The 54,254-nt window shown below is 76.0% G+C and carries 58 protein-coding genes (1 of these 58 running past the window's edge); 25 read left to right on the top strand and 33 right to left on the bottom strand.

Going from position 1 to position 54,254, the window contains the following annotated elements; translation table 11 throughout:
• Positions 1-132: 132 nt before the first annotated feature.
• Both ABZ881_RS23965 and ABZ881_RS23970 read left to right on the top strand, forming a co-directional pair.
• The gene (locus ABZ881_RS23965) at positions 133-1,689 is read left to right on the top strand and encodes an ABC transporter permease subunit (protein WP_358487786.1); all 1,557 of its coding nucleotides are present in this window, start codon (positions 133-135) and stop codon (positions 1,687-1,689) included.
• Positions 1,686-2,744 carry an ABC transporter ATP-binding protein gene (locus ABZ881_RS23970; RefSeq protein ID WP_358487788.1) on the top strand — a complete coding sequence of 353 codons (1,059 nt, stop codon included), beginning with the start codon at positions 1,686-1,688 and terminating at the stop codon, positions 2,742-2,744. The genes ABZ881_RS23965 and ABZ881_RS23970 overlap by 4 nt, the downstream gene beginning before the upstream one ends.
• Before the next feature lie 77 nt (positions 2,745-2,821).
• Here ABZ881_RS23970 and ABZ881_RS23975 read toward each other — a convergent pair whose 3' ends face one another.
• A complete protein-coding gene (locus tag ABZ881_RS23975; RefSeq protein ID WP_344018000.1) occupies positions 2,822-3,706 on the bottom strand; it encodes an acyl-CoA desaturase in 885 nt (294 codons plus the stop codon).
• Positions 3,707-3,768: 62 nt separating this feature from the next.
• The gene (locus ABZ881_RS23980) at positions 3,769-4,473 is read right to left on the bottom strand and encodes a GntR family transcriptional regulator (RefSeq protein WP_344017712.1); all 705 of its coding nucleotides are present in this window, start codon (positions 4,471-4,473) and stop codon (positions 3,769-3,771) included.
• 125 nt (positions 4,474-4,598) lie between these two features.
• Here ABZ881_RS23980 and ABZ881_RS23985 point away from each other — a divergent pair, with 125 nt between their 5' ends.
• From ABZ881_RS23985 to ABZ881_RS23995, 3 genes are all read left to right on the top strand, one after another.
• Positions 4,599-5,489 carry an oxaloacetate decarboxylase gene (locus tag ABZ881_RS23985; protein ID WP_358487789.1) on the top strand — a complete coding sequence of 297 codons (891 nt, stop codon included), beginning with the start codon at positions 4,599-4,601 and terminating at the stop codon, positions 5,487-5,489.
• A gap of 182 nt (positions 5,490-5,671) precedes the next feature.
• Positions 5,672-6,133: a hypothetical protein gene (locus tag ABZ881_RS23990; RefSeq protein ID WP_358487790.1), complete on the top strand. Its 462-nt coding sequence runs from the start codon at positions 5,672-5,674 to the stop codon at positions 6,131-6,133.
• 392 nt (positions 6,134-6,525) lie between these two features.
• Entirely contained in the window at positions 6,526-6,960 is a 435-nt protein-coding gene (locus tag ABZ881_RS23995) for an STAS domain-containing protein (RefSeq protein ID WP_358487792.1), read from the top strand.
• A gap of 105 nt (positions 6,961-7,065) precedes the next feature.
• On the opposite strand, the gene alc is transcribed toward ABZ881_RS23995, so the two are convergent.
• Genes alc through ABZ881_RS24010 form a run of 3 tightly spaced genes read right to left on the bottom strand, consistent with a single transcriptional unit; the run spans position 7,066 to position 9,299 of the window.
• Entirely contained in the window at positions 7,066-8,073 is a 1,008-nt protein-coding gene (gene alc / locus ABZ881_RS24000) for an allantoicase (protein ID WP_358487793.1), read from the bottom strand.
• The gene (locus tag ABZ881_RS24005) at positions 8,070-8,903 is read right to left on the bottom strand and encodes a TIM barrel protein (RefSeq protein ID WP_358487795.1); all 834 of its coding nucleotides are present in this window, start codon (positions 8,901-8,903) and stop codon (positions 8,070-8,072) included. Before ABZ881_RS24005 ends, alc begins: the two co-directional genes overlap by 4 nt.
• Before the next feature lie 3 nt (positions 8,904-8,906).
• A complete protein-coding gene (locus tag ABZ881_RS24010) occupies positions 8,907-9,299 on the bottom strand; it encodes an amidase (RefSeq protein ID WP_358487796.1) in 393 nt (130 codons plus the stop codon).
• A 168-nt stretch (positions 9,300-9,467) separates the two neighbouring features.
• Between ABZ881_RS24010 and allB the strand changes: the two genes are divergently transcribed.
• The 3 genes from allB to ABZ881_RS24025 all read left to right on the top strand — a co-directional run bounded on the left by allB (position 9,468) and on the right by ABZ881_RS24025 (position 12,616).
• Positions 9,468-10,814, top strand: coding sequence for an allantoinase AllB (allB, locus tag ABZ881_RS24015; protein ID WP_358487798.1), 1,347 nt, complete (start codon positions 9,468-9,470; stop codon positions 10,812-10,814).
• A gap of 10 nt (positions 10,815-10,824) precedes the next feature.
• Positions 10,825-11,613 carry an IclR family transcriptional regulator gene (locus ABZ881_RS24020; protein ID WP_358487799.1) on the top strand — a complete coding sequence of 263 codons (789 nt, stop codon included), beginning with the start codon at positions 10,825-10,827 and terminating at the stop codon, positions 11,611-11,613.
• Between the two features lie 124 nt (positions 11,614-11,737).
• Positions 11,738-12,616 (top strand): DUF559 domain-containing protein, encoded by an 879-nt coding sequence (locus ABZ881_RS24025; RefSeq protein ID WP_358487800.1) that lies wholly within the window; start codon positions 11,738-11,740, stop codon positions 12,614-12,616.
• A 58-nt stretch (positions 12,617-12,674) separates the two neighbouring features.
• On the opposite strand, the gene pucL is transcribed toward ABZ881_RS24025, so the two are convergent.
• From pucL to uraD, 3 genes are read right to left on the bottom strand one after another with little or no spacing between them, the layout of a single operon-like run.
• The gene (gene pucL, locus ABZ881_RS24030; RefSeq protein ID WP_358487802.1) at positions 12,675-13,559 is read right to left on the bottom strand and encodes a factor-independent urate hydroxylase; all 885 of its coding nucleotides are present in this window, start codon (positions 13,557-13,559) and stop codon (positions 12,675-12,677) included.
• A 4-nt stretch (positions 13,560-13,563) separates the two neighbouring features.
• A complete protein-coding gene (gene uraH / locus ABZ881_RS24035; protein ID WP_358487803.1) occupies positions 13,564-13,884 on the bottom strand; it encodes a hydroxyisourate hydrolase in 321 nt (106 codons plus the stop codon).
• Positions 13,881-14,393, bottom strand: a complete 513-nt coding sequence (gene uraD / locus ABZ881_RS24040) for a 2-oxo-4-hydroxy-4-carboxy-5-ureidoimidazoline decarboxylase (protein ID WP_358487804.1) — start codon at positions 14,391-14,393, stop codon at positions 13,881-13,883. Before uraD ends, uraH begins: the two co-directional genes overlap by 4 nt.
• Before the next feature lie 73 nt (positions 14,394-14,466).
• Here uraD and ABZ881_RS24045 point away from each other — a divergent pair, with 73 nt between their 5' ends.
• On the top strand, positions 14,467-15,216 hold the full coding sequence (locus ABZ881_RS24045; protein ID WP_358487806.1) for a GNAT family N-acetyltransferase: 750 nt from the start codon (positions 14,467-14,469) through the stop codon (positions 15,214-15,216).
• Here the strand turns inward: ABZ881_RS24045 and ABZ881_RS24050 are convergent.
• The 6 genes from ABZ881_RS24050 to ABZ881_RS24075 are packed head-to-tail and all read right to left on the bottom strand — an operon-like array spanning position 15,153 to position 19,764.
• On the bottom strand, positions 15,153-15,962 hold the full coding sequence (locus ABZ881_RS24050; RefSeq protein WP_358487807.1) for an urease accessory protein UreD: 810 nt from the start codon (positions 15,960-15,962) through the stop codon (positions 15,153-15,155). The genes ABZ881_RS24045 and ABZ881_RS24050 overlap by 64 nt on opposite strands.
• Positions 15,963-16,685 carry an urease accessory protein UreG gene (ureG, locus tag ABZ881_RS24055; protein WP_358487809.1) on the bottom strand — a complete coding sequence of 241 codons (723 nt, stop codon included), beginning with the start codon at positions 16,683-16,685 and terminating at the stop codon, positions 15,963-15,965. It abuts the gene before it with no gap.
• Positions 16,675-17,400: an urease accessory UreF family protein gene (locus ABZ881_RS24060; protein ID WP_358487906.1), complete on the bottom strand. Its 726-nt coding sequence runs from the start codon at positions 17,398-17,400 to the stop codon at positions 16,675-16,677. The genes ureG and ABZ881_RS24060 overlap by 11 nt, the downstream gene beginning before the upstream one ends.
• 2 nt (positions 17,401-17,402) lie before the next feature.
• A complete protein-coding gene (locus ABZ881_RS24065; RefSeq protein WP_344017693.1) occupies positions 17,403-19,121 on the bottom strand; it encodes an urease subunit alpha in 1,719 nt (572 codons plus the stop codon).
• Positions 19,118-19,465, bottom strand: a complete 348-nt coding sequence (locus ABZ881_RS24070) for an urease subunit beta (RefSeq protein ID WP_358487810.1) — start codon at positions 19,463-19,465, stop codon at positions 19,118-19,120. The genes ABZ881_RS24065 and ABZ881_RS24070 overlap by 4 nt, the downstream gene beginning before the upstream one ends.
• The gene (locus ABZ881_RS24075) at positions 19,462-19,764 is read right to left on the bottom strand and encodes an urease subunit gamma (RefSeq protein WP_344017690.1); all 303 of its coding nucleotides are present in this window, start codon (positions 19,762-19,764) and stop codon (positions 19,462-19,464) included. Before ABZ881_RS24075 ends, ABZ881_RS24070 begins: the two co-directional genes overlap by 4 nt.
• 121 nt (positions 19,765-19,885) lie before the next feature.
• On the opposite strand from ABZ881_RS24075, the gene ABZ881_RS24080 reads away from it, so the two are divergent.
• Positions 19,886-20,215 carry a DUF6412 domain-containing protein gene (locus ABZ881_RS24080; protein ID WP_344017688.1) on the top strand — a complete coding sequence of 110 codons (330 nt, stop codon included), beginning with the start codon at positions 19,886-19,888 and terminating at the stop codon, positions 20,213-20,215.
• Positions 20,216-20,286: 71 nt separating this feature from the next.
• Positions 20,287-21,225: a membrane protein insertase YidC gene (gene yidC, locus ABZ881_RS24085; RefSeq protein WP_358487812.1), complete on the top strand. Its 939-nt coding sequence runs from the start codon at positions 20,287-20,289 to the stop codon at positions 21,223-21,225.
• Here yidC and ABZ881_RS24090 read toward each other — a convergent pair.
• A complete protein-coding gene (locus ABZ881_RS24090; RefSeq protein WP_358487813.1) occupies positions 21,158-22,780 on the bottom strand; it encodes a PucR family transcriptional regulator ligand-binding domain-containing protein in 1,623 nt (540 codons plus the stop codon). The two genes, yidC and ABZ881_RS24090, sit on opposite strands and share 68 nt — an antisense overlap.
• 93 nt (positions 22,781-22,873) lie before the next feature.
• On the opposite strand from ABZ881_RS24090, the gene ABZ881_RS24095 reads away from it, so the two are divergent.
• Genes ABZ881_RS24095 through ABZ881_RS24105 form a run of 3 tightly spaced genes read left to right on the top strand, consistent with a single transcriptional unit; the run spans position 22,874 to position 27,767 of the window.
• On the top strand, positions 22,874-24,226 hold the full coding sequence (locus ABZ881_RS24095) for an 8-oxoguanine deaminase (RefSeq protein ID WP_358487814.1): 1,353 nt from the start codon (positions 22,874-22,876) through the stop codon (positions 24,224-24,226).
• A 5-nt stretch (positions 24,227-24,231) separates the two neighbouring features.
• A complete protein-coding gene (locus ABZ881_RS24100) occupies positions 24,232-25,038 on the top strand; it encodes an FAD binding domain-containing protein (RefSeq protein ID WP_358487816.1) in 807 nt (268 codons plus the stop codon).
• Positions 25,035-27,767, top strand: a complete 2,733-nt coding sequence (locus ABZ881_RS24105; protein WP_358487817.1) for a molybdopterin-dependent oxidoreductase — start codon at positions 25,035-25,037, stop codon at positions 27,765-27,767. The genes ABZ881_RS24100 and ABZ881_RS24105 overlap by 4 nt, the downstream gene beginning before the upstream one ends.
• 13 nt (positions 27,768-27,780) lie before the next feature.
• On the opposite strand, the gene ABZ881_RS24110 is transcribed toward ABZ881_RS24105, so the two are convergent.
• Positions 27,781-28,404, bottom strand: a complete 624-nt coding sequence (locus ABZ881_RS24110) for a helix-turn-helix transcriptional regulator (RefSeq protein ID WP_358487819.1) — start codon at positions 28,402-28,404, stop codon at positions 27,781-27,783.
• A 78-nt stretch (positions 28,405-28,482) separates the two neighbouring features.
• On the opposite strand from ABZ881_RS24110, the gene ABZ881_RS24115 reads away from it, so the two are divergent.
• Complete coding sequence (locus tag ABZ881_RS24115; protein ID WP_358487820.1) at positions 28,483-28,704, top strand: hypothetical protein; 222 nt, start codon at positions 28,483-28,485, stop codon at positions 28,702-28,704.
• Between the two features lie 34 nt (positions 28,705-28,738).
• Here ABZ881_RS24115 and ABZ881_RS24120 read toward each other — a convergent pair whose 3' ends face one another.
• On the bottom strand, positions 28,739-28,963 hold the full coding sequence (locus ABZ881_RS24120) for a hypothetical protein (protein WP_344017678.1): 225 nt from the start codon (positions 28,961-28,963) through the stop codon (positions 28,739-28,741).
• A 237-nt stretch (positions 28,964-29,200) separates the two neighbouring features.
• Between ABZ881_RS24120 and ABZ881_RS24125 the strand changes: the two genes are divergently transcribed.
• Positions 29,201-30,112 (top strand): MEDS domain-containing protein, encoded by a 912-nt coding sequence (locus tag ABZ881_RS24125; RefSeq protein ID WP_358487821.1) that lies wholly within the window; start codon positions 29,201-29,203, stop codon positions 30,110-30,112.
• Between the two features lie 41 nt (positions 30,113-30,153).
• On the opposite strand, the gene ABZ881_RS24130 is transcribed toward ABZ881_RS24125, so the two are convergent.
• Together ABZ881_RS24130 and ABZ881_RS24135 are read right to left on the bottom strand one after the other, a co-directional pair.
• Complete coding sequence (locus tag ABZ881_RS24130) at positions 30,154-30,888, bottom strand: PIG-L deacetylase family protein (RefSeq protein ID WP_344017676.1); 735 nt, start codon at positions 30,886-30,888, stop codon at positions 30,154-30,156.
• 55 nt (positions 30,889-30,943) lie between these two features.
• Positions 30,944-31,630, bottom strand: coding sequence for a DUF4190 domain-containing protein (locus ABZ881_RS24135; protein ID WP_358487822.1), 687 nt, complete (start codon positions 31,628-31,630; stop codon positions 30,944-30,946).
• Between the two features lie 381 nt (positions 31,631-32,011).
• Here ABZ881_RS24135 and ABZ881_RS24140 point away from each other — a divergent pair, with 381 nt between their 5' ends.
• Positions 32,012-32,860, top strand: coding sequence for a CBS domain-containing protein (locus tag ABZ881_RS24140; RefSeq protein WP_358487824.1), 849 nt, complete (start codon positions 32,012-32,014; stop codon positions 32,858-32,860).
• A 160-nt stretch (positions 32,861-33,020) separates the two neighbouring features.
• Here the strand turns inward: ABZ881_RS24140 and ABZ881_RS24145 are convergent, their stop codons facing one another.
• The gene (locus tag ABZ881_RS24145; protein WP_358487825.1) at positions 33,021-34,688 is read right to left on the bottom strand and encodes an FAD-binding dehydrogenase; all 1,668 of its coding nucleotides are present in this window, start codon (positions 34,686-34,688) and stop codon (positions 33,021-33,023) included.
• A gap of 48 nt (positions 34,689-34,736) precedes the next feature.
• On the opposite strand from ABZ881_RS24145, the gene ABZ881_RS24150 reads away from it, so the two are divergent.
• Positions 34,737-35,396, top strand: coding sequence for a class II aldolase/adducin family protein (locus ABZ881_RS24150; RefSeq protein WP_358487827.1), 660 nt, complete (start codon positions 34,737-34,739; stop codon positions 35,394-35,396).
• Here ABZ881_RS24150 and mtnA read toward each other — a convergent pair.
• Together mtnA and ABZ881_RS24160 are read right to left on the bottom strand one after the other, a co-directional pair.
• Positions 35,326-36,396: an S-methyl-5-thioribose-1-phosphate isomerase gene (gene mtnA, locus ABZ881_RS24155; protein ID WP_358487828.1), complete on the bottom strand. Its 1,071-nt coding sequence runs from the start codon at positions 36,394-36,396 to the stop codon at positions 35,326-35,328. The two genes, ABZ881_RS24150 and mtnA, sit on opposite strands and share 71 nt — an antisense overlap.
• 46 nt (positions 36,397-36,442) lie before the next feature.
• Positions 36,443-37,804 (bottom strand): SMP-30/gluconolactonase/LRE family protein, encoded by a 1,362-nt coding sequence (locus ABZ881_RS24160; RefSeq protein WP_358487830.1) that lies wholly within the window; start codon positions 37,802-37,804, stop codon positions 36,443-36,445.
• A 65-nt stretch (positions 37,805-37,869) separates the two neighbouring features.
• On the opposite strand from ABZ881_RS24160, the gene ABZ881_RS24165 reads away from it, so the two are divergent.
• Positions 37,870-38,262, top strand: a complete 393-nt coding sequence (locus tag ABZ881_RS24165) for an SRPBCC family protein (protein ID WP_358487831.1) — start codon at positions 37,870-37,872, stop codon at positions 38,260-38,262.
• On the opposite strand, the gene ABZ881_RS24170 is transcribed toward ABZ881_RS24165, so the two are convergent.
• The 3 genes from ABZ881_RS24170 to ABZ881_RS24180 are packed head-to-tail and all read right to left on the bottom strand — an operon-like array spanning position 38,208 to position 41,505.
• Positions 38,208-39,086, bottom strand: coding sequence for an alpha/beta fold hydrolase (locus ABZ881_RS24170; RefSeq protein ID WP_358487832.1), 879 nt, complete (start codon positions 39,084-39,086; stop codon positions 38,208-38,210). The genes ABZ881_RS24165 and ABZ881_RS24170 overlap by 55 nt on opposite strands.
• Entirely contained in the window at positions 39,083-39,946 is an 864-nt protein-coding gene (locus ABZ881_RS24175; protein WP_358487833.1) for an SDR family NAD(P)-dependent oxidoreductase, read from the bottom strand. The genes ABZ881_RS24170 and ABZ881_RS24175 overlap by 4 nt, the downstream gene beginning before the upstream one ends.
• Entirely contained in the window at positions 39,943-41,505 is a 1,563-nt protein-coding gene (locus ABZ881_RS24180; RefSeq protein WP_358487834.1) for an NAD(P)/FAD-dependent oxidoreductase, read from the bottom strand. Before ABZ881_RS24180 ends, ABZ881_RS24175 begins: the two co-directional genes overlap by 4 nt.
• Before the next feature lie 119 nt (positions 41,506-41,624).
• Between ABZ881_RS24180 and ABZ881_RS24185 the strand changes: the two genes are divergently transcribed.
• Positions 41,625-42,638 carry an AraC family transcriptional regulator gene (locus tag ABZ881_RS24185; protein WP_358487836.1) on the top strand — a complete coding sequence of 338 codons (1,014 nt, stop codon included), beginning with the start codon at positions 41,625-41,627 and terminating at the stop codon, positions 42,636-42,638.
• Positions 42,639-42,645: 7 nt separating this feature from the next.
• Here the strand turns inward: ABZ881_RS24185 and ABZ881_RS24190 are convergent, their stop codons facing one another.
• From ABZ881_RS24190 to ABZ881_RS24210, 5 genes are all read right to left on the bottom strand, one after another.
• Positions 42,646-43,668, bottom strand: coding sequence for a DUF5914 domain-containing protein (locus ABZ881_RS24190; RefSeq protein ID WP_358487837.1), 1,023 nt, complete (start codon positions 43,666-43,668; stop codon positions 42,646-42,648).
• A 20-nt stretch (positions 43,669-43,688) separates the two neighbouring features.
• Positions 43,689-45,260 carry an FAD-dependent oxidoreductase gene (locus ABZ881_RS24195; RefSeq protein WP_358487907.1) on the bottom strand — a complete coding sequence of 524 codons (1,572 nt, stop codon included), beginning with the start codon at positions 45,258-45,260 and terminating at the stop codon, positions 43,689-43,691.
• A 29-nt stretch (positions 45,261-45,289) separates the two neighbouring features.
• Positions 45,290-46,069 carry a class I SAM-dependent methyltransferase gene (locus tag ABZ881_RS24200; protein ID WP_358487838.1) on the bottom strand — a complete coding sequence of 260 codons (780 nt, stop codon included), beginning with the start codon at positions 46,067-46,069 and terminating at the stop codon, positions 45,290-45,292.
• A 93-nt stretch (positions 46,070-46,162) separates the two neighbouring features.
• Positions 46,163-47,287 carry a polyprenyl synthetase family protein gene (locus tag ABZ881_RS24205; RefSeq protein ID WP_358487839.1) on the bottom strand — a complete coding sequence of 375 codons (1,125 nt, stop codon included), beginning with the start codon at positions 47,285-47,287 and terminating at the stop codon, positions 46,163-46,165.
• A gap of 184 nt (positions 47,288-47,471) precedes the next feature.
• Entirely contained in the window at positions 47,472-47,867 is a 396-nt protein-coding gene (locus ABZ881_RS24210) for a hypothetical protein (protein ID WP_358487841.1), read from the bottom strand.
• Between the two features lie 138 nt (positions 47,868-48,005).
• Between ABZ881_RS24210 and ABZ881_RS24215 the strand changes: the two genes are divergently transcribed.
• Complete coding sequence (locus ABZ881_RS24215; protein ID WP_358487842.1) at positions 48,006-49,103, top strand: hypothetical protein; 1,098 nt, start codon at positions 48,006-48,008, stop codon at positions 49,101-49,103.
• Positions 49,104-49,161: 58 nt separating this feature from the next.
• Here ABZ881_RS24215 and ABZ881_RS24220 read toward each other — a convergent pair whose 3' ends face one another.
• Complete coding sequence (locus tag ABZ881_RS24220; protein WP_358487844.1) at positions 49,162-49,587, bottom strand: hypothetical protein; 426 nt, start codon at positions 49,585-49,587, stop codon at positions 49,162-49,164.
• A 230-nt stretch (positions 49,588-49,817) separates the two neighbouring features.
• Positions 49,818-50,174 carry a hypothetical protein gene (locus ABZ881_RS24225; protein ID WP_358487845.1) on the bottom strand — a complete coding sequence of 119 codons (357 nt, stop codon included), beginning with the start codon at positions 50,172-50,174 and terminating at the stop codon, positions 49,818-49,820.
• Between the two features lie 11 nt (positions 50,175-50,185).
• Here ABZ881_RS24225 and ABZ881_RS24230 point away from each other — a divergent pair, with 11 nt between their 5' ends.
• The 3 genes from ABZ881_RS24230 to ABZ881_RS24240 all read left to right on the top strand — a co-directional run bounded on the left by ABZ881_RS24230 (position 50,186) and on the right by ABZ881_RS24240 (position 52,459).
• Complete coding sequence (locus tag ABZ881_RS24230) at positions 50,186-50,650, top strand: MarR family transcriptional regulator (protein WP_344017648.1); 465 nt, start codon at positions 50,186-50,188, stop codon at positions 50,648-50,650.
• An 82-nt stretch (positions 50,651-50,732) separates the two neighbouring features.
• Positions 50,733-51,173 carry a MarR family transcriptional regulator gene (locus ABZ881_RS24235; protein ID WP_358487847.1) on the top strand — a complete coding sequence of 147 codons (441 nt, stop codon included), beginning with the start codon at positions 50,733-50,735 and terminating at the stop codon, positions 51,171-51,173.
• A complete protein-coding gene (locus ABZ881_RS24240; protein WP_358487848.1) occupies positions 51,170-52,459 on the top strand; it encodes an MFS transporter in 1,290 nt (429 codons plus the stop codon). Before ABZ881_RS24235 ends, ABZ881_RS24240 begins: the two co-directional genes overlap by 4 nt.
• On the opposite strand, the gene ABZ881_RS24245 is transcribed toward ABZ881_RS24240, so the two are convergent.
• Positions 52,400-53,323, bottom strand: a complete 924-nt coding sequence (locus tag ABZ881_RS24245) for a LysR family transcriptional regulator (protein ID WP_358487849.1) — start codon at positions 53,321-53,323, stop codon at positions 52,400-52,402. The two genes, ABZ881_RS24240 and ABZ881_RS24245, sit on opposite strands and share 60 nt — an antisense overlap.
• A 79-nt stretch (positions 53,324-53,402) precedes the next feature.
• Between ABZ881_RS24245 and aac(3) the strand changes: the two genes are divergently transcribed.
• Positions 53,403-54,254 carry the 5' portion of an aminoglycoside 3-N-acetyltransferase gene (gene aac(3) / locus ABZ881_RS24250; protein WP_358487851.1) on the top strand. The gene runs 66 nt beyond the window's last position, so only the first 852 of its 918 coding nucleotides appear in the window; it begins with the start codon at positions 53,403-53,405; its stop codon lies beyond the right edge, outside the window.

The raw sequence follows: 54,254 nt of genomic DNA on the forward strand, positions 1-54,254 counted from the left end.
CCGGCGAGACCGGACACCACCCCCGCGGTCCTGAAGTAGGACAGCCGGGCGTCGCCGCCGGAACCCTCCGTTCCGGCGGGCCCGTCCGCGCGTTCCCGGCCGCCCCGGCTGCTGGTCGTCGCGGCACTGGTGGTGGCGGGACTGGCGGCGTTGCCGCTGGTCTGGCTGCTGGTCCGGGTCGCGGAGGCCGACCCGGACCGGGTGCTGGCGCTGCTCGCGCGGTCCCGGACCGTCACCCTCGCGGTCAACTCGGCGCTGCTGGTGGCGCTGGTGTCCGCCGGCTGCCTGGTACTCGGACTGGTGACGGCGACGCTGCTGGCCCGGGTCCGGCTGCCCCGGCCGGGCCTGTGGTGGGTGCTGGCCGCGCTGCCGCTGGCGGTGCCGTCCTACCTGCTCGCGTTCGCGGTGCTCGCCGTCCGGCCGGAGTCGCGGGGCCTGGTCCCGCTGGTCGCGGTACTGGTGCTGGCCTGCACGCCGTACGTGACGGTGCCCGCGGCGGCCGCGCTGCGCGCCGCCGATACCGGGCCGGAGGACGCCGCCCGCACCCTGGGCCGCGGCCCGGTCGCCGCGTTCTGCCGGGTGACGCTGCCGCAGGCGCTGCCGGCCGCACTCGCCGGGACCCTGCTCGCGGCGCTGTACACGCTGTCCGACTTCGGCGCCCCCGCGCTGCTGCGCTACGAGTCGTTCACCTGGGCGGTGCAGGCCGCCTACGAGGGCACGATCGACCGCACCGGGGCCGCGGTGACGGCGCTGGTGCTGGCCGCGCTGACCCTGCTGCTGGTGGTGGCCGAGCGGACCGCCCGGCGCCGCTGGACCCGGGCCGGTGCGACGACCGCGGTGCACCGGGTCCCGCCCGCCCGGCTCGGCCGGGGAGGCACCGCGCTGGCAGTCACCGGGCTCGGGACGGTCGCGGCGGTAAGCCTGCTCGGGCCGCCGGTGGTGCTCGTCGGCCGGATCGTCGCCGCGGGCGGGGTGTCGGTGGACTGGGCCCGGCTGGCGTCGGCGGCCTGGTCGACGCTGCTGCTGGCCGGCGCGGCGGCGCTGCTCGCGGTGCTGATGGCGCTGCCGGTCGGCATGCTGGCCGCCCGGTACCGGGGCCGGCTGGTGGCCGGCGTCGAGTCGACCGCCTATCTCGGCCAGGGGCTGCCCGGCGTGGTGGTCGGGTTGTCGCTGGTGTTCTTCTCGCTGGCCGTGGTGCCCGGGCTCTACCAGACCGCCGCGGTGCTGGTGTTCGGCTACGCGGTGCTCTACCTGCCGAAGGCGGTGGGGGCGACCCGGGCGTCCGTCGAACGGGTCCCGGTGGAGGCCGAGGAGGTCGCCAGGACGCTCGGCCGGTCCGGGCAGGCGACCTGGTGGGCGGTGACGGCCCGGCAGGCCTGGCCCGGGGTGGCGGCCGGCGGTCTGCTGGTGATGGTGACCGCCATGAAGGAGCTCCCGGCGACGCTGATGCTGCGCCCGACCGGGACGGACACGCTCGCCACCCAGCTGTGGGCGCAGACGTCGCTGGGCGCCTACGGCGCCGCGGCCCCGGCCGCGCTGGCACTGTTGCTGCTGGCCTGCGTGCCGGCGGCGCTGCTGGTGCGGGCGGGCACGGAGCGGCCGGACCGGCCCGGCGGGACCGGGCACCGGCGCCCGGCGGACGGCGACGCAGGCGCCGGCCGGGGATCGATGACGACGGGGGACCGATGACTCTGACGGTGCGCGGGATCGTCGCGGGCTACGGGGGCGATCCCGTGCTGCACGGCGTCGACCTCGACGTGCGGGCCGGCGAGCTGGTGTCGGTGCTGGGGGCCAGCGGCAGCGGGAAGACGACCCTGCTGCGGGTGGCCGCCGGTCTGCACCGGCCGGACGCCGGACGGGTGCTGGTCGGCGGCGCGGACGTCACCGACGTGTCGCCGGAGCGCCGCCGGGTCGGGCTGGTGCCGCAGGAGGGCGCGCTGTTCGCGCACCTCGACGTGCGGGGCAACGTCGGGTTCGGGCTGGTGCCCACCGGGCTGGCCCGGCTCCGTCCGGACCGGGCCGCCCGCGCTGCCGCCCGGGACCGGGTCGCCGAGCTGCTGGACCTGGTGGGGCTCGCCGGCAAGGCGGACCGGATGCCGCACCAGCTCTCCGGCGGCGAACGCCGCCGGGTCGCGCTGGCCCGCGCGCTGGCGCCGCGGCCGGAGGTGGTGCTGCTCGACGAGCCGTTCTCGGCGCTGGACGCCGGCCTGCGCGAGCAGGTGCGCGGGGACGCCGTCGCCGCGCTGCGGATCGCCGGCTCCACCGCCGTCCTGATCACCCACGACCGGCGGGAGGCGCTGTCGGTGAGCGACCGGGTCGCCGTCCTGCACGACGGGCGGCTCGAGCAGACCGCCGCGCCGCGCGAGCTCTACGCGACCCCGGCGACCGCCCGGGTCGCGGGCTTCGTCGGCGACGCGGCGCTGCTGCCCGGAACTGCCACCGGCGACCGGGTCAGCACCGCGCTCGGGTCGGCGCCGCTGCGGCCCGGCTGCCCGGCCGGCGAGGTGCTCGCCGTGCTGCGGCCCGAGCAGCTGCGGCTCACCGCGCAGACCGGCCCCGGCGGGGCGGGCGCGCTCGCCGCGGTGGAACAGGTCGAGTTCCTCGGCGAGGCGCTGCTGGTGACCGCGCGCCCGGAGGGGGGTCCGGCGGTCCGGGTGCGGGCCGCGGCGGGGGAGGGCTGGCGGGCCGGGGACGTCTGCCGGGTGCACACCGACGGGCCGGTGCACGTGGTGCCGGTCCGCTGATCTCGGGCGCGCCGACCTGAGGCGCTGACCTCGGGAGCGCTGATCCGGTGCCCCGGCGGCCGGGGCACCGGTCCGGTTCACGCCGCGGGCGCCTGCTCCGGGCGGTCGGCGGCCAGCCTCGCCAGTCGCTTCTCGGTCGGCCAGCGCACGTCGTGCGCCCAGCCGAGCAGCTCGAAGAGCCGGATGACGCCCGCCGAGATGTCGATCTCCCACCGGCCGACGCCGTGCCGGGCCGAGGTCGGGTCGGCGTGGTGCAGGTTGTGCCAGGACTCGCCCATGCTCGGGATCGCCAGGAACCAGACGTTGGTGGACCGGTCCCGGGCCCGCCACGGCCGCTCGCCGACCAGGTGGCAGATCGAGTTCGTCGACCACGCCACGTGGTGCGACACGGCGATCCGGACCAGCCCGGCCCAGAAGAACGCGGTGAGCGCGCCCCACCAGCTGGCCGTCACGATCCCGCCGATCAGCGCGGGCACCAGCAGCGACGCGACGGTCAGCGCGGAGAACGCGCGGTGCACCCGGTCGATGTCGCGGTCGTCGAGCAGATCGGGGGTGAACCGGCGCTGGTCGGTGAGCGAGCGGTCGAAGATCCAGCCCATGTGGGCGTGCCAGAACCCGCGGACGAGCGCCGCCGGCGAGGTGCCGTACCGCCACGGCGAGTGCGGGTCGCCCTCGGCGTCGGCGTGCGCGTGGTGCCTGCGGTGGTCGGCGACCCAGTGCCGCACCGGTCCCTGCACGGCCAGGCTGCCGGCCACCGCCAGCGCGATCCGCAGCGGCCGGTTCGCCTTGAACGAGCCGTGCGTGAAGTACCGGTGGAACCCGACGGTCACGCCGAGCATCGACACCACGTACATCCCGATCGCGAGACCGGCGTCCAGCCAGGTGAGGCCCCAGCCCCAGGCCAGCGGCACGGCGGCGACGAGCGCGATCGCCGGGACGATCGCGAAGGCGTAGACGAACAGGTGCGGGACGGGATGGCGGAGCCGGTCGGAGAGATCACGGGGAGCCGCTGGCCGGGTTTCGGTCACGAACGGTCATCGTTCCGGTTCACACCACTCGGGGCAGTGGGGAGAACCCCCCGAGCCGCGGTCATCACGGCGCGGGCGTTCGCGAGATGGCACACCATCACCGCGGCCGCCCAGCCGCCGTCACCGGCCCGCAGCGCGGCCACGATCTCCACGTGGTGGGCAAGGCTACGGGCCAGCGACGCGTCGTCATAGCTGTGGAAGGTCCGCAGCACGACCGGTGCGTGCACGACGCCGGCCAGCGCGGCGGTGAGCGTCGGTGCGCCGGCGATCTCCAGCAGCCGGGCGTGGAAGAGCCGGTTGCGTTCCACCAGCCGGTCGAGGTCACGGCCCGGGCCGGGGGAGCCGATCGCGAGCATGTCCCGGGCGAGCGCATCGAGCTCGTCGAGATCGGCGGCGCTCGCCCGGGCCGCCGCCCGCTCGGTGGCGCGCGGCTCCAGGGCGCGGCGGACGTCGAACACGTCCTCCAGGTCGGCCTCGGTGAACCGGGTGACCCGGGCGCCGCGGTGCGCGTGCAGCTCGACCAGGCCCTCGGCGGCCAGCCGGGACAGCGCCTCGCGCACCGGCGTGCGGGACAGCCCGAGCCGCTCGGCGAGCTCCACCTCGCCGAGATGCGCCCCACCCGGCAGGTCGCCGGACAGGATCGCCTCGCGCAGCGTCGCCTGGGCCCGCTCGGACGCCCTGCGGGGTGCGCCCTCGGTCATCGTGCACCTCCCGTTGTATGCAACTGCGGAGTGTGTCAGGTCACCGACGCGAGACCAAGGGGTGTTCATGCCCGCCTTCCCCAGGCAGGCTTGGGGCGGTTGTACACAACGAGGGAAGGATTGCCGTGGGGGATCTGCTCAGCAAGCCCGGCGACCGGCGGGCCCGCCTGCGCGCCCTGCTCGACTCCGGCGAGCCGGTGCTCGCCCCCGGTGCCTACGACGCGCTGTCCGCCCGGCTGATCGAGCAGGCCGGGTTCGACGCGGCGTACATGACCGGCTTCGGCTCGACCGCCGGCCTGCTCGGCCGCCCCGACGTCGGCCTGCTCGGCGGCGCCGAGATGGCCGCGCACGCCGCCCGGCTGGCCGACGCCGTCGACCTGCCGTTGATCGCGGACGCCGACACCGGCTACGGCAACCCGGTCAACGTGATCCGCACCGTGCGCGACTACGAGCGGGCCGGGGTCGCCGCGCTGCACCTGGAGGACCAGGTGATGCCCAAGCGGTGCGGGCACATGGCGGGCAAGCAGGTCGTCCCGGCCGGCGAGATGGCGGCGAAGATCAGGGCCGCGGTCGACGCCCGCAGCGACCCGGACCTGCTGGTCATCGCCCGCACCGACGCCGCGGCGGTGGACGGCCTGGACGCCGCGATCGACCGGGCGAGGCGCTTCGCCGACGCCGGCGCCGATCTCCTCTTCGTCGAGGCGCCCACCTCGGAGGCGCACATCGAGCAGGTCGCCACCGCGCTGCAGGGGCACAAGCTGGTGTTCAACTGGGCGGAGGGCGGACGCACCCCGCCGCTGTCCCGGGGCCGGCTCGCCGAGCTCGGTTTCGCGCTGGTGCTGTTCCCGATCGGCACCCTGCTGGCGGCCACCGCGGCGATGGGTGAGTTCCTGCGGGTGCTGCGCACCGACGGCACGCCCGCCGCGATGCTCGACCGGCTCGGCGGCGTCGACCCATTCGCCGAGCTCGTCGGGCTCGGCGAGATCCGGGAGCTGGAGCAGCGCTACCGGGACTGAACCGCGGCCACCACGAGTGGCGCGGCCGTGTGTCCTGACCCACACTCGATCGTGCGTGTCCCGCTGACCTGCGGCCGTCACCCGAGGTGGCCGGGCGGCGGTGTTCCCAGGTGGTGAATAGTGCAACCCGAGCCCAGCTCCCCGGCCGGTGTCCGGCGGCGGACCGCGTGCGGGCGTCCGGCGTGACCCGGCCCGTCCCGCGGCCCGACCGTCCGGACCGGCCGGTCCCCGCCGCACCCCCGGTACGTCCCGCCCGGCCCGGGCTGGTCGCCGTGCCGCCCGTCCCCGAGCCCGTCGCCCGCCCGGCGGCCGAGCGGCCGGAGGCGGAGCGCCTGCGGCAGAACCTCGCCCGGGTGCTGGCCGGACTGCGCTGGCCCGCGTTCCGCTGGCAGGTGCTGGCCGAGGCGGAGGCGTGGGGGGTGAGCGGGGTGACCCGCGAGCAGCTGCAGCCGCTGCCCGACGGCCGCTATCCGTCGCTCGACGCGGTCCTGGAGATGCTCGCCGCGGTCGCCCGGGGCGGGCTCCGCAGCGCTAGCGGGCCGTCCGCGCCGCCGCCGGCCGGCCGGCCCGCGGTGTGGCCGGGATTCCGCCCGCACCTCGCGCACCCGTTGCGGCGGGCTCCGGGCCGGTCGCCGTCGGGCTGACCGGTGCGGCTCGCCCGCGCAGGGTCCGCGGCCCGGCCTGATGGCCGGGGCCGGCGGTCCCGAACGCGCCGGCCCCGGCCATGGGGCGCCACCCGCCCGCTCCCCAGCGACGGGTGGTGGTCCTGCGGGGTGCCGATCCCGAGGTCGGCCCGACAAGGGTGACTCGGCGCCCGGTCGGTCAGCAGGGTCGAAGGTCCCTCCCGGACCGGGACGTCCGTGTCCAGGCCGACAGCCGGTGATGTATATCACGCGACCGGACGATCCGGCCAGTGAATCGCCGGGGACCGGTTCCGGCGGATCGATCCAGCCTCGAGCGCCGGTGTGACCGGCGGCCGACCGGGAACGCTCCCGGTGAGCGGCCCGCGCGGGCCGCGTGACGAGGAGGGGGCGACGTGCGCGACGACCAGGTGACCGGGCTCGCTGTGGAGACCGCCGCGCCGGGGGTGCGACTGGTCCGGGTGACCGGCAGGCTGGACCGCCGGGGCGCCGAGGCGATCGGCAGGCTGATCGAGGCCCAGCGCGCCTGCGGCACCGCTCCGGCGCACGTCGTGCTCGACCTGGGTGGGGTCGGCGAGTTCGACGGCGCCGCGACCGAGACGCTCGGGGAGGTGGCCGCGCGCTCCCGCGACGGTGGCGTGCGGGTGCACCTCGCCGGCTGCGGCGGGCGGGCCGAGCTGCTGCCGCTGCGCGCCCACGAGGTGCTGCTGCGGTGCAGCGCCTACCCGTCCGCGGAGGCCGCGGTCCGCGACCTCACCGACCGGGCCGCCGTCCCGCGGCCGCGGGCGGCCGCGCGGGGCGGGTTCGCCGGGGCCGCGCCCGCGGGGTGACGGCCGGCATCACGCTCACCCGGTGACGACCGGGGTCGTGCTGACCCGGTGACGGCCGGGGTCGCACAGACCGGGTGACGGGGTCGTGCTGCCCGCGCCGCCTGATCAGGCGTCCGGGTCGGTCCGGGCCCAGGCGTCCGCCGCGGCGGCCAGCGCCGCGTCGTCGAGTTCCCCGGGCAGTCGCAGGCGGGACAGGCCGCCGTCCGGGAAGACGTCCAGCCGCAGGTGCGTCGCCGCCCCGGCGCCGGGCAGCGAGAACCGGTGCCGGGTGTCGGGCTGCACCCGCTCCCGGTCCAGCAGCGTCGTCCATCCGCCGCCCGCGCGCTCGTCCCGGGTGGCGACCGAGACCCGGCCCGGCGCGTTCCCGACGAACCAGGTGGTGTCGATCTCGGCGTACCGCGGCACCCCGGCGGCGCCCAGCGCGAACTCCACCCAGTCGTTGCCGCCGCCGCGGCGGCGGGCGTTCTCCCAGCCCTCGCCCATGTGCCGGGCCGATCCGGGCAGCAGCAGGTTGCCGGGGGAGGAGTAGAACGCGTCCGAGCAGCCGGTGACCCGGCCGCCGTTCTCGGCGGCGACCAGGTCGACGGTGCCCGCCATGAACCGCGGATCGGGCAGCGCCCGGCCGCGGGCCCGGAACCGGGCGATCCCGCCGTCCGGGTGCATGATCAGCCGCAGGTGCGTGAAGCGGTGCGGGTCGTGCACCGGGTAGGTGTTCGCGGTGTCGCCGGCGCAGGCCGAGCGCGGCACGATCTCGTGCCAGCGGGCCGCGGCCAGCTCGTCGGGGGAGGGATGGCCCGCGACGGCGGCGGCCTCGACGGCGATCTCCGGCGGGTAGTTCCCGGTGAAGAACGCGGTGTCGACGACGACGTGGTCGAGCACGCCGGGGACGCCGAGCCGGACGATCGCCCAGTCGTGCCCGGGCGAGCGCCGTCGCCGGGTCTCCCAGCCGTCGTAGACCTTGCCCTTGAGGCCGAACTCGTCCGGGTCGAACCGGGGCGGCGCGACGGTGACCAGGTTCTCGCGGTGGGCGAAGAACTCGTCGTTGGCGGCGACGACGGAGCCGCCGAGCGCGCGGGAGGCGAGATCGACCAGGGACGGGTCGGGAGATGTCACGGACGGTCCTCACGGTGGGTCTGGCGGGGCGCGGGCAGGGTCAGCCAGCCGAACGGGTCGGCGGTCACCGGCCGGTACTCCAGGCTGATCCGGCCGCGGTAGCCGGCGGCGGCGACCCGGTCGACCAGCGCCGCGATCGGCAGGTTCCCGGTGCCCGGCTCGCCGCGGCCGGGTGCGTCGGCGATCTGGACGTGCCCGATCCGGCCGGCGTACCGGTCGATCGCGGCGGCCGGGTCGTCACCGTTGACGGCGAGATGGAAGACGTCGAGCAGCAGCCGCACGTCGTCGGAGCCGGTCCGGTCGAGCACGGCGACGGCGTCGGCGGCGGTCCGCAGCGGGTAGCGGTCGATCCCGCTGATCGGCTCCAGCAGCGCGACCGCGCCGATCCGGGCCGCGGCCCGGCCGGCCAGTGCCAGGTTCTCCGCGGCGGTCTCGTCCTGCGCGGCCGGGTCGGCGCCGTCGAGCCGGTTGCCGTACAGCGCGTTGAACCCGGTGCTGCCGAGCTGCGCCCCGATGCCGACCGCGACGTCGAGGTTGTCGGCGAACTCGGCGCGCCGGGCCGGGTCGGAGAGGATGCCGCGCTCACCGGCGGCCATGTCCCCGGCGGCGAGGTTCAGTCCGGACAGGACGACGCCGGCGTCGGACACCGCGGTGACGAACGTGTCGATCTCGGCGTCGCGGGGCACCGGGTCGTCGAACGGCCACCAGAACTCGATCGCGTCGAACCCGGCGGCGGCCGCGGCGGCGGGCCGCGCGGTGATCGGCAGGTCCGGGAACAGGATCGAGCAGTTGGCGGTGGGCGGCAGCGGCAGGGTGACCGGGGCGGGCACGGCTCAGGCCGGTTCGGGCAGGCCGCGGTAGGACCGCCAGCCGCCGTGCCCGGTGATGTCGGTCAGCTCGCCGGCCTGGCGTTCCAGGACGCCCGGCCGCAGCCCGACGGCGAGCACGTCCCGGCCGTCGTCGAGCTCGATCACGGTGAGCTCCAGCTCGGGCGGCTCGTCCGGCAGGAAGTCGGTGCGGATCGCCGACAGCGGGACGTCGTAGATCTCGCCGGCCAGCGGCACGCCGCCGGACGGGTCCTCGACCAGCGCCGGGAACTCGTCGCGCACCGAGTACATCCGGTAGTGCGGCGCGGTGCGGACGGCCCCGCGGAACGGGTGGGCGGAGACGTTGTGGTGCAGGCGCCCGCCGCGCATCGCGTCGCCGGAACAGAACAGAGCGGTCACGGTGGCCTCCAGCCGTTCCACGATCCGGAAAGCGGGTTCCGGCGGAAGAACATGATCCGAACACGACGCCCGGGGGCTGTCAAGGCTGCACTAGCCTGCGGGGGTCCGGCGAGCACGACGCGGTGCGGCCCCGCCGGGGGTGGCGCCGGTGGACGTGCGGGAGGACCGATGACGAGCTACGACCTGGTGGTCCGCGGCCGGCGGATCATGACGACCGCGGGGGAGCGCCCGGGGGAGGTCGGCGTCGCGGACGGCCGGATCGCCGCCGTCGAGCCGGCCGGTGCCGCGCTCGCCGGGACCCGGGAGATCGAGCTCGCCGACGACGAGGTGCTGCTGCCCGGGCTGGTCGACACGCACGTGCACGTCAACGAACCCGGCCGCACCGAGTGGGAGGGGTTCGCCTCGGCCACCCGCGCGGCCGCCGCGGGCGGTGTCACCACGCTGGTCGACATGCCGCTCAACTCGGTGCCGCCGACCGTCGACGTCGCGGCGCTGGAGGTCAAGCGTGCGGTGGCCGGCCCGCAGGCGGTCGTCGACGTCGGGTTCTGGGGCGGCGCCGTCCCCGGCAACCTCGGTGACCTGCGCGGGCTGCACGACGAGGGCGTCTTCGGCGTGAAGTGCTTCCTGCTGCACTCCGGGGTGGACGAGTTCCCGCCGCTGGACGTCGACGGGATGGAGCGCTACCTGGCCGAGCTGGCCGCCTTCGACGGGCTGCTGATCGTGCACGCCGAGGACGCGCGGGCGGTCGACGAGGCGCCCGCCGCGCACGGCCCGCGGTACGCCGCGTTCCTCGCGTCCCGCCCGCGCGGCGCGGAGAACCTGGCGATCGCCCAGGTGATCGAGCGTGCCCGGTGGACCGGCGCGCGGGCGCACGTGCTGCACGTGTCGTCGTCGGACGCGCTGCCGATGCTCGCCGGCGCGCGCCGGGACGGTGTCCGGATCACCGCCGAGACCTGCCCGCACTACCTGACCCTGTTCGCCGAGGAGATCCAGGACGGCGCGACCACCCACAAGTGCTGCCCGCCGATCCGGGAGGCGGCGAACCGGGAGCTGCTGTGGGCGGGCCTGCTGGACGGCACGATCGACTGCATCGTCTCCGACCACTCACCGTCCACGATCGACCTGAAGCATCTCGACACCGGCGACTTCGGGCTCGCCTGGGGCGGGGTGTCGTCGCTGCAGCTCGGGCTCCCTCTGGTGTGGACCGAGGCCCGCCGGCGCGGGATCGGGCTGGACCGGGTCGTGCGGTGGATGGCCGCGGCGCCCGCCGAGCTGGTCGGCCTGACCGGCAAGGGCCGGATCGCCCCCGGGTACGACGCCGATCTGGTCGTCTTCGCCCCGGACGCCGCGTTCGTCGTCGATCCGCACCGGCTGCACCACCGCAACCCGGTCAGCGCCTACGCGGGGCGTCCGCTGGCCGGTGTCGTCCGCCGGACCGTGCTGGCCGGGCACGACGTCGACCCGACGGGCACCCCGCGCGGCCGGTTGCTGCGCCGCGGATCGCGGAGCGGCTAGGGTTTCCGTCATGCGGAACAGCGATACCGGGGACGACGACGCCGCCGGCGGGGCCGCCGCCCCGGTCCGTTCCGGCACCGTGCAGTCGGTGGAGCGCGCGGTCGATCTGCTGGAGGCGATGGCCGACGCCGGGGGGACGGTCAGCCTGTCCCACCTGGCCGCGTCCTCCGGGCTGCCGCTGCCCACGATCCACCGGCTGGTCCGCACCCTGGCCGGGCGCGGCTACGTGCGCCAGCAGTCCTCCCGCGAGTACGCACTCGGCCCCCGGCTGGTGCGCCTCGGCGACACCGCGGGCCGGCTGGTCGGGGTGTGGGCGCGGCCGCGGTTGGCCGAGCTGGTCGACGCGCTCGGCGAGAGCGCCAACCTGGCGCTGCTGGAGGGCAACCAGGTCGTCTACGTCGCCCAGGAGCCCGGCCGGCACTCGATGCGGATGTTCACCGAGGTGGGCAGGCGGGTCTCGCCGCACTGCACGGCCGTCGGCAAGGCGATGCTCGCCCGGATGGCGCCGGACCGGGTCCGGGAGATCATGCGGCACACCGAGCTGGTGGCGCACACCGACAACACCATCACCGACCGGGACGCCTTCGCCGCCGAGCTGGACCGGGTCCGGGCCGCCGGGTACGCGCTGGACGAGGGTGAGCAGGAGCTCGGGGTGCGCTGCGTGGCCGTCGCGCTGGACGGGCCGCTACCCGCCGCCATCTCCATCTCCGGGCCGACCACCCGGATGACCGACACGCTGCTGGAGTCCGCGGTGCCGCTGCTCCGCGCCGCCGCCGACCGGGTGGCGCTGGAGACCTGATCACCGTCCGGTGGAGGTCCGGTGCCATCCGCGGCACCGGTTCCCCACCGGACCGCGATCACTCGGGTGAACGCTGCTCCGGCGATCGGCCCCGGCGGAGATCCGGCTCGCCGATGCTGCGGCGATGCAGTCGATGCACCTGCCCGAGCTGCTCACCCGGCAGGCCGGGGTGCTGTCCCGGGCCCAGGCCCTGCGCTGCGGCGTCGGTGCCCGGACGGTCGCCCGCCGCCGGGCCACCGGGGCGTGGACCGAGCTGTTCCCCGGCGTCTACCTGGTGTCCGGGCACCGGTTGTCCGCGGAGGCGCGGATCCGGGCGGTGTCGCTGTGGGCCGGGGACCGGTGCACCCTGCACGGCCCGTCCGCCGCGTTCTGGCACGGCATGCTGTCCGGGCTCCCCGCACCGCTGACGGTGACCGTCCCACGGACGCTGCGGCGCCCCGCCCGGCCGGGGGTCCGGTTGCGGCACAAGGATCTCCCGGCCGACGACCGGGTCGTCGTCCGGCAGGTGCGGGTCACCTCCGCCGCGCTGACCGTGCTGGAGACGGCCGCGGTGCGCGAGGACGGGGCGGCGTTCCTCGACCGTGCACTGCAGCGGCACGTGTCCCCGGCGCAGCTGGCGGGCGCCCACCACCGGGCACTGGGCGGGCACGGCATGGGCCGGGCCGGCCGGCTGCTGGTCGGGGCGATGGACCGGGCCGACTCGGCCGCCGAGCGGCGGCTGGTGGCCCTGTTGCGGGACGCCGGGCTCGCCGCCGGGCTGGTCCGCGGCATGGCCTTCGGGCGGTGGACGGTGGACCTGGCCTTCCCCGGTGAGCGGGTGGCGATCGAGGTCGACGGCTGGGCGTGGCACGTCGACAGCGAGCGCTTCCGCACCGACCGGCGCAAGCAGAACGCGCTGGTCGCCGCCGGCTGGACGGTCCTGCGGTTCACCTGGGCGGACATCCATGACCGGCCCGGCCGGACCGTCGCCGCGATCCGCGACGCCGTGCACCACGGCCGGTGATCGTCCTCCGGTGGAGGTCCGGTGCCATCGGGGGCACCGTTCCTCCACCGGACCGCGATCACCAGCCGGCGAAGGCGGGGCCGGGATCGGGCAGGTCGTCGCGCCGGACGGCGCCCTCGATCAAGCCGTAGGGGCGGTCGTCGGCGTGGAAGACCTCGCCCGGGTTGTCCAGGCCGAACGGGGACAGGTCGACCAGCAGGTGGTGCTTGTTCGGCAGCGAGAGCCGGATCTCGCCGATCCCCGGCCCGGCGGTCAGCACCGCCACCCCCACGTGGTGCAGCGTCTGCTGCAGGGACAGGCTGTGGTGCCCGGCGAACGCCGAGGTCAGTGCGCTGAGCACGGTCCGGTGCGAGTCGTTCCAGTCCGCCGGGTCGTCGACGTGCCACCACTGCGCGCTCACCTCGGTGGCCAGCATCCGGTCGGTGGTCGGGGCGAGGGTGGTGTAGCGGTCGACGTGGAAGCCGTGGAACTCCGAGCCGGTGGTCTTGAGCACGACCAGCCCGGCCACCCCGGAGACGGTCCAGCCGCCACCGTCGTCGGTCGCGGTCACCGTGGTCGTGCGGGTGTGCCCACCGTCGCGAGTGAAGGCGTGCGGGTGCGGCTGCCCGTCGTGCTCCAGCCGTCGCCACGGATAGGTCTCGATCCGCACCCGGGCCCGGGACACCTGGGGGACCGCGGTGAAGTGCCGGGCCAGCGCCCGGCCGAACGCTTCCGGCGCACCGACGGCGTTCCCGGCCTCCCTGGCGAAGGCGTTCACCGTGTTCCGGATCGCGTCGGTGGTGAGCACCCCGCTGTTGTCGCCGGTCAGGTGGGTGTCGGCGAAGTCGCCGGACAGCGCCACCGACACGTTGTGATCGGCGATCCGGTGCGGATCGGTGTCCCGGAAGACCCGGACCACCCGGACCTCCGCCTTGCCGTACTGGGTGTGGCCGAGTACCGGCATCGTGTCAGCTCCCGAGGTAGGTGGAGTAGGAGTACGGCGACAGCAGCAGCGGGACGTGGTGGTGCCGGTCGGTCGTCGCCGGGCGGAAGACGATCGCTGCCTCCGGGAAGAACCCGCCGTACCCGGCGAGGTCGAACACGACCCGGTGGTCGGTGCCCGCGACGAGCGCGGCGTCGTCCGAGGCCCGCCAGCGGCCGTCGTCGTCGGTCCGGCCGGACGCGAGCGGGGACCAGCCGGTCCCGGACCGCACCTGCAGTCCGACCGGGACGCCCGCGGCGGGCGCGCCGCGGGCGGTGTCCAGCACGTGAGTGGAGAAGCTGCTCATCGGGTGAGCACCTCCCGCATCCGCAGCGCGGTGATCTCGGCGAGCTGCCCGGCCGCCTCGGCCCGCTCGGTGTCCGGGTCGTTGCCGAGCCGCCGCTGCAGCTCGGCGAGGATCTCCGCGGCGTCCCGCCCGGCGGCACGGATCAGGAACACGTGCCCGAACCGGCGCTCGTAGGCGGCGTTGCCGGCCGCGAGCCGCTCCCGGACGTCGTCGCCGGAGCCGTCCACCCCGGACTGCTCACGCCGGGAGAACGCGGCCCCGTCGGCATGCGCCCCTCCGGGGCGCTCGCCGATCCGGGGATGCCCGGCGAGCGCCGCCGCGGTGTCGGCCTCGCCCAGGTCCAGCACGGCGCGCCCGGCCGCCTCGACGGCCTGCCCGATGTCCGGGTACGGGCGCCCGGCGAGCAGCCGGTCGGCCCAGGCCGGCGAGGTGTTGCAGGCGCGCAGCACCGGGTGCAGCTCGTCCGGTGCGGCGGTGTTGAGCCGGTCGAGGGTGAGCGGATCGGGCATGCGTCCTTCTTCCGGGGCAGGGCGGTCGTGGGGCGGGGCTGTCGTTGGGGGCAGGGCGGGTCGTGGGGTCAGGGTGCCGGAGCTGCCGGTCGGGGACACCCTGGCCCGGCGGTTCGTGCACTCCTACGCCGATCGGATCATCGCGATGGCCGACCGGACGGGCGGGCGTTCGCTTCGCGTCGACGGCGCCGTGCTCGCCGACCTGGGCTCGCCGTACGGCTACGACAACGCCGTCGTGCTGACCGGCCCGCCCGACGCCGCCGGGCTGGACCGGGTGCTGGACGCGGCGGCCGGGCTGTTCCCGGCCGACCGGTGGTGGGTGCTGCTGTCGGTGTTCGCGCTGCCCGACCTGCGCGGCCGGGTCCTGGTGCCGGTCGGGCACCCGCCGCTGATGCTGCGCCCGCCCGGGCCGCTGCCGGTGCGTCCCGGCATTGAGGTCCGGACCGTGCCCGACGCCGATCCGGGCGACTTCGACCGGGTGCTGGTCGAGGGCTACGGGCTGGACACCACCGGCGGATCGGCGATCGCCGATCCCCGGCTCACCGGGGACCTGCTGCACCTGGTCGTCGGGTACGCCGGCGGTGAGCCGGTGGCGACGGCGGGAGCCTCGGTGCGGCACGGCATCGTCGAGATCGACCGGGTCGCGGTGCCGCAGCGGCACCGGCGCCGCGGCTACGGCACGGCGGTGACGGCCGCGGCCTGCGCCGTCGCACCGGACCTGCCGACCCTGCTGATCTCCAGCGACGACGGGCATCCGGTCTACACCCGGCTCGGGTTCTGGGACCTGTTCCGGACCACCACGTGGGAGCACCCGCCCTCCTGAGCAGCCTGAGCCCGACCGGCCAGGCCGGCGAGTGCCTCGGCGAGCCGCCGCTGCGCGGTCACCGCGTCGTGCGCGACGGCCGTCGCGAGCGCGCCGCGCACCGGCAGCGGGGACAGGCTCCAGCCGTCACCGGCCAGCGGCTCCGGTGCCGGGCCGGTGCTGATCACCACCTCGGTGCCGAGCACCCGGTGCCCGGCCAGGTGCGCGGCGGAGCCGTCGAGCAGCGGATCGCCGATCTCCTGGGTCTGCACCAGCAGCGGGCGGCCGTCGCAGCCGATCCGGACGGTGCCGCGGTAGCGGCCCGGCCGCTCCCCGGTCCGCCCGGCGACGAGCACGTCCCGGGCCCGCAGCGACGCGGTCGGGGCCAGCTCGGCCTCGAACACCGTGTGGTGGTCGGCGCGCCCGGTCACCACGGTCGGCTCGGGCAGGTAGGTCAGCGAGGCGCCGTCGGCGATCCGGCAGCGCAGCACCGTCCGGCTCGGCGAGCCGGTTCCCGGCAGCGCGACCGCCGCGGCGATCCCGGTCAGCAGCAGGTCCGCGCCGGGGCCGACGGTCACGTCGATCTCGACCCGGTCACCGGCCAGCGGACCGGCCGCCGAGCCGACCAGGTGCACCTGCGCGCCGGGCCCGGCGGCGCCGGCCGCACCGCGCCGCGGGACCAGTGCGAGCGGGGCCTGGGCCCGCAGCGTCGTCACCACGCTGCGGCCGTCCCGCCGCTGCACGGCCAGCGCCGCCCGGGCCCGCACTCACACCACCGCGCGGACGGCGGCGACCTGCTCCAGCACCCAGGCCCCGACGTCGCCGGCGCCCGGGTCCTCGACCAGCGACTGGGCGATCACCGGGAGCTCGCCGCGGATCCGGGCCGCGTCGCCGCGCATCACGTCGAGATCGGCGCCGACCAGCGGCGCCAGATCGGTCTTGTTGATCACCAGCAGGTCGGCGGTGGTCACCCCCGGCCCGCCCTTGCGGGGCACCTTGTCGCCGCCCGCCACGTCGACGACGAAGATCTGCCGGTCGACCAGACCGCGGGAGAACACTGCGGTCAGGTTGTCCCCGCCGGACTCGACGAGCACCAGGTCCAGGTCGCCGAACCGGTCTTCCAGCAGATCGATCGCGTCCAGGTTGGCGGTGATGTCGTCGCGGATCGCGGTGTGCGGGCAGCAGCCGGTCTGCACGGCCTCGATCCGGTCCGGGGCGAGCACCCCGGCCCGGCGCAGGAAGTCGGCGTCCTCGGTGGTGTAGATGTCGTTGGTGACGACGGCCAGCCGCACCCGCCCGGCGAGGCTGCGGGCCAGCGCCGCGACCAGCGCCGTCTTGCCGGATCCGACCGGCCCGCCGATGCCGATCCGGACCGCCCGGCCGGGGGTCGGCGCGGGGAGGTGGTGGTCGTGGTCGGTCTCGGTCGGGTCGAAGCTGATCAGGTGGCCGTGGCCGTGACCGGTCTGTGTGCCGCTGTCCTCAGGAGGCAAAGAGACGCACCCTCTCGCGGTGGTGTCGGACGTGGGACTCGGCCATCAGGTCGAGCACCGGCGCGCCGGGCGCCGGGAGGTCGGCGACCGGACCGGGCGCGAGCGTGGCCGCCTCGCGCACGATCGCGTCGAGCTCGGTGCCGAGCGCGACCAGCGCGGCGTTGACGGCGAACGGGTCCAGGCCGAGCAGCCGCACCGCCGCCGAGGCGGGCCCGGAGACGGCCAGGTAGCCGGTGCAGCGGGCGGCCGCCGCGGGGTCCTCGCCGGACCGGCCGATCACCGCCCCGACGAGCAGCGGATGGTGCGGCCGCGGATCGGCGGCGAGCAGCGCGCCGAGCACCGGCGACGGCCAGGCGGTCCGGACCGCCCGCAGCGCCGCCCTGCCCTGGGTCCGGGACGCCTCGCGCTGGGCGGCGGACGGGGTGCGCGCGTCGAGCTCGCGGTCCAGCACGACCCAGTCGGCGGTCGCGACGAACGACCGGTCGCCGGGCCCCGCCGCCGGGACCGGGGCCGCCCGGGCGGCCCGGTCGGCCCCGGCGGCGGCGAAGCAGGCGGCGACCCGGCCCGCGGTGCGCAACCGGCCGCGCAGGAACCCGGCGAGGGTGTCCACGTCGGACACCAGACCGCGGGAGACGGCCTCCTCCAGGCCACCGGAGTGCACGTGCCCGCCGCCGGGGAAGCGGGCGTCGGCGAGGACCAGCGAGGCGAGCCCGATCATCAGAACAGGAAGTACCGCTGCGCCATCGGCAGCTCGTCGACCGGCGCCGGCTCGACGACGGCGCCGTCGATCGTCACCTGGAACGAGTCGGGATCGACCCGCACCGCCGGCGTCGCGTCGTTGAGCAGCATCGACGACTTGCGCACCGACCGGGTGTCGGCGACCGGCACGCACGGCGTGGCCAGCCCGAGCCGCTCCGGTGTCCCCTCGGCGAGCGCTGACGGCGCCAGGAAGGTCAGCGAGCCGAGTGCGGCCGGGGTGTGCGCGTAGCCGAACATCGGCCGACCGTAGACCGGGCCGGGCGTCGGGATGGAGGCGTTCGCGTCGCCCATCTGGGCCCACGCGGCGAACCCGCCCTTGAGCACCACGGCCGGGCGCACCCCGAAGAACTTCGGCTCCCACAGCACCAGGTCGGCGAGCTTGCCGACCTCCACCGACCCGACGTGCTCGGCGGCGCCGTGCGCCAGCGCCGGGTTGATCGTGTACTTGGCGACGTAGCGCTGCGCGCGGGCGTTGTCGGCGCGCTCGGAGTCGCCGGGCAGCGGACCGCGGGCGGCCTTCATCACGTGCGCGGTCTGCCAGGTCCGGATGATCACCTCGCCGATCCGGCCCATCGCCTGCGAGTCGCTCGACATCATCGAGATGGCGCCCAGGTCGTGCAGGACGTCCTCGGCGGCGATGGTGGTCGGCCGGATCCGGGACTCGGCGAACGCCAGGTCCTCGGGCACCGAGGGGTTCAGGTGGTGGCAGACCATGAGCATGTCGAGGTGCTCGTCGAGGGTGTTGACGGTGTGCGGCCGGGTCGGGTTCGTCGACGACGGCAGGACGTGGCCGGTGGAGACGACCTCGATGATGTCCGGCGCGTGCCCGCCGCCGGCCCCCTCGGTGTGGAAGGCGTTGATCGAGCGGCCGGCGATCGCGTCCAGGGTGGACTGCAGGAAGCCCGCCTCGTTGAGCGTGTCGGTGTGGATCGCGGCCTGCACGCCGGTCTCCTCGCAGACCCGCAGGCAGGCGTCGATCGCCGCCGGGGTGGTGCCCCAGTCCTCGTGCAGCTTGAACCCGCCGGCCCCGGCGCGCAGCTGCTCGTGCAGCGCCTCGGCGGAGGTGGTGTTGCCCTTGCCCATGAGCAGCACGTTCACCGGCTGGTGGTCCATCGCGGCGAGCATCCGGCCGATGTTCCACGGGCCCGGGGTGACGGTGGTGGCCTTCGACCCGTCGACCGGGCCGGTGCCGCCGCCCATCAGGGTGGTCACCCCGGACGCGAGCGCGGTCTCGACCAGCTGCGGGCAGATGAAGTGCACGTGCGCGTCGATCCCGCCGGCGGTGAGGATCTTGCCGTTGCCGGAGAGGATCTCGGTGCCCGGGCCGATCACCAGCGCCGGATCGACGCCGTCCATCGTGTCCGGGTTGCCGGCCTTGCCGATCCCGACGATCCGGCCGTCGGACACCCCGACGTCGGCCTTCACCACGCCCCAGTGGTCCAGGATCACCGCGCCGGTGATCACCAGGTCGGGGCACTGCGCCGCGGTCACCGCGGCCTGCCCCATCGACTCGCGGATGACCTTCCCGCCGCCGAACATCACCTCGTCGCCGGACGCCGGGCCGCGGCTGCGGTCCTCGGTGACCTCGATCAGCAGGTTGGTGTCGGCGAGCCGGATGCGGTCGCCGGTGGTGGGGCCGTAGAGGTCGGCGTAGCGGGCGCGGTCGATGCCGGTCACCGGTCGTACCGCCGCTCGTCGAGCGCGCCGGACCGTTCCGGGCGCAGGCCGGGGACGCGGCGGGCGCCCTGCAGCGGCACCAGCGGCACCTCCCGTTCCACGCCGGGCTCGAACCGGACGGACGTCCCGGCCGGGATGTCCAGCCGCAGCCCCCAGGCGGCGTCCCGGTCGAACTCCAGGCCCGGGTTGGCGGCGGCGAAGTGGTAGTGCGAGCCGACCTGGACCGGCCGGTCGGCGGCGTTGACGACGACCAGCGTGGTCCGCTCCCGGCCGGGGTTGAGCTCCACCGGTCCGTCGCCGAGCAGGATCTCGCCGGGCCCGCCGGCGCCCGTCCCGCCGCTCATGCGATCGGCCCGTGCACGGTGACCAGCTTGGTGCCGTCCGGGAAGGTCGCCTCGACCTGCACCGAGTCCAGCATCTCGGGGACGCCGTCGAGCACGTCGGCGCGGGCCAGCACCTCGCGCCCGCTGGACATCAGCTCGTGCACGGGCCGCCCGTCGCGGGCACCCTCCAGGACGTGCTCGGTGATCAGCGCGACCGCCTCCGGGTGGTTGAGCCGCAGCCCCCGGTCACGACGGCGGCGCGCGACGTCGGCCGCCACGTGGACGAGCAGCTTGTCCCGCTCCTGAGGGCTGAGGTGCATGGCCCGCATTCTCTCCGGAGCCGGGTTTCCGCCCGGTTTCCACCGGGTTGCGAACGATGACGCCGCCGGTGGGTGACGCGCCGACCACCGGATACCGGTGCCCGCGGGTACCGTGACGGAGGTGACCGGTGGAGCACGGCGGCCGTACCGCGGCGCAGCCCTGCTCGCGTCGCTGCTCCTGCTCGCCGCGGTCCTGGCCCCGGTGCTGTTCCCGCCGGACGGCGACGCCGGGCTGTTCGGCGCCGTCGTCGCGCTGGTCGTGCTGGCCTGGGCCGGGCGCGGCCATCCCGGCACGGTCCGGGCCGTGCTCAGCGCCGCCACGACCCCGGCCCGCGAGGCCGGCCGGGTCGCGCACCGGGCCGGCGTGCTCCGCCAGCGCGATCCGGACGCCGACGGCCGCCCCCGCTCCAGGGCCCCCGGTGCGCTTCGGCCGGAGCCCGCCGGCGGCTGAGGCCCCGCTCCACCGCCGCGCCTGCTCCGGCGTCCGCCCGCCCCGGTCCGGACGACCCCTGGAGCCCGTCGATGCTCGACGTCCTGTACTACCCCGTGTCCCTGGTCATGCGGCTGTGGCACGACCTGTTCGCCGCCCTCCTCGGACCCACCTCCGGCGTCGCCTGGGCGCTGTCGGTGGTGTTCCTGGTGCTCACCGTCCGGGTGCTGCTGCTGCGCCCGGCCTGGACCCGGATGCGGGCGGCCCGGATCACCCGCGCCCTCGCGCCGCAGCTGAGCGCGCTGCGCGAGCGGCACCGCAGCGACCCGCGCGCACTGGCCGAGGCGACCACCGAGCTGCACCGCAGGCACGGCTCGTCCCCGGTCGCCGGGCTGGGCACCGCGCTGCTGCAGATCCCGGTGTTCGTGGCGCTGCTGCACGTGCTGCGCTCGTTCAACCGGCCCGGCCTGAGCTTCGAGCAGAACGCGGTGATCGCCAACTACGCGTTCGATCCCGACCAGGTCGCGTCGTTCCTGCAGGCGCGGCTGTTCGGCGCGCCGCTGTCGGCCTGGACGGCGATGCCGGCCGAGCAGCTCGCGTCGTTCGGCGGGACGGTGGTCACCCCGGGTGCGGTGGCCGCCGTCGTCGTGCCGCTGGCGGTGCTCGCGGCGCTGGCCACCCACCTGAGCATGCGGTTCGCCCGGGCCGAGGTCACCGGGCAGCCCGCCGGTGTGGCGCGGGTGACGGCCGTGCTGCCCTGGGTCGCCCCGGCCGCGGTGCTGGCCGGTGGGCTGCTGTTCCCGGCGCCGGTCGCGCTGCTGCTGTACTGGACGACCGGTGGCGTGGCGACCCTCGTCCAGCAGGTCGTGCTGGGCCGGATGCTGGACCGGCGGCCGCCGTCGGTGCCCGAGCCGGTCCCGGTCGCGCCGCCGGTGCGGGCCCCGCGGCCGGGGGCACGGCCTGTCACCCGCTCCGCAGCGCGAGGTAGAGGTCGACGCGGTCGGCGAACCGGGAAAGATCGCGGCCGGTGAGCTCCCCGACCCGGGCGATCCGGTACCGGACGGTGTTGACGTGCAGGTGCAGCCGGGCCGCGGTCCGGCTCCACGATCCGGACTCGTCGAGGAACACACCGAGGGTCTCGGCCAGCCGGGACCCGGACCGGGCGTCGTGCTCGTGCACCGGGCCGAGCACCCGGTCGGCGAACCCGCGCCGCACGTCGTCGGGGACCCCGGCCAGCAGCAGCACGTGCGAGGTCACCTCGGCGGACCGGAGCACCGTCACCGGGCCCGGGCGGTTCGCGGCAGGCCCGGCCGCGTGCACGGCCTCGGCGAACGCCCCGGACAGTACCTCCGCCGACGCCGGGCGGGAGACGCCGCCGTGCAGCCGCCATCCACCCAGTCCGGGCCCGAGCCGGTGCAGCGCGGCCAGCACCCCGGTGACCGGCCCGTCGGCACCGACGTCACCCACGGCACCGGAGACACCCACGGCACCCGTGGCGCCGGTGCCGGCCGCGGCCCCCGGCCCCGGGCCGGTCCGGGCGCCGCCGTCGCGGTCGCCCGGGACCGCCAGCACCGCGACCGCCGCGCCGTCGTGTACCCCGACCGCCGCCGGACCCGCCCCGACCAGGGCGTCGGTCAGCAGGGCGTGCGCCGTCCCGGCCGGATCGGGCGGCCCGTCGGCGCGCAGCACGAGCACGACCACCGTCCCGTCCGGCTCCATCCCGGCCTGGCGCAGCCGCACCAGGGTCTCCGGCCGGTCGCCGGCACCGGCCGCGACCCGGGCGAGCGCGTCGTCGGCGATCGGCCGGGTCACCGCGGTGCCCTCCCGTTCCCGGGAGCGGTCCAGCGCGGCGATCGTGGCGAGCTCGCCGATCGCGTCCACGGTGCCGGTGTCCGGCTCGCACCCGTCCGGCAGCCGGGCCGCCACCAGCCGCCCGGTCGCTCGCGCCGAGCCGGGGGACGCCGGCACGACCAGATGCCCGCCGGCGGTCACCGGCAGCCGTCCGGCGGTCAGGAAAGCGGTGACGACGGCGTCCCGTTCGGCGTCGCCGGGGGCCGGGCCGGCCACGAGCAGTCCGCCAGCTGTCAGCACCCGGCAGGTCAGACCGGTCCCGGCGGACACCGTCGCCGCCAGGTCGGTGAGCGTGGCGCCGTCGGCGAAGGCGGCGAGCAGCCGACGCTGCCGGCCCAGGGTGTTCGCCAGCCGGTCCCCGCGGGCCGCCGACAGCGCGCCGACGACGGTCTCGGTGAGCGTCCCGAACGACACGTCCACCGGGACGGCGAGCAGCGTCAGCCCGTGCCGCAGGCAGGCGTCCACGACGTCGGCCGGGATCTCGCCGAACACCGCCTCGCCCGCGGCGAGCGCCACCGCGCCGGAGCGGGCGACCGCGCCGACGAACCGCTCGCTGTCCGCCGGGCCGCGCCGCCACACCAGCCCGGACAGCACGAGCTCGCCGCCGCCCAGATAGCGCGACGGGTCCGGCAGGTCGGTGGTGTAGGTCCAGCGCACCGGGCGGTCCAGGCCGTCGCCCTCGCACAGCACGCGAAGCCGCAGCTCCCGGTGGGCGACCAGCTCTGCGAGCAGCATTGGAGGAACCTACAACTCGTTCACCCGGGTGTGACGGCGATTCGTCACGGCGTCGCCTTCCCGCCGTGATCCCGGCGGGGTTCGCTGGGCGGCATGGATCGGATCGTGATCGACGGCGCCCACGTCGTCACCGTCAGTGGGCAGGAGCACCCGGGCGGGCACGTCGTCGTCGAGGGGAACCGGATCACGTCGGTCGGGCCCGGCCCGGCGCCCCGCGAGGACGGCCCGCACCGCCGGATCGACGCCGCCGGCTGCCTGCTCACCCCGGGCCTGGTCAACACCCACCATCACCTGTACCAGTGGGTCACCCGCGGGCTGGCCGTCGACGCGACCCTGTTCGAGTGGCTCACCACGCTCTACCCGGTGTGGGCCGGCATCGACGAGGACGCCGTGCACACCGGCGCGACCGGCGCGCTCGCCACCCTCGCGCTGTCCGGTGCCACCACCTCCACCGACCACCACTACGTGTTCCCGCGGGCCGGCGGCGACCTGCTCGGCGCCGAGATCCGGGCCGCCGCCCGGGTGGGCCTGCGGTTCCATCCGACCCGCGGCTCGATGAACCTGGGCCGCAGCGCGGGCGGGCTGCCACCGGACGAGGTCGTCGAAGACCACGACGCGGTGCTCACCGCGTCCGCGAAGGCCGTCGCGGACTGGCACGATCCGGCGCCGGACGCGATGGTCCGGATCGCGCTCGCCCCGTGCTCGCCGTTCTCGGTCACCGGCGAGCTCATGCGGGACTCCGCCGGGCTGGCCCGGGAGCTCGGGGTGCGGCTGCACACCCACCTCGCCGAGACCGCCGACGAGGAGGACTTCTGCCGCGAGCGGTTCGGCTGCACGCCGACCCGCTACGCCGCGGACCTGGGCTGGACCGGGCCGGACGTCTGGTTCGCGCACACCGTGCACCTCGACGACGACGCCGTCGCGACGATCGGATCGACCGGCACCGGGATCGCGCACTGCCCCACCTCCAACGGGCGGCTCGGCGCCGGGATCGCCCGGGTGCGCGATCTCGTCGACGCCGGCGCCGTGGTCGGGCTCGGCGTGGACGGCGCCGCCTCCAACGAGGGCACCAGCCTGGTCGAGGAGGTCAAGCACGCCGTGCTGTTCGCCCGAGCGGTCGGCGGGCCACGCGCGCTCGGCGTCCGCGAGGCGCTCCGGCTGGGCACCCTCGGCGGCGCCCGGGTGCTCGGCCGGGACGCCGAGATCGGGTCGATCGAGCCGGGCAAGCTCGCCGATCTGGCGCTGTGGCGGATCGACGGGCTCGGCCACGGCGACGTCGCCGATCCGGTCGCCGCACTCGTCCTGGGCGCGCCGCCGCCGCTGCGGCTGCTGCTGGTCGACGGGCGCCCGGTCGTCGAGGACGGGCGGATGTGCACCGTCGACACCGAGGAGGTCGCCGCCCGCTGCGCCGAGGTGCACCACGATCTCGTCGCGAAGGCAGGGTGAGACCGGTGGACCTCGAGACCGTCGGCACCTTCCGCCGGGCGCGCCGGCGCGCCGACCTGGCACTGGCACCGGGGGAGCGGCTGCTCGGCGGCGGCACCTGGCTGTTCTCCGAGCCGCAGCCGGACGTCACCGGCCTGGTCGATCTCACGACGATGGGCTGGGAGCCGATCACCGGCACCCCCGGCGGCGGCCTGGAGATCGCCGCGACCTGCCCGATCGCCGATATCGCGGAGTTCGGCGAGCGGACCGGGCGGCCGCTGTTCGCGCAGTGCGCGCACGCGCTGCTCGCGTCCTGGAAGATCTGGCACACCGCGACCGTCGGCGGGAACGTGTGCCGCTCCTTCGCCGCCGCCGGGATGGTCGCGCTGTGCGCGGCGCTGGACGGGACGGCGCTGGTGTGGACCCCGGACGGCGGCCGGTACCGCATCCCGGTGGCCCGGCTGGTCACCGGGAACGGGACGAACGCGCTGCGCCCCGGCGAGGTGCTGCGCGCGCTGGAGCTGCCCGGGCCCGCGCTGCGCGCCCGCACCGCGTTCCGGAAGATCGCGCTGGCCGATCTCGGCCGCTCCGGGGCGGTGCTCACCGGGCGGATCGACACCGAGGCCGACGGCGGCGCCGCGGTGTTCACGGTGACCGCGGCGACCGCGGCGCCCACCGTGCTGCGCTACCCCGGACCGCCCGGGCCCGACCGGCTGCGCGCCGACGTTCTCGCCGCGCCCGGCTACTACACCGATCCGCTGGGCAGCGCCGGCTGGCGGCGGCAGGTGAGCGCGCTGCTGCTCACCGAGATCCACGACGAGCTCGCCGCATGAAGGTCCGGATCAACGACCGTGAGCTGGAGGGCGAGCCGCGGCCCGGCCAGTGCACCCGCACCTTCCTGCGCGAGCACGGCCACCTGGAGGTCCGGAAGGGCTGCGACGCAGGCGACTGCGGTGCCTGCACGGTGCTGCTCGACGACCGCCCGGTGCACTCCTGCCTGATCCCCGCGCAGCGGCTGGACGGCGCCCGGATCACCACCGTCGCCGGGCTCGCCGACGGCGACGTGCTGCACCCGGTGCAGCGCGCGTTCGTCGAGCACGCCGGGTTCCAGTGCGGGTTCTGCACGGCCGGGCAGATCGTCACCGCCGCCGCGCTGACCCCGGACGATCTCGACGACCTGCCCCGCCGGATGAAGGGCAACCTGTGCCGGTGCACCGGTTACCGCTCGGTGCGCGAGTCGATCGAGGCCGGCGTCCGAGCGGCCGCCGGGACCGGGCCGGCCTGCGCCGGGCCGGCCGGGCCTGTCGCGGCCGGCACCGGCTGGGTCGGCGAGCCGGCGCCCGCACCGGCCGCCGGGCGGATCGTCACCGGGGCCGAGCCGTTCACCTTCGACACCGACCTGACCGGGGCGCTGCACCTGCGGGTGCTCACCTCCCCGCACGCGCACGCCCGGATCCGGTCGATCGACACCGCCGCCGCGCTCGCGGCACCCGGGGTGGCACTCGTCCTCACCCACCGGGACGTGCCGGACGTCCGCTACTCCACCGCCCGGCACGAGCACCGCACCGACGACCCGGACGACACCCGGATGCTCGACGACGTCGTGCGGCACGTCGGCCAGCGGGTCGCCGCCGTCGTCGCCGAGACCCCGGCGCAGGCCGAGGCGGCCTGCCGGCTGATCGAGGTCGACTACCAGGTGCTGCCCGCCGTCCTCGACCCGGAGGCCGCCCGGGCCCCCGGCGCGCCGCTGGTGCACCCGGACCGCACCCCGGCCGACCGGGTCGACGACGCGTCCCGCAACGTGGTGCTGGCCCTGCACGGCGGGCACGGCGGCGACGTCGACGCGGCGCTGGCCGCCTCGCACGTCACGGTCTCCGGCACCTGGCGCACCTCCCGCGTCGCGCACGCCCAGCTGGAGTGCCACGGCGCGATCGGCCGGCTGGACGACGACGGGCGGCTGGACATCCGCTCCGGCACGCAGGTCCCGTTCCTCACCCGCGACGAGCTCGCCCGGGTGCTCGGCCTCGATCCCGGCCGGGTGCGGGTGCGCACCGCGCGGCTCGGCGGCGGCTTCGGCGGCAAGCAGGAGATGTTCGCCGAGGACCTGGTCGGGCTCGCGGTGCTGCGCACCGGGCGGACCGTCGTGCACGAGTTCACCCGGGCCGACGAGTTCACCCGGACCGCGCTGCGGCACCCGATGCGGGTCGGCGTCACCCTCGGCGCCGGGCCCGACGGCCGGCTCACTGCGATGAAGCTCGACGTGCTGTCCGACACCGGCGCCTACGGCAACCACTCCCGGGGGGTGCTGTTCCACGCCGTCGCCGAGTCGGTCAGCGTCTACAACTGCCCGGTCAAGCACCTCGACGCCGAGGTCGTCTACACCCACAACGTGCCCAGCGGCGCGTTCCGCGGGTACGGGCTCGGGCAGGTCGTGCTCGGCGTCGAGTCCGCCATGGACGAGCTCGCGATCGCGCTCGACATCGATCCCTACCGGCTGCGCCGGATCAACATGGTCCGGTCCGGCGACCCGCTGCACGTGGCGCACCGGCCGGAGCCCGAGGACGACCTGCACTGGACCAGCTACGGCATGGACCAGTGCCTGGACCTGGTGCGCGACGCGCTGGCCCGCGATCCCGGCCCGCCCCCGCCGCCGGGCCCGCGCTGGCGGGTCGGCGAGGGCATGGCGCTGAGCATGATGACGACGATGGCGCCGTTCGGGCACGCCGCCACCGCCACCGTCACCGCGCTGCCCGACGGCCGCTACCGGCTCGGCGTCGGGACCGTCGAGTTCGGCAACGGCACCACCACCACGCACCGGCAGATCGTCGCGACCGTGCTGCGCACCGTGCCGGACCGGATCGTGCTGCACCACGGCGACACCGACGCCTGCGGCTACGACACCGGCGCGTTCGCCTCGGCCGGGACGACGGTGGCCGGCAAGGCGCTGTACCGGGCGGCGCTCGCGCTGCGCGACCGGCTGCTCGCGCTGGCCGGGCCGGGCGCCGAGCTGCACGCCGACGGCGTCCGCACGCCGCACGGCGACCGCACCTTCGCCGAGCTGCTCGCCGGTCTGCCGGACGGGTTGACCTGCGAGGGCAGCGAACCGGGGGAGGAGCGGGCGATCACCGCGAACGTGCACGGCGTGCGGGTCGCGGTGGACGTCGGCACCGGCGAGGTGCGGGTGCTGCGCGCGGTGCACGCCGCCGACGCGGGCACCGTGCTGAACCCGGAGCAGCTGCGCGGCCAGATCGAGGGCGGTGTCGCGATGGGCACCGGTAGCGCGCTGCTGGAGGAGGTCCACGTCGGGGAGTCCGGGGAGGTGCTCAACGCCGCGTTCCGCACCTACCGGGTGCCGCAGATGGCCGACGTGCCGCCGGTGGAGGTGCACTTCGCGGCGACCTCGGACGCGCTCGGCCCGTTCGGCGCGAAGTCGATGAGCGAGGCCCCGTACAACCCGGTGGCGCCGGCGATCGGCAACGCGATCCGGCGCGCCGTCGGGGTCCGGCCCTACCACCAGCCGTTCTCCCGGGACCGGGTGTGGCGGCTGGTGGACGGGGACTGAGCCGGCCCGGGGATCAGCGGCGGGCGCGCTCGGCGACCACCCGCAGCGCCTCCCGGTCCGGCCCGGCGACGGCCATGTCCTCCGGCCACGACTCCACCACCGACGTCGCCCAGTCGGCCCACCGCTCGGTGGCCTCGGAGATGTCCGACAGGTACCGCCCGACCAGCGTGTTCAGCGCCGCACGCTGCGGGAACGGCGGCTCGTCGCCGAGGTAGCCCTCGGCGATCCCGCCGTCGAACCCGGCCATCTCCCGGGCCCAGGCCCGGGTGGAGGCGATGGTGGCGAGCAGGTCGGCGCGCGATCCGTGATCGGCCAGGAACACTTTGAGCAGCTGCTCGGACTCCAGCACCGGCGGCGCGGCCGGCTCGGCCAGCCAGCGGGCCAGCACCCGCCTGCCCTCCGGCGTGATCGTGTAGACGGTGCGCCGCCTGCGGCCGTGCAGCCGGGTCTCGGCGGTCGCCAGGCCGAGCTCGACCAGCTTGCGCGGCTCCTCGTAGAGCTTGCTGGCCGCCCGCGGCCAGAACCGGGACAGGCTGCGCCGGATCTGGGTGGTCAGCTCGTAGCTGCTCCACGGCTGCACGGCGAGCATCCCCAGCATCGCGAACGACGTCGTGGTCGTCGATCGGCCTCGAACCATGCCCGGACCATTTCATACTCCCCAGGGGAGTGCTCCCCATGGGAGCATGGAACGCTCCGGTGGCGAGGGGGATGCGCGGTGCGCGAGCATGACGACGGGGACAGTGACAGTGACGGGGGTGGGGGCACCCTCGGGCTGGCCGCGCTGCTGCTGTTCGTGCTCGTGGCGGGCGCCGCGCTGCTGCTGACGATGAGCCCGGCCGATCCCGCGTCCGGGCAGCAGCCGGTGCCCGCGGAGGCGGGCTGTGCCAACGGGTCGTCCGGGGCGCTGTTCGGGCTGGTCTGCGCGGAGGACCGCTGAGCCGGGCCGCGCGGGCTGCCCGGACCGTCCGGGATCAGCTCCGGGCAGCGGTGGACCGCTCGGCGGCGATCGAGCGACGGTGGTGCAGGACGACCAGCGGGCGGACCGACAGCGCGGCGGCGGCCAGCAGGAGGGTCACCGCGGTCGGCGCGACGGACACCGAGACGATCGTCGCGGCGGAGAGCAGCACCATGAGCAGGCCGGCCAGGACGAGCGGCCGGAGTGCGACCGGGCGCGGTGCCGGGGCGGCTCGGAACATGGTGACCACCTCCAGATCGACGCGCGATGAGCACGTCCCGAACACCCGAGTTCGGTCCGGCTAACTCTACTCCTCGGCGCGACTGGGGGCAAAGGGTCGCCGGGTCCGGCTCGCCTGCCGCCGTCCGGACACATATCGTGTCCGATACGTCACGACGGGTGGGGTGACGCCCACCCGAACGGGGGTCCGCGTGCAGCCAGCGAGCCCACCGGCACCGGTGACGTGTGGGGCGACCGGGTGACCGGTCCCGATCCGTCGACCCACGTGCTCACCGTCCCGGTCGGCGACGAGCAGCTCTGCGAGTCGGTCGCCGCCTTCCTGGCCGGCGGCCTGGCCGCGGGGGAGCGGGTCGCCTACTTCGACGACGACACCGCCGACGCGGTGCTCGCCCGGCTCGACGACGACGGCGTCGACGTCACCGGGCCGCTGCGCACCGGCCAGTTCCAGCTGGTACCCGGCGAGTTCACCCGCGCCGCGCTGCTCGCCCCGCTCGACGAGCTGGACGGGCTGCTCGAGCACACAGTCCGCTCCGCACTGGACGACGGCTGGGCCGGGCTGCGGTTCACCGGGCAGATGAACCACGGCCTGACCCGCCCCGGCGGGCACCTGCTCGAGGAGTACGACCGGATCCTCGCCCGGGCGGTCCGCGGGCGCCCGGTGCACGCCCTGTGCGTCTACGACCACCTCCGCTACCCGGACGACGTCATCGACGTGATGCGCACCCTGCACCGGGACGAGGAGCAGAGCTCCCCGCTCTACGACGACAGCCTGCTCCGGATCACCCGGACCGGACCGGCGCACATCCGGCTCGCCGGCCAGGTCGACCACGGCAACCGGCCGCAGGTCCGCCGAGCCGTCGAGCGGTTCCTGGAGCGGGTCGCGCACGGCGACACCGACACCGACACCGTGGTCGCCGATCTCGCGTCGCTCCGGTTCTGCGACGTCGCCGCCGCGGTCAGTGTCATCCACGCCGCCGACGCACTGCCGGTCACCCTCCGGCTGCGGCTCGACCACGTCCGGCCGTCGGTGGCCCGGCTGCTGGACCGCTGCGGTGCGCCGTTCGCCGGGCAGCTGGAGATGCGGGTGCGCGAACCGCGGGCGCTGCGCGTGGCCGACGCGGTCGCGCTCGCCGGTGAGCGGCCGTCCTGACCGGGCCGCGGCGGCCCGTCCGGCCGTGCGCCGGCACCCGGTCAGCGGGTGTCGAGCGCCCGGAACGACTCCGCGAGCCGCCCGTCCGGCAGCCCGGCCAGCTTCGCCCGGGACCGCGCCCAGTCCCGGATCAGCCCGTCCAGGTCCGTCATGTGCGCGGTCTGGCTGCGGTGCGCCCGCAGCGCGGCGATCTTGCGGTCGAACGTGCCGGTGATGTCGACGTGCCGGGCGGTGTCCGGGGCACCCGGCGCGCCGCCGGTCACCCAGACCTCGGCGACGGTGTGCGCAGCGAACCCGGCCTCGGCGAGCTCGGGATGCGCCCACGGGTTGCGCGCGTCCGGGTAGACGGCGCACAGCGCCGCCTCGCCGGTGGCGGTGTGGTCGGGATGGCTGCCGTACATGCTGTCCAGGTCGCGCACCGGCGACGGCACGACGACCCGGTCCGGGCGCACCTGCCGGATCACCCTGGCGAGATCGCGGCGCAGCTCCAGGGTGACCGTCAGCCGTCCGTCCGGGTGACCCAGGAAGATCAGGTCCTCGACCCCGGCGACGGCCGCCGCGGCCCGCTGCTCGGCCTGCCGGATGCCGCCGATCTCCGAACGCGGCACGGCCGGGTCGAAGCCGCCGGCGTCGCCGTCGGTGACCAGGCAGTAGGTCACCGCCACCCCGGCGTCGGTCCAGACCGCGACCGTGCCCGCGCAGGAGAAGTCGATGTCGTCGGGATGCGCGGCGATCACCAGCGCGCGTTCGATGCGGGAGTGCTCGTCGTCGGTCACGCCGACATCATCTCCCGCCGGTCCGCGCGGCCGGACCGGCACCGGGCTCCGGCGCTCAGTTCGCGTCCGGCGTGCCGACCTGCTCCTCCAGCCGGTCCTGCCAGTCCTGCTGGCACTGCTGGATCGCCGCCTGGTCGCCGCCCGCCTGCTCGACGCACTCGTAGAGATCGGCCCCGCCGATCGTGGTGAACAGCCCGATCGCGAAGACCGCGGCCGCCACCGTCGCGAGCACGGACAGCACGCCCAGCACCAGACCGGTGATCGCCACGCCCTGGTTGGTCGCGATCCGCTTGCGGACCCGGACGATGCCGATGATCCCGAGCGCGATCGCCACCAGGCCGAACAGGCCGCCGATCAGCAGCCAGAACGTCAGGATCCCGAGGATGCCGAGTACCAGCGCGGCGATCCCGACGCCGTTGCGCGGCGGCGGTCCGCCCGGGCCGCCCGGTCCGCCGTAGCCGGGCCGGCCGCCCGGGAACTGGTCGGGCCGCTGCGGGTAGCCGCCGTAGGGTTGCTCGCCGTAGCCCGGCTGCTGGCCGTAGTAACCCGGCTGCTGGCCGTACCCGGGCTGCTGCCCGCCGTAGGGCTGTTCACCGTAGCCGGGCTGCTGCCCGTACCCGGGTTGCTGGCCGCCATAGGGCTGCTCCTGGCCGGGCTGCCCGGGATACGGGGCCTGGCGGCCCTGCTGGTCCGGGTCCTGCGGGTCCCCCGGCTGGCCCGGGTACGGCGGTGGGCTGCTCACGCTGGTCCTTCCCCGATCCGCACCGGCCGGGACCGGCCGGTGCGGATGGTGCTGCTGACGCTGTCGTCGTCGATGATCCCGGCGTGCCCGCCGCCGGTCCAGGTGAAACGCCCGTCGGTGCAGGTGTGACGCCCGACTGCGGGCCGCGCCCGGGCATGGTGGGCTCGGTGCCCGTGAGCGGAATCGACGAGATCGAGGAGTGGGCCAGGGCCCAGCGCCGGGTGATCGACCTGGTCCGGGACCTCCCGGCGGAGCGGTCGGAACGCCGGGTCCCCACCTGGACGGGTCCGCCCTGTTCGGGCCGTTGCCGGACGCGCCGCTGTCGGAGTCCTGAACCCCGGCCGTTCCACACCGGTACGGTCGCGCGGCTACCGTCGGGGCATGGTGCTGCGAGCGCGGGATGTCATGACCGAACGCGTCGTCACCGTGTGGGCGGACGCGCCGCTCGCCCGGGCCCAGGAGCGGATGGCCGAGTCCCGCTACTCCGCGCTGCCGGTGGTGGACCGGCGGTTCTCGCTGGTCGGGATCATCAGCCTGGTCGACGTGCTGCGGCACCGCGGCGATCCGGAGGCGACCGTCGGCGACGCGATGACCGAGCAGGTCGTCACGATGCTGCCGACCACCAACGTCTCGATCATCGCGCACCGCATGCGGGTCTACGGCGAGCTGCGGCTGGTCCCGGTCGTCGACCGCGGGGTGCTGGTCGGCGTGATCACCCGCAGCGACCTGCTGCGGCACCGGCTGGCCGGCGGCCTGCTCCGCCGGACCGCCCGCCGGTTCGGCGGCGCCGGCCTGATCGGCCCGCTCCCCGAGGCGATGATGCCGCGCGGAGCGGGCCGGGTCGGCGGGCGGCCGCTCGCCTCGCTGCGGGTCGCCGACGTGATGACCGACGGCGGGCTGGTCGCGATCCCACCGACGCTGGCGCTCGACGAGGCGGCCGAGGTGCTGCTGTCCTACCGGTTCACCGCGGTCCCGGTGGTCGACGACCGGGACCGGCTGCTCGGAATCCTCTCCGAGGCCGACCTGATGCACGGCTCGCTGGACGGCGGCCGCCGCATCAGGGCCCGGACCGTCGACAACGTGATGACCCGCGACGTCGAGGGCGTGCACCCGGACGATCCGCTCACCGACGCCGAGCAGCTGCTGTCCGAGCGCGGCTTCCGGGTGGTGCCGGTGGTCGACTCCGACGACGTCCTGGTCGGCGTGCTCAGCCGCAGCGACCTGCTGTAGGTCAGCCCGCGGGCACGGCCGGCACGGCCGGTGCCGCGGGTACCGCCGGCGCCGCCGGGACCGCGGGTGCCCGGATCCTGACCGGCCGGGCGGGAGCCGGCGCGCGGTCTGCCCCGGACGCGTGACACCCGACCGGGGGCCGGATGGACGCCGGGACGGATCAGGTGGCCAGCGCGATCGCCCGCCCCGCCTGCCGGCCGGAGAACAGGCAGCCGCCGAGGAACGTCCCCTCCAGCGCGCGGTAGCCGTGCACGCCTCCGCCGCCGAACCCGGCCACCTCGCCGGCGGCGAACAGGCCGGGCACCGGTGGACCGCCGGCGTCGAGCACCCGGCCGGACAGGTCGGTCTGCAGGCCGCCGAGGGTCTTGCGGGTCAGCACGTGCAGCCGGACCGCGATCAGCGGACCGGCCGCGGGATCGAGCAGCGCGTGCGGCGGCGCCGTGCGGGCCAGCTTCTCGCCGAGCGTGCGGCGGGCGTTGTGGATCGCCACCACCTGCAGGTCCTTCGCGAAGGCGTTCCCGAGCTGCCGGTCCCGGGCGACGACCTGGCGGCGGATCGCCTCGACGTCCAGCTCGGGGGTGCCGCCGGTCAGCCGGTTCATCCCGGCGACCAGCTCGTCGAGGGTGTCGGCGACGACGAAGTCCGCCCCGCGTTCCTTGAACGCCTCCACCGGGGTGGTCGCGCCGGGCCGGATCCGGCCGAGGGTGGCCCGGACGTCCTTGCCGGTGACGTCCGGGTTCTGCTCGGACCCGGAGAGCGCGAACTCCTTCTCGATGATCTTCTGGGTGAGCACGAACCAGGAGTGCTCGTGCCCGGTCGCGCGCAGTGCGGCGAGCGTGCCGAGGGTGTCGAAGCCGGGGAAGTTCGGCGCGGGCAGCCGCCGGCCGGTGGCGTCGAGCCAGAGCGACGACGGCCCCGGGATGATCCGGATGCCGTGCCCCGGCCAGATCGGGGCGTGGTTCTGCACGCCCTCGGTGTAGTGCCACATCCGGTCCCGGTTGACGATCCGCCCGCCCGCCGCACCGGTGATGCCGAGCATCCGGCCGTCGACGTACGCGGGGACGCCGGTGACCATGTGCCGAGGCGGCGTGCCGAGCCGGTCCGGCCAGTTCGCGCGGACCAGGTCGTGGTCGCCGCCGATCCCGCCGGAGGTCACCAGCACCGCGCCGGCCCGGAAGGTGAAGTCGCCGACGACGTCGCGGTTGGTCGGTGCGCCGCGCTCGGCGGGGTCCGGGGCGAGCACGGCGCCGTGCACGCCGTCGACGGTGCCGCCGGTGACCGCCAGCCCGTCGACCCGGTGCCGGAAGCGCAGTGTGATCGCACCGGTGGCTGCGTGCTCGCGGACCCGGCGGACGAACGGCTCCAGCACGCCCGGCCCGGTGCCCCAGGTGAGGTGGAAGCGGGGCACCGAGTTGCCGTGCCCGTCGGCGAGGTGCCCGCCGCGCTCGGCCCAGCCGACCACCGGCAGCCAGCGCACCCCCTGTCCGTGCAGCCAGGACCGCTTCTCCCCGGCGGCGAAGTGCACGTACGCGGTCGCCCACTGGCGGGCCCAGAAGTCCTCGCCCGCCGGGTCGTCGACACCCCGGTCGAAGGCCGCCGAGCCCAGCCAGTCCGACAGCGCCAGCTCCGGCGAGTCGCGGATCCCGGTCCGCCGCTGCTCCGGGGTGTCGACCAGGAACAGCCCGCCGAGCGACCAGAACGCCTGCCCGCCCAGGTTCTGCTCCGGTTCCTGGTCGAGCACCAGCACCGAGCGTCCGGCGTCGGCGAGCTCGGCTGCGGCGACGAGCCCGGCGAGACCGGCCCCGATCACGATGACATCGGCGTCCATGGCGGCGATCCTGCCGGACATCGCTACCGACGGGTAGGGTGGCTGCGCATGCACCCGGACGCCGCGCGCGAGACGCTCTGCACCTGGTCCCGCCGGATGGTGCGCGACGGCCTGGTCGTCGGCACCTCCGGGAACCTCTCGCTGCGCTGCGGCGAGCTGATCGCGGTCACCCCGTCCGGTGTGGACTACGAGACGATGACCGCCGACGACGTCGTGCTGGTCACCCCGGACGGTGCGATCGCCGACGGGGTCCGGGCCCCGACCAGCGAGCTCGCCCTGCACCTGGCCGCGCAGGCCCGCCCCGGCACGTCCGCGGTGGTGCACACGCACTCGCCCGCGGCGGTGGCGCTGTCGTCGCTGCGCGACGACGTCCCGCCGGTGCACTACCAGATCGCGATGTTCGGCGGCTCGGTGCGCGTCGCCGGGTACGCCCCGTTCGGCAGCGACGAGCTGGTCGCGAACGCGGTCGCCGCGCTCGGCGACCGCAGCGCGGTGGTGCTCGGCAACCACGGGACGCTGGTGCTCGGCGAGCACCTCGGCGCCGCCTACGACGGCGCCCGGCAGCTCGAATGGCTGTGCGACGTGTGGCTGCGGGCCCGCGCCGTCGGCGAGCCGCGGCTGCTGACGGAGGCGCAGATCAGCGTGGCAGAGCAGCGCTTCGCGGCGCAGAAACGGACGGTGCGGGACTCCACGCCCGGTGCTCGGTGACGATCGCGGTCACCAGCTCGTGCGGGGTGACGTCGAACGCCGGGTTGTAGACGGGCGTCCCGGGCAGCGTCATGAGCGTGCCGCCGTGCTCGCGGACCTCGTCGGCACCGCGCTGCTCGACGACGATGTCGGCGCCGGTCGGCGTGTGCGGGTCGATCGTCTCCTCGGGGGCGACCACCACGAACGGGATCCCGGAGCGGGCCGCCGCGCAGGCCAGCATGTAGGTGCCGATCTTGTTGGCGACGTCGCCGTTCGCGGCGATCCGGTCGGCCCCGGCGAACACCACGTCGACCAGTCCGGTGGCGATCGCCGCGGGGCCCGCCGAGTCGACGCACAGCCGGTTCGGCACCCCCGCCCGCTCCAGCTCCCACACGGTCAGCCGCGCCCCCTGCAGCAGCGGGCGGGTCTCGCAGGCGAGCACCTCGGCCAGTGCCCCGTCGGCGTGCAGGGTGAGGATCGCGCCGAGCGCGGTGCCGCCCGGGCCGGCGGCCAGCGGGCCGGTGTTGCAGACGGTCAGCGCGCGCAGCGGCCGGTCCGGGCAGCGGGCGCGGACCAGGTCGGCGGCCCGCCGGGCGGCCGCGGCGTTGACCGCGGCGGCCTCGGCGGCGACGGCGCGGGCCACGGCGAGCACCGCGGCCGGGGTGGCCGCGCTGCCGGTGCTGTCGGTGCTGCCGTCGAGGACCGCGAGTGCGCGCCGGACCCCGATCGACAGCGGCACCGCGGTGGGACGGGCGGTCGCGATCCGCTCCGCGTCTGCGCGCACCGCGGCCCGGTCGCCGGGGGTGCCGGTGCCGTGCCGGTGTGCGGCGAGCGCGACGCCGAAGGCACCGGTGATCCCGAGTGAGGGCGCCCCGCGCACGGCGAGCGACCGGACGGCGTCGATCACCCCGTCGACGGTGGTCAGGTGCAGGTGCTCGGTGCGCTGCGGCAGCGCCCGCTGGTCCAGCAGGACGACGGCCGGGCCGCCCTCGGTCTCGTCGGCCCAGTCCACGATCCGCATTCCGGCGACGGTACCCGCCGGATGATCCAGGCACCGTCCGCGGTGCTCAGTCGGGCGGGGCGAGGCGGTAGACGGCGCCGGCGTCGTCGTCGGTGATGTAGACGGCCCCGTCCGGACCGGGGACCGCGGCGACCGGCCGCCCCCAGCGCGCCCCGGACGGGTCCTGGAACCCGCCGACCAGCGTCTGCTGCGGGCCCATCCGGCCCTCGGCGTAGGGGAAGTAGGAGACCTCGGGGGCGCGCGGCGGATCGGCGTTCCACGAGCCGTGCACCCCGGCGAGCGCGCCACCGGTGTACGGGGCGGGCAGCTCCCCGTCGGTGAACGCCAGGCCGAGCGGGGCGGAGTGCGCCGGGAACGCCTGTTCCATCGGCGCGAGCGTCGCGCAGTCGAGCTCGCTCCCGCCGGGATTGAGCTCGGCGTCGGGCACCATCGGCACGTCGGTGAGGTCCTGCGGGCTGCCCTGCACACCGGGCTGGGTGTCCGGGTCGGGATTGCAGTAGGGCCAGCCCAGGTTCCGGCCCGCGGTGAGCCGGGCCAGGGGTTCCGCCGGGTGCGCGGTCACGTACTGGTTGATCACGTCGCCGAACGACGAGCCGGACGCGTCGCCGTAGGGCCGGTCGTAGGGGTAGGGGACGTTGTCGCGGCCGTTCACCGCGGTCCAGACGGCGCCGTCCGGGGCGACCGCCAGCCCGGTACCGTTGCGGACCCCGACCGCGAACGGTTCGGCAGGCCCGCCGCCGGGCGGGATCCGCAGGATCGAGGCCCGCGGCGGCGTCGCCGCGAGATCCTCGACCGAGATGTTGCCGGTGGAGCCGATCGAGACGTAGAGCGCGCCGTCCGGTCCGGCGGCGACCGACTTCAGCTCGTGGCCGTAGGCGCCGCGCAGGTCGGGGCTGTTGGCGTCCGGCAGCCCGTCGGCGACGACCCGCGGCCCGGTCGCGGCGCCGGCGGCGTAGGCGTAGGACACGACCCGGTTGCTCTCGGCGACGTGCAGCGTCGAGCCGTCCGGGGAGAACGCCAGGCCGTGCGGCTGGGTGAGCCCGTCGAGCAGGGTGCGCTGCGCGCCGTCCGGGGTCAGGAGGAGCACCCGCCCGTCGTCCGGGACCGAGACGAGCAGGTTCCGGTCCGGCGTCCACACGGCGAGCCGGGCGTTCGGGACCCTGGCGAACACCGACAGCCTCCAGCCCGGCGGGACGAGCGCCTCCCGCGGCTGGTCCAGCGGGGCGTCCCCCAGCCCGGGCGGGACGTCCAGCGGGACCGGCACCAGCTCGGCGGCCGCCGCGGCGACCGGCGCCTCGTTCCCGGAGACCGCGTTCGTCACCGGGTTCGGGCCGGCCCCGCAGGCCGCCAGCAGGGGCAGGACGATCAGCGCGGCGATCCACGCCCCACGCAACGGTGCACTCCGCATCACCCGGACGGTACGGGCCGCCCGGCCCGGCTGCGCGACGGCCCGCGGGGGCGCAGGATCGGTGGATGCGCCTGACCCTGCACGCCCGCGGCCCGCAGCCCGCCGACGAGGTGTGGGAGCGCTACACGGTCCCCGCCCGCTGGCCGGAGTGGGCGCCGCTGATCACCGGCGTCGACTGCCGCGACGACCGGATCCGCACCGGCTCGACCGGTGCGGTGCGCGGCCCGTTCGGGGTGCCGCAGGTGCGGTTCACGGTGACCGAGCTGGACGAGCGGCTCGGCACCTGGGCGTGGGACGTGGCGCTCGGCCCGGTCCGGCTGTCGCTGGACCACGGCGTGCGCCCGTCCGGCGGCGGCACCCGGACCTGGCTGACGATCGAGGGCCCGGCCGCCGCCGTACTGGGCTACGCGCTGCCGGCGCGGGCGTCGCTGGAGATGCTGGTGCGGCGCCCGGCCTGACCGATGTGCTCCAGGGCGAGCGCGGCGAACCGCTCCGGCACCTCGATCTGCGGCATGTGCCCGACCCGGCCGAACACGTGCGTCGTGACCTGCGGCAGCGCGCGCGCCGCGGTCCGCAGCTGGGAGACCGGCAGGATCAGGTCCCGCTCACCCCAGACGACCAGGGTCGGCTTCGGGGCCTTCGCCGCGGCGGCGAGCAGCGCGGACCGCCAGCCGGCCCGCACCCCGCGCACGGTGCCGAGCTCGGTGATCATCTCCAGGAAGGTCTGCGCGAACTCGGGCCGGGCGGCGATCTCCATGGCCCGCGCGACGCGCTCGTCGGTGACCAGCGCCGGATCGACGAACAGCGACCGCTCGGTGCGCCGGATCGCGCGCTCGTCCATCCGGCTGAGCAGGAACCGGCCCAGCAGCGGCACGCCGAGCACCCGCAAAGCGGGCGTGACCTCGGTGCCGAACCCGGCCGGGTCGGCCAGCACCAGGGTGGCGACCCGGTCCGGCGCCCGGGTGGAGAGCAGCAGCGCGACGGCGCCGCCGAGCGAGTTGCCCATCACGTGCGCGGGCCGGGTCTCGCCGAGCGCGTCCAGGGTGGCCAGCGCGGTGTCGGCGAGCCGGGCCAGGGTGGCCGGCCCGTCCGCGCGGCCGGAGTACCCGAAGCCGGCGAGGTCCGCGGCGATCACCCGGTGGCCGGACAGCACGGCGTGCTGGTCGTCCCAGTCCTCCAGGCTGCGGCCGATGCCGTGCAGCAGCAGGACCGGCTCGCCCGCCGGGTCGCCGGACTCGCGGACCCGGATCCGGGCGCCACCGGCGTCGACGAAGCGGGTCATCGGACGGCCGCCGTGCGCTGCGCCCGCCCGGCCGAGCCGAGCAGCCGGGAGAGCAGCTTCAGGCCGTTCACCGGGGCGAGCCGGGCCAGCGCGTCGGGGACCTTCGCGCTGACCCCGATCAGCAGCCGCGGGCGGCGCTTCTCGATCGCCTCGACGATCTGCTCGGCGGCCCGGTCGGCCGGGAACGTCAGCAGCTTCTGGAAGTCCCGCTTGCCCTTCGCGGCCTCCTCGGCCGGGATGTTGACGCCGACCCGGGCGGACTCGGCGATCCCGGTCGCGATGCCGCCCGGGTGCACGGTGGTCACCGTGGTGCCGGACGCGGCGAGCTCGCCGCGCAGCACCTCGGAGAAGCCTCGCAGCGCGAACTTCGACGCGCAGTACGCCGACTGGCCGGGCGGCGCGATCAGCCCGAACAGGCTGGACACGTTGACGACGTGTCCGCCGGGGCGCGCGGTCAGCGCGGGCAGCAGGGCGTGCGCGAGCCGCACCGGGGCCCGGAAGTTGACGTCCAGCACCCAGTCGAACTCGTCGAGGGTGAGCCGGGCGAAGTCGCCGCCCAGCGCGACGCCGGCGTTGTTGACCAGCAGCCGGATCTCCGGGTGCCCGGCGCGGATCCGGCCGGCGAGCGCATCCACTGCGTCCCGGTCGGCCAGGTCGACGGTCTCGGTGGTCACCGACAGCCCGGGGTGCGCGGCCCGGACGGTGCCGGCGACCGCGTCGAGCCCGGGGCCGTCCCGGTCGACCAGCACGAGATCGCTGCCGCGCTCGGCGAGCAGCCGGGCGATGTGCGCGCCCATGCCGCCGGCCGCCCCGGTGACGACGGCGGTGCCCTCGGCGAAGCGGAACGGTGTGCGGCTCATGACGCGAGCTCCTTCTCGGTCGGGATGTCGGCGGCGATCCCGGCCTCGGACGGCGCGGTGACGGTGGCCGAGCGCTGCCCGACCGCGGACGCCGGGGTGAGCAGCATGTCCTTCTCCAGGTCGGCCCGGCCGAGGCCGATGGCGTCGAGGAAGAAGTTCTGCCGCAGCCGCCACGGGTCCGTGCGGCCCTGCCGCGGGAACAGGTGCTCGGAACGCTTGACGTAGCCGGAGGCGAGATCGAGCAGCGGCCGGTCCGGCGACACGGTCGGCGCCGGCGTCGCGACCGCGATGCCCCGCCGGTCCATGTGCGCGAGCAGCCGCGGCACGTAGCGGGCGACCAGGTCGGCGCGCAGCGTCCAGGACGCGTTGACGTAGCCGATGCAGAACGCCAGGTTCGGCACGCCGGAGAGCATCAGGCCGCGGTAGGTGACCGTCTTGCCGATGTCGACCTGCTCGCCGTCGACCCGGATCGTCATGCCGCCCAGCGGCTTGAGCGACAGCCCGGTGGCGGAGACGATCACGTCGGCCGGGAGCTCCTCGCCGGAGCGCAGCCGGATGCCGCGCTCGGTGATCCGGTCGATGTGGTCGGTGACGACCGAGGCGTCACCGGCGCGGATCGACCGGAAGAAGTCGCCCTCGGGGACCACGCACAGCCGCTGGTCCCACGGCTCGTAGGAGGGCGTGAAGTGCTGGTCCACGTAGGACTCGTCCTTGAGGAACCGCAGGGCGAGCCCGCGCAGCACCTTCTTCACCCGCTCCGGGCGGCGCCGCGCGAGCTGGTAGAAGCTCTGGGTGAGCGCGACGTACTGGTAGCGCAGGATGGTGTGCGCGAGCTTCGCGGGCAGGATCCGGCGGAGCCGGTCGGCGACTGGGTCGCGGCTGGGCAGCACGGTCAGGTAGGACGGCGAGCGCTGCAGCATCGTGACGTGCTCGGCCTGCTCGGCGAGCGACGGGATCAGCGTGACGGCGGTCGCCCCGGACCCGATGACGACGACCCGCTTGCCGGTGCAGTCGAGGTCCTCGGGCCAGAACTGCGGGTGCACCCAGGTGCCGGTGAAGTCCGCCCGGCCGGGGAACTCGGGCTGGTAACCGCGATCGTAGTCGTAGTAGCCGGAGCACATGAACAGGAACGCGCAGGTGTAGCGGCGGGGCCCGTCGGCGGTCGCGGTGTCGACGGTCCAGCGGGCGGTGGCCGAGTCCCAGGAGGCGCCGACGACCTTGGTGCCGAACCGGATGTGGCCGCGGACGCCGTACTGGTCGGCGGTCTCGCCGATGTAGCGGCGGATGTCGGCGCCGTCGGCGATCGACTTGGGCTCGCGCCATGGCCGGAACGGGTAGGCGAGGGTGAACATGTCCGAGTCCGAGCGGATGCCCGGATAGCGGAAGAGGTCCCAGGTGCCGCCGAGTTCGGCCCGGCCCTCCAGGATCGCGTAGTCCTTGCCGGGCAGCTCCTGCTGCAGACGGCACGCGGCGCCGATGCCGGACAGGCCGGCACCGACGATGATCACGTCCCGGTGCTCGGTCCCGGCGCGGTTGCTGGGCTGTGTCCCGGAAGTCACGGGCGGCCTCCCTGTCGTGGTCGTCTGCGCTGACTGGCCGTGCTGTTCGACGTCGATCCTGCCTGAGACCTACCGCGGGTAACTTGACCTCGTGCGACAACAACTTAACCTCGGGCGCCATGGAGACGGGATCCCTCACCCGGGCGAGAGCGCTGCGCGGCCTGCCCGAGCTCGTCGGTGAGCTGGGGGGCGACGGGCCCGCGCTGTTCGCCCGGTTCCGGATCCCGGTGGCCGCCGTGGACGGGGCCGATCCGGACGCGCTGGTCCCGACCCGCTCGCTGGGCCGGGTGCTGGAGACCGCCGCCGGCGAGCTGTCCTGCCCGGACCTGGGGCTGCGGCTGGCCGAGCGGCAGGGCCCGGAGATCCTCGGGCCACTGGCGGTCGCCGTGCAGAGCTCGGCGACCTTCGGCGACGCGCTGGACTGCGCCTCGCGCTATCTGTACGTGCACAGCCCGGTGCTGACGGTCGGCACGGTGCCGGACCCGGAGGCCGCGCCGGGGGTGACCGGGCTGGAGTACGGCAGCACCGAACCGATGCCGCCGCAGGTCGCCGACCTGGGGATCGGGGTGCTGCACCGGATCGTGCGGCTGCTCGCCGGCGGCGCCTACGGCCTGCGGTCGGTGCACCTGCCGCATCCGCCGCTGGCCGCGCTGGACCGCTACCGCGGCTTCTTCGACGCCGACGTCCGGTTCGACCGGCCGGCGGCGGTGCTGCGGGTCCCGGCCGACCTGGTCCGGCGGCCGCTGGCCGGGGGCGGCGACGAGATCGTGCGGGCGATCGCGATCGACTACCTGGAGACCCACTTCGACCGCCCCGGCCGGACGGTCGCCGACCGGGTCCGGACCGCCGTCGACCGGTCGCTGGGCAGCGGACCGGTCCGGGTCGGCTCGGTCGCCCGGTTGCTGCGGGTGCACCCGCGCACCCTGCAACGGCACCTGGCGGGCGAGGGCACCACCTTCGAGCAGATCGTCGACCAGGCGCGCCGCGACCTGGCCGAGCGCCTGATCACCCGCACGGACCTGCCGTTCACCCAGGTCGCGGGCATGGTGGGGCTGGCCGAGCAGTCGGCGCTGACCCGCTCGGCGCGGCGCTGGTTCGGCGCGCCGCCGCGGGAGCTGCGCCGGCGGGCGTGACTGGCGCTCAGCCGGTCCGGGTGCGCATCTCGTAGCGCCGCTCGGCGTAGTCCAGGTCGTCGCGCCACAGCTTCGTCGCGGCGGCCGCCATCGCCGGCCGGATGGCCGGGGCCAGCCGGGACGCGATCGCGAACCCGGGCCGGTCCGATCCGGCGACGACCGCCTCGACCACCGACGTCCGCGGCCGGCCGTCGCGGCCCGGGCCGCGCGGCGTCGCGTGCGTCTCGACGACGCTGCCGACGCCCTCGCCGTCCACGATCCGCATGACCACGGTGCGCGGCTCCGGGCAGACGAACTCGGCCTGCACCGGCACCCCGACCCGCGGCCCGACCTTGAAGGTGACCGTCACCAGGAACCGGTCGTCGGCCTCCTCGATCTCGCCGACGTCGGTGACCTGCGGCGCGGACACGACGTCGAGCCGCTGGAAGGAGTACGGGTGGAACCAGGCGCCGTGCCAGGGGTCGAGCCGGTTGGCGACGATGTCCTCCGGCTCGCAGACGCCGGTCAGCGTGGTCACCGCGTCCAGGGTGCGGCCGGCCGGGCGGGCCGGGACGACGGGCGCGTCGGTCGGGTCCTCGCCGCCGAGCTCGTCGAGCCGGACCCAGACCAGCACGCCGTCGTCGTGCGCCGGGAAGGGGACCCAGCCCGGCCCGGAGCGGGTGCCCAGGCGCAGCCCGTGCCAGCGGCACACCAGCTCCCCGCAGTCGACGGCGGCGAGCGCCATCGGGGCACCCAGGTGCGGGCAGGCGCCCGGGCCGACCCGCACCGTCCCGGTGGTGTCCCGCCAGGCGACCAGCTCGGTCCCGCCGACCCGGGTGCCGAACGGCCGGTCCGCCCGGACCTGCCGGGAGGAGGCGAGCACGAACCAGTTCCCGGACGGCCGGGCCTGGGCCCGCTCCAGCGCGGCGGAGATCAGCTTGGGGTCCGCCCCGGCGTAGGTGGGGCGCTGGCGGGCCCAGTCCGATGGCGGCAGCGGCTGCAGCGGCCAGCTCGCCGGCCAGCGGCTCGAGATCCGGGACAGCAGGCTCATGACGGTTTCCTTCTCACGGGTCAGCGGGGGCGCATCGCGTACTCGGCGGCCCGGCGCAGCGGGCCGAACCGGCCACGGGTGGGGACGGTCTCCAGCGGATGGCCGGCCAGCCCCCAGCCGGCGAGCAGCCGGTTCGCGGCCAGCCAGCCGGTGCTCGCGGCCCGTTCCATCAGCGCGACCGGCAGGTCGATCCGGATGCCGTCGCCGGCCAGCACCAGGCCGTCGACCGGGGTGACGACGCCCGGCCTGCGGGCGAAGTCACCGATCCCGAACATCGGGCAGTCCCGGCGCCACTGCACCAGCTCGCCGACGGCGCGGGCGCCCGCGGTCTCCGGGTAGATCGCGTGCAGCCGGGCCAGGCAGCGGCTGCGCAGCTCGGCGGTCCAGGCCTCCTCGTCGGTCCCGGCGGGGACGGCCGCGGAGTAGGCGTGCAGCTCGACGACCGAGCCGCCGGTGCGGGCCGCCCAGGTCGCCGCGTCGCGCTCGTAGCGGTCCAGCACCGAGATGTTGTCCAGCGGGTCCAGTCCGCCGGTGCCCAGGAACGGCGGCCGGTCCTCGCGCACCGGGCGGTCCAGCCAGAGCCGGTACACCAGGAACGGCGGCGCGCTGCCCAGCGCGGCCACGTCCTCCCGCCAGGCGGGCAGCGCGTCCGGCCCGGCTGCCACGGCGGGCGGGCCGTCGCCGGGCCCGAGATCGGACGCGGCGACGATGTCCCGCAGCCCGGGCACGTCGGCGGCGAGGACGACCGCGTCGACCTCGGTACCGCCGGACGAATGATTCACGTGGAACCGTCCACTCGCGACATCGCGCTGCACCGACGACACCCGGGTGCCGGTCCGGAAGCCGACGCCGCGGGCGGTCAGGTAGTGCCGCAGCGGCTCCCACAGGGCGCTGTCGAACCCGTCGTCGGGCACGTCGAACATCAGCCCCTCGGACGAGCCGAGGAAGTAGATGTGGAACATCGTCGCCAGCTCGGCGGCCGACATGGTCGACGGCGGGGCGAAGAAGCTGCGGGAGAACACCTCGAACGCCAGGTGCCGGGCGGCCGGCGGGAAGTTGATCGACTCGAGGAAGGTCTGCGCGTCGACGTCGTCGAGCGCCTCGTAGATCGCCGGTACCGAGACCGCGGCCAGCGGGGCGGCGGCCCGCGGATCGAGCCCGGCCAGGTCGCGCGGCCGGAAGGTGGGGCTGCGCAGCGCGAACAGCACGGCATTCCACGGCGGGGTGCGGGGGAGGCCGCGGAAGGTGTCGCGGCGGCCCTCGGCGTCGATCAGCGGGTAGTCGTCGAGCGCGACCAGCCTGCGCAGGCCCGGATCGGCGCGGCGCAGCAGCGAGCGCAGGTTGTAGTACTGCCGGAAGAAGGCGTGGAACCCGCGGCCCATCGACACCGCGGTGCCGTCGGGCAGCCGGTCCGGCCAGGCGCCGACCCGGCCGCCGAGGTAGGGCTCGCGTTCCAGCACCTCGACGACGACGCCGCGCTCGGCCAGCCCGGTCGCCGCAGCCAGCCCGGCGATCCCGCCGCCGACCACCGCGACCCGCGGCCGCCTGCCGAGCACACCGGCGTCGCCGAGCCCGTCGGCCGGCGGATGCACGACCCGGCGCGGGTCGGCCGGGGCGACGCTCACCGGCGGGTCCCCAGCACGGTGTGCACGACACCGTTCTGCCAGCCGGTCATGGTCTCGGAGTGCACGGCGTCGAAGCCGGCGGTGCGCAGCCGGTCGCGCAGCCGCCCGATGCCGTCGAAGGTGTTCACGCTGCGCCACAGGTGCCGGTAGAGGGCCGTCTCACCGGTGGTGAGCCGGCCCAGCGGGACGATCACGCCCCAGCAGACCGCGTGCCAGACCGCCCGGGCCCGCGGCGAGTCGGCGACCGAGTACTCGTGCAGGGCGAGCACGCCGCCGGGGCGGAGCAGGTCGTGGAACCGGCGCAGCTGGGCGTCCGGGTCGTCGAGGTTGCGCAGCAGGTAGGCGGCGAGGATCCCGTCGAACGGCCCGGCCACCCCGGCGTCGGCGAGCGCCTCGGCGGTGGAGTGCACGAACCGCACCGAAGCCGGCCACGGCTTCGACCGGGCCCTGGCGAGCATCCCGGCCGAGGCGTCCACCGCGACGATCTCGGCCCGCGGCGCGGCCGCCAGCAGCGCCGCGGTGGAGGCGCCCGTGCCGCAGCCGGCGTCGAGCAGGCGCAGTCCGGCGCCGTCGCGGGGCAGCCGCATCCGGGCGGCCGAGGCGCGCAGGTGGTCGTGGTACCCGGGGTTCATCCCGACCAGCCGGTCGTAGTCGCCCGCACCGTCGTCGAAGTGCGTGGGAACCTCGTGGCGGGGCAGTCCGGCCCGGCCGACGGTTCCGGTGCGGGCGGGTCCGCCGCCGGGGTTCGGGGTGCTGTCCTCGGTGCTGTCGGCCATGCGCGGGAGCGTAGAACCGGACGTCGGGGACGGCGCGCCGGGGCAGCGGTGATCGGGTCCGGGCCGGACGCCGCCGATCGGGGGCCGCACCGCTCAGGCGATCCGGTCGGCGCAGCGCACGGCCATCGCACGGAGCACCCCGGCGACATCGTCGGTGAGCCGTCCGTCGCCGACCGCTCCGTCGACCAGCCGTAGCGCGCCCTGCACCCGGGTGCCGATCAGCTCGTCGATCCGGCGGCGGGCGCCGGTGGACTCGATCAGGGCGCGGGCCGCGTCGACGTCGACCGGGGCGTCCCGGTCGGACCCGAGCAGCAGCGCGTCCAACCGGGACCGGACCGACGGGCCGGCCAGCTCCCGGGCCAGCACGACCAGGCTGGTCGCCTTCCGCTCGGTCAGGTCGTCGCCGGTCGGCTTGCCGGTGGCGTCGGTGCCGAACACGCCGAGCGCGTCGTCGCGCATCTGGAACGCCTCGCCGATCATCGTGCCGTAGTCGCCGAGCAGCGCCAGCAGCTCGTCGCCCGCCCCGGCCATCGCCGCGCCCAGCTCCAGCGGGCGCCGGACGGTGTAATTGCCGGACTTGCGGCGCAGCACGTCCATCACCTCATCCAGGTCCGGCACCCGGCGGGCGTCGTTGACCAGGTCGGCGAACTGGCCGACGGCGAGCTCGGAGCGCATCGCGTCGTAGCGCGGCCAGCCTCGGTCGAGCACTGTCGCGGGCAGCCCGCTCTCCCGCATCGCCTGCTCGGCCCACACCAGGCACAGGTCGCCGAGCAGCACCGCCCCGGACTCGCCGAACCGCTCGGCGCTGCCGGACATGCCCTGCGCGCGATGCCAGGCGGCGAGCTGGACGTGCACGGTCGGCCGGCCGCGGCGCTGCACCGAGCCGTCCATCACGTCGTCCTGCAGGAGTGCGAAGGCGTGCAGCAGCTCCAGCCCGGCGACGGCGCGCAGCGCCTCCGGGGAGTCCGGTGCGGTGGTCCGCCAGCCGAGGTAGCCGAACATCGACCGCAGGTACTTGCCGCGGCCGACGAAATCGGCGAGCAGATCGGCGATGACGTCGGCGCCGGCGAGCGAGTGGACGTGCTCGGCGCACCGCTGCCGGACCGTCTCGTCGACGTGCCCGCGGACCCGGCGGCGTACCTCGCCGGGCCAGCCGCTGCCCGGCGGGAGCCGGACCGTCCGATCGCGCTGCCGGTTCGGTCCCGTCTCGACGACCATTTTCGCGCCTCCTGCGGTCCGGTCCGGACGGCGCGCCTGGGCGGTCCACGCCGGATGGCCCGAGGGTATGGGGGGCAGCGCCTTCGCGCCTGTCGACGTACCGGATCGGGAGTCCTCCGGAGGGAGGACGGGACGGCGCACGATGCACCTGCACCGGGCTGCCGCGGTGCGGTACCGCCGGACGTCAGCGCAGCCGCAGGAACGACCAGGCGGCCAGCCACACCGAGCCTGCGGTGAGCGCCATCGCCCCCGGAACGTGCACGACCAGGCCGGGATGGTCGCCGAAGTAGCCCTGGACGAAGGTGAAGGCGAACACTGCGACCGCCAGCACCGACGGCCACCACGGGCCGCCGTTGCGGGTGCGCAGCCAGATCGCGGCGCCGGCGGCCAGGCCGGTGACGACGTGCAGCACGATCGAGCCGGCCGCGTGCGGCCCGAGGTCGCCGCCGGTGAACAGCCCGGCCGCGCTCACGAACTGCCAGGCGATCACGGCGACCGAGGCCACCGCGAGCACCCGCAGCGCCAGCACGGGTGCGGACGACGCGGTGTCGGGGGCCGCGTGGCGGTTCTGGCTGGACATGGGACCCCCGGTCGGCTCCGTGCGACACCGGCTGCGGTGCAGCGGTGATCGCCGAGTCTGCCCGGATTCGTCGTCCGGCGCTCGGGCCGCGCGGGGCCGCCGGGTTTGCGCCACCGCGTACCGGGGAGGCGGGGACCGATGCGAACCGACTGGATCCGACACCTGAACGACAGCGACGGTCCCTTCGCGACCGTCGTGCTGGACGCCACGCACGACACCGCCGACGCGACCGAGCAGTACCGGCTGCGCTGGCGCGACCTGCGCGAGCGGCTCGCCGACGACGGCGCCGACGAGCGGACCCTCGCCGTGCTCGACGACGCGGTGGTGGATGCGCCCGCCCCGGACGGCACCGCGGGCCGGGTGCTCGTCGCCGACCCGGACGCCGTGCTGCTCGACCGGCACACCGAGGTCCCGCCGGAGCGCGGCACCGCGACCTGGGGCCCGGTGCCCGAGCTGCTGCCGGTGCTCGCCGCGGTCGGCGAGCAGATCCCGACGGTGGTCGTCGCGATCGACAACACCGGCGGCGAGATCCGCGCGGTCGACGGCACCGTGCAGACCGTGGACTCCGGGTCCTCCGGCCCGGTGCACAAGGCGAACACGGCGGGCCCCGGGGAGGGCGGCGCGGACGCCCGGGTCGAGGAGACCTGGAAGCGCAACGCGCAGGCCGTCGCCGAGCAGGTCGACAAGGCGGTCCGCGGCGGCAACGCCGAGCTGCTCGTGGTGGCCGGTGACGCACCGGCCAGGGCCCGGCTGCGCGACGAGCTGGCGCCGGCCTCGGCCGAGATCGTGGCCGAGATCGAGAACACCGGCGGGACCGTCCCGGAGCAGGTCGACGACACCGTGCGGGCGGCCGCCGACGAGGTCCGCGAGCGCCGCCGCGCCGAGGCGGTCACGAGCTACGCGACCGCCTCCGGCCGCACCGGCGGGCTGGCCGTGACCGGGCTGGGCGACGTCGTCGCGGCGGCCAGGGCGCACGCCGTGGAGACCCTCGTCGTCGACCCGGCGGCGGTCCCGGGTACCGAGCTGCTGGTCGGTGCGGACCCGACCGCGGTGGCCGAGAAGCCGGACGAGCTGCTCGACGGCGGGCCGGTCACGTCGGCCCCCGCGGTGGGCGTGCTGGTGCGGGCGGTGGCCGGCGCCGACGCGCGGGTGGTGCTCGCCGCCCCCGGCGACGGCGTCACGCTCGTCGACGGGCTCGGCGCCGTGCTGCGCTTCCCGATCGGGCCGGCCGCCTGAGCGGCGAACCGAGACGGTGCCCCGTCCCGGCAGGCCGAGCCGCCGGGGCGGGGCACGATCAGTTCCGGGCCCGGTGCCGCCCGCTGCCCCGGGCACCGCGCAGCAGCGGCCACGATCCGCACGACCACAGCGCCCACACCACCAGCAGCGGCTGTAACAGCAACCGGGTCGCCCGGGCGGCGTCGGTGTCCAGGCCGAACGCGGCGGTGCCGGTGAGGTACTGCGACACGTTGCCGGGGAACACCAGGACGAACAGCGCGGCCGCAGCGATCCCGACGGCGGGCCGCTGCCGGGCCGGCGCGAGGAGCACCGCGGCCCCGAGCGCGATCTCCACCAGCCCGGACACCAGCACGATCGCGCCGGGGGCGGGCAGGAACGGCGGGACCTGGGCCAGGAACTCGCCGGGCACGACCAGGTGCGCGATCCCGGCGGTCACCAGGAAGGCGCCGAGCAGCAGTCGGGCGGCGGTGCGTATCCAGGTCATCGGCCGGTGCCTCCGGTGCGGGCGTGCGGGATGTCACCCGATCGTCTCATCGCGGCGTCGTCGCTGCTCGGTCCGGGTGAATCTGGGCGGTCCGTGATTCCCCCCGGTGGCACCCGGGTAGTTCTGCGATGTCACGGTCCACGGCGGAGCCGGGTGCTGGGGAGCCTTCCGGCTCCGCTGATCTCACGGTCCGGGGCGCAGCCGTTCGGGGATGGCAGCGCCCCGGACCGTTATCGTGTCTGCCGGTCGCGGTAGCTCGTGCAGCCGCCGGACCTGCGGCGCGAGATCCGGGTCCGGCCCTCCACCCGGACCCCGGGTGCCACGTCCGACACCGGGCGCGGCCGGACCGGGCCGGGTGCCGCGCCGAGCTCCTGCAGCCAGCTGCGCAGCTGCGCGGTGGAGCTGGCGTGGACGATCCGGCCGAGGCCGGCCCCCAGCGCCTCCTCGGCCGGCTCGACGCACCGCTGCAGGTGTGCCCGGTCGCGCTCGTCCGTCGCCCCGCCCGTGCTCCGCCGGTCGCCGTCCGGGGCCCCGATGGTAGGCGCGCGGGCGGCGTGCGGCTGGACCCGGCGCCGGGGCGGGGGCATACCCTGTAGCGATGGACCAGCCCGGATCGGTCGCGCCGCTGGCGCTCGACGAGCAGCTCTGTTTCGCGCTGCACTCGGCCTCTCGGGCGATGACCGGCTGTTACCGGCCGGTGCTCGACGCGATCGGGCTCACCTACAGCCAGTACGCCGTGCTGCTGGTGCTGTGGGCCGAGGAGAGCATCCCGCAGCGGGAGCTGGGGGAGCGGATGCACCTCGACAGCGGCACGCTCTCCCCGATGCTGACCCGGCTGGAGAGCCGCGGCCTGATCACCCGGGCCCGCCGTCCCGACGACGAGCGGACCGTGCAGGTCTCGCTCACCGGGGAGGGGACGGCGCTGCGCGAGCGGGCCGCCGTCGCGCAGGACGAGGTGGTCCGTGCCACCGGCATGTCGACCGAGGAGATCGTCGCGCTGCGCGACGACCTGCAGCGTCTCGCCGCCCGGCTCCGGGCCGACGCCGGGACCGCCGCGGGCTGAGCCGGGCCCGGGCCGGTCCGGCCCGCACCCGTCCCCGGGTATATGCTTGTCGGTAAGCAACGAATCCGGAGAACGGAACGTGATGAGCGGCCTCGATCCCGACGAGCTCGTCCGGCTGCGCGTGGTCCTCGCCCGGATCACCCGCGGCCTGGACCGGCACTCCCGCGGGTCCGAACTGACCCGCACCCAGGTCTCGGTGCTCGGCACGGTCGTGGTCCGCGGCCCGCTGGGGATGGGGGAGCTCGCCGCGCTGGAGGGGCTCAATCCCACGATGCTGTCCCGGCTGGCCGGCAAGCTGGCGGCCGCCGGACTGCTGGTCCGCGACACCGACCCGGCCGACGGGCGGGCGGTGCGGGTCGCCGCCACCGAGGCCGGCATCGCCGAGCACACCCGCCAGCGCGAGGAACGCGCCCGGCTGCTCGCCGAACACGTCGACGGGCTCCCGGACGGCCACGCCGAGGGACTGCGTGCCGCGCTGCCCGCGCTCGAGGCCCTGGCGGGCTCGCTCCGAGCGGCCCGGTGAACGCCGCGGCGGCGCTCCGGTCGTACTCCGCACGGACCTTCTCGGCCCTGTCCGGGCGCAACTACCGGCTGTGGTTCGGCGGCCAGTCGATCTCCATGATCGGCACCTGGATGCAGTCGATCGCCCAGTCCTGGCTGGTCTACGAGCTGACCGGATCGGCGGCCGTGCTCGGCGCGGTCGTCGCGGTGCAGACCCTGCCCACCCTGCTGGTCGGCCCGTACGCGGGCGTCTGGGTGGACCGGCTGGACCGGCGCCGGCTGATGATCGGCCTGCAGACGTTGATGGGGTTGCAGGCACTCGCGCTGGCCGTGCTGACCCTCACCGGGACCGTCGTGCTGTGGCACGTCTTCGTCCTCGCCGCCGTCCTCGGCCTCAACAAGGCGTTCGAGAACCCGGCCCGGCAGGTGTTCGTGCACGAGCTGGTCGGCCCGGACGACCTGCGCAACGCCGTCACCCTCAACTCGGTGCTGGTGAACGCGGCCCGGGCGATCGGCCCGGCGGTCGCCGGGGTGGTGATCGTCGCGGGCGGGACCGGCGTGTGCTTCGCGGTGAACGCGGCCAGCTTCGTCGCCGTGGTGACCTCGCTGCTGCGGCTCGACGTCTCCGCGCTCACCCCGAGCGCGCCCACGCCGCGGGCACCCGGCCAGCTGCGCGCGGGGTTCACCTACGTCCGGCGCACCCCGGAGCTGAGCGTCCCGCTGGTGATGATGGCGCTGGTCGGCTGCCTGGCCTACGAGTTCCCGGTGGTGCTGCCGGTCGTCGCCTCGGAGACGTTCGGCGGCGACGCCGGCACCTACGGCTACCTGACCGCCGCGATGGGCGTCGGCGCGGTCGTCGGCGGCCTGATCGTCGCCGGCCGCGGCCGGACCGGGCTGCCCGCGCTGGTGCGCACCTCGCTGCTGTTCGGGCTGTCGATGGCGCTGGTCGCGGTGGCCCCGACGCTGTGGGTCGCGCTGGTCGCGATGGGCCTGGTCGGGATGTCCAGCGTCGCGTTCATGGCCGGCGGGAACAGCACCCTGCAGCTCGCCTCGGACCCCGCCATGCGGGGCCGGGTGATGGCGCTGTGGTCGGTCGCGTTCCTCGGGTCCACCCCGATCGGCGGCCCGATCGCGGGCTGGGTCAGCGAGCAGCTCGGCGGCCGCGGCGGACTGGCGCTCGGCGCGCTGTCCTGTGTCGGCGCCGCCGCGATCGGCTGGGCGGCGATGCGCCGGGCCGAGCGCCGCGGCTCAGCGGATCCGGCCGCCGGTGGCGATGCGCAGGAGGTTCCGCGCGGTTCCCTGCGGTGAGGTGCCCTCCTGCCAGACCGCGCGGAACTCCCGGGTCAGCTCGACGCCGTGCACCGGCACCTCGACCAGCAGCCCGGCCGCCAGGTCCGCGGCGACCACCATCCGGGGCAGCACCGCCGGGCCGTCCCCACGGCGGACGGCGGCCCGCACCGCGGCGTCGGCGGCCAGCTCGCGGACCGGCTCGGCGACCGGGGAGTCGCCTGCCGCGTCCCGCAGCGCGGCGTCCAGCACCGGCCGGGAACCGGCGTCCGGACGGCGGCTGACCAGCGGGGTCGCCGCCAGCCCCGCGCCGTCGATCCCCGGCCCGCCGGCCAGCGGATGCCCGGGCGGCACGACCAGCACCAGGGTGTCGCTCGCGACCGTGGTCGCGTGCAGCTTGTCCAGCGGGCCGCCGGTCTCGACGATCCCGACGGCGGCGTCGCCGTCCCGGACCGCGGCCGCCGGGTCCGCGGTGTCGAGCAGGGTGATCCGCCCGCCCGGCCCGTCGCGCAGCCCCACCAGCCAGCCGGGCAGCAGGCACTCGGCGGCCGTCGGGCCCGCGGCCAGCACCACGGTGTCCGCCGGGTCGTCCGGCGGGCGCAGGGTGGCGACGGCGGCGTCCAGGTCCTGGGCGGCGTCGAGCACCGGGCCCGCCCACTCGACGAGCAGCACCCCGCGCGCGGTGAGCCTGCTCGAACGCCGTCCGCGCCGTCCGCGCTCCAGCACCGGGGTGCCGACCAGCTGCTCCACCGCCCGGACCCGGGCGGTCGCGGCCTGCACGGACAGCCCGAGCTCGTGCGCGGCGGTGCCGAGGTTGCCGGTGCGGGCGATCGCGACGAGCAGGGCGAGGCCGGTCAGGTCGGGGACGTGCGTGGGAGCGGACATCCCGCCCAGCGTAGGCGGCGCGGACCCGGCCCCGAACTCCGGTGACGGCCGCGGCGCCCGCCGGTACCGTCCACCGATCGTGACCGGGATCCCGTTCGCCACCCGGGCCGGAGTGGCCGCCGACCTGCGCGCCCTGGGCCTGCGCCCCGGCGACGACGTCCTCGTCCATGCCGGGATCCGGGCGCTCGGCCCGCTGATCGACGGCCCGGACACGCTGGTCGACGCGCTGCTCGACGCCGTCTCCCCGGGCGGGACGGTGCTCGCCTACACCGACTGGCAGGCCCCGTACCTGGACCTGCTCGACGCCGACGGCCGGGTGCCCGACGAGCTGCGCCCGCACGTCCCGCCGTTCGATCCGGCGGCGTCCCGCGCGATCCGGGACAACGGCGCGTTCCCCGAGTTCCTGCGCACCCGCCCCGGCGCGTTGCGCAGCGGATCGCCGGGCGCCTCGGTCGCCGCGCTCGGTGCCCGCGCCGGATGGTTCGTGCGGGACCACCCGGTCGACCACGGCTACGGGCCGGGGTCACCGTTCGCGAAGCTCGTCGAGACGGGCGGGCGGGTCGCGATGATCGGCGCGCCGTGGGGCACGATGACCCTGCTGCACCACGCCGAGCACCTCGCCGACCTGCCCGGCAAGCGGGTCGTCCGCTACGAGGTGCCGTTCGCGGCGCCCGGCGGGGTCCACTGGCGGACCGTCACCGAGTTCGACACCAGCCGCCCGGTCAGCCCGGCATTCGACGGAGCCGGGCTCGACGGGGACGGGCCGGGGGAGGACCACCTCGGCCTCATCGTCGCCGGCTTCGTCGCCGCCGGAGGCGGCATGCACGGCAGGGTTGCCGGAGGCGGCATGCACGGCAGGGTTGCCGAGGGCGGCGTGCAGGGCCGGGTCGCCGGTGCGGACTCGCTGCTCGTCGACGCGGCCGCGGTGTGC

Source organism: Pseudonocardia sp. NPDC046786, from assembly GCF_040645415.1.
Classification (GTDB): domain Bacteria; phylum Actinomycetota; class Actinomycetes; order Mycobacteriales; family Pseudonocardiaceae; genus Pseudonocardia; species Pseudonocardia kongjuensis.

Bases quoted from the DNA above. Each gene is read 5' to 3' on its own strand.
- ABZ881_RS24150 (WP_358487827.1), top strand. From the start codon at position 34,737: ATGCACCCGGACGCCGCGCGCGAGACGCTCTGCACCTGGTCCCGCCGG.
- ABZ881_RS24145 (WP_358487825.1), bottom strand. From the start codon at position 34,688: ATGGACGCCGATGTCATCGTGATCGGGGCCGGTCTCGCCGGGCTCGTC.
- ABZ881_RS24225 (WP_358487845.1), bottom strand. From the start codon at position 50,174: ATGCCCCCGCCCCGGCGCCGGGTCCAGCCGCACGCCGCCCGCGCGCCT.
- ABZ881_RS23970 (WP_358487788.1), top strand. From the start codon at position 1,686: ATGACTCTGACGGTGCGCGGGATCGTCGCGGGCTACGGGGGCGATCCC.
- ABZ881_RS24170 (WP_358487832.1), bottom strand. From the start codon at position 39,086: ATGACCCGCTTCGTCGACGCCGGTGGCGCCCGGATCCGGGTCCGCGAG.
- ABZ881_RS24230 (WP_344017648.1), top strand. From the start codon at position 50,186: ATGGACCAGCCCGGATCGGTCGCGCCGCTGGCGCTCGACGAGCAGCTC.
- ABZ881_RS24165 (WP_358487831.1), top strand. From the start codon at position 37,870: ATGCGCCTGACCCTGCACGCCCGCGGCCCGCAGCCCGCCGACGAGGTG.
- ABZ881_RS24140 (WP_358487824.1), top strand. From the start codon at position 32,012: ATGGTGCTGCGAGCGCGGGATGTCATGACCGAACGCGTCGTCACCGTG.
- ABZ881_RS24200 (WP_358487838.1), bottom strand. From the start codon at position 46,069: ATGGCCGACAGCACCGAGGACAGCACCCCGAACCCCGGCGGCGGACCC.
- uraH (WP_358487803.1), bottom strand. From the start codon at position 13,884: ATGAGCAGCTTCTCCACTCACGTGCTGGACACCGCCCGCGGCGCGCCC.
- ABZ881_RS24025 (WP_358487800.1), top strand. From the start codon at position 11,738: ATGCAGTCGATGCACCTGCCCGAGCTGCTCACCCGGCAGGCCGGGGTG.
- ABZ881_RS24105 (WP_358487817.1), top strand. From the start codon at position 25,035: ATGAAGGTCCGGATCAACGACCGTGAGCTGGAGGGCGAGCCGCGGCCC.
- ABZ881_RS24190 (WP_358487837.1), bottom strand. From the start codon at position 43,668: ATGAGCCTGCTGTCCCGGATCTCGAGCCGCTGGCCGGCGAGCTGGCCG.
- ABZ881_RS24070 (WP_358487810.1), bottom strand. From the start codon at position 19,465: ATGAGCGGCGGGACGGGCGCCGGCGGGCCCGGCGAGATCCTGCTCGGC.
- pucL (WP_358487802.1), bottom strand. From the start codon at position 13,559: ATGCCGGTACTCGGCCACACCCAGTACGGCAAGGCGGAGGTCCGGGTG.
- uraD (WP_358487804.1), bottom strand. From the start codon at position 14,393: ATGCCCGATCCGCTCACCCTCGACCGGCTCAACACCGCCGCACCGGAC.
- ABZ881_RS24160 (WP_358487830.1), bottom strand. From the start codon at position 37,804: ATGCGGAGTGCACCGTTGCGTGGGGCGTGGATCGCCGCGCTGATCGTC.
- yidC (WP_358487812.1), top strand. From the start codon at position 20,287: ATGCTCGACGTCCTGTACTACCCCGTGTCCCTGGTCATGCGGCTGTGG.
- ABZ881_RS23980 (WP_344017712.1), bottom strand. From the start codon at position 4,473: ATGACCGAGGGCGCACCCCGCAGGGCGTCCGAGCGGGCCCAGGCGACG.
- ABZ881_RS24020 (WP_358487799.1), top strand. From the start codon at position 10,825: ATGCGGAACAGCGATACCGGGGACGACGACGCCGCCGGCGGGGCCGCC.
- ABZ881_RS24095 (WP_358487814.1), top strand. From the start codon at position 22,874: ATGGATCGGATCGTGATCGACGGCGCCCACGTCGTCACCGTCAGTGGG.
- ABZ881_RS24175 (WP_358487833.1), bottom strand. From the start codon at position 39,946: ATGAGCCGCACACCGTTCCGCTTCGCCGAGGGCACCGCCGTCGTCACC.
- allB (WP_358487798.1), top strand. From the start codon at position 9,468: ATGACGAGCTACGACCTGGTGGTCCGCGGCCGGCGGATCATGACGACC.
- ABZ881_RS24110 (WP_358487819.1), bottom strand. From the start codon at position 28,404: ATGGTTCGAGGCCGATCGACGACCACGACGTCGTTCGCGATGCTGGGG.
- ABZ881_RS24205 (WP_358487839.1), bottom strand. From the start codon at position 47,287: ATGGTCGTCGAGACGGGACCGAACCGGCAGCGCGATCGGACGGTCCGG.
- ABZ881_RS24245 (WP_358487849.1), bottom strand. From the start codon at position 53,323: ATGTCCGCTCCCACGCACGTCCCCGACCTGACCGGCCTCGCCCTGCTC.
- ABZ881_RS24185 (WP_358487836.1), top strand. From the start codon at position 41,625: ATGGAGACGGGATCCCTCACCCGGGCGAGAGCGCTGCGCGGCCTGCCC.
- ABZ881_RS24210 (WP_358487841.1), bottom strand. From the start codon at position 47,867: ATGTCCAGCCAGAACCGCCACGCGGCCCCCGACACCGCGTCGTCCGCA.
- ABZ881_RS24215 (WP_358487842.1), top strand. From the start codon at position 48,006: ATGCGAACCGACTGGATCCGACACCTGAACGACAGCGACGGTCCCTTC.
- ABZ881_RS24090 (WP_358487813.1), bottom strand. From the start codon at position 22,780: ATGCTGCTCGCAGAGCTGGTCGCCCACCGGGAGCTGCGGCTTCGCGTG.
- ABZ881_RS24220 (WP_358487844.1), bottom strand. From the start codon at position 49,587: ATGACCTGGATACGCACCGCCGCCCGACTGCTGCTCGGCGCCTTCCTG.
- ABZ881_RS24075 (WP_344017690.1), bottom strand. From the start codon at position 19,764: ATGCACCTCAGCCCTCAGGAGCGGGACAAGCTGCTCGTCCACGTGGCG.
- ABZ881_RS24120 (WP_344017678.1), bottom strand. From the start codon at position 28,963: ATGTTCCGAGCCGCCCCGGCACCGCGCCCGGTCGCACTCCGGCCGCTC.
- ABZ881_RS24235 (WP_358487847.1), top strand. From the start codon at position 50,733: ATGAGCGGCCTCGATCCCGACGAGCTCGTCCGGCTGCGCGTGGTCCTC.
- mtnA (WP_358487828.1), bottom strand. From the start codon at position 36,396: ATGCGGATCGTGGACTGGGCCGACGAGACCGAGGGCGGCCCGGCCGTC.